Genomic DNA, 57,671 nt, shown 5'->3' with positions numbered 1-57,671 from the left:
TGTTTTTCAGTCCTACAGGATTTACAATCACTCCGTTGATGCCAACCTTTCTTCCATCAACACCAGTAACAATACCAAAGATAAAGTCATTAAATTCACCGTTTTTTTTAACTGAGAAAATATGAGTGCCTTCTTTCAAAGTAGGTTTTCTTCCAAACATGAATAATTTGATTCATGTAGTGTATTTATTCCTGCCCAATCAGACACAATTCTTGCAAAGTATATCCATTGTAACATCCCTAAAACCAAAAGGATGAAAATGTTGGCTCATTTAATTCCAAATTATCTTGAAGATTTGTTATCTGAATAGTACTCATTTTGTGTAATTTTGTTAATTTCACCTGTAGAAATCCAACTGTTTTAAACAAATTTCATGGCAACAGCTAAAAAATCAACAGCCAAAAAATCAACCGCTAAAAAAACAGCAGCAAAAAAGACAACCAAGGCTTCAAAAAAGAAATAATCTCTTGAAGTCTTTATTTTTTATCTTTGATTGAGGTTTCTTTCCGTATATTGTTTCATACAATTTGTTTTCATTTTTTCAATAACATCTTATATTATGAAGAACAGGTGCAAATTGGGTCTATGACAAGATGCACAAGCAAAAAATGGAAAGATTTGACAAACTATGGATTTCTTGTTTTGTTGCAACGCTACTTACAATCATATCACTTTACATAGCAAATTATTTTTCAGCCATAGAATTTTCAATTTTTGATGTAATTGCTCTGTTTCTATACACTGCAATTCCCGGCAGCTTGGTCATCGTAGTGCTCTGGGCTACAATCAAAGCAGAACAGATCAAGGAGATTCCAAAAAAATCCCTCGTTTTTCTAGCACTGTCATTTGTGAGCTGGTTTGCAGCAGAACAGACTTGGAATTTTTATGAGCAAGTTTTAGAGACAGAACCGTTTCCATCCATGGCAGATGTGTTTTACATCATCGCGCCGTTTTTCATGTTCATCTCACTGTTTATTTTTTTGAAACCCCTAAAGAAACAGATACCAAAAAGAAGCATATTTTTTGCCAGTCTAATTTCAGCTGTTTCCCTAATCCCAACTATCATCATCGCATACAATTCAGATAGCAACGAGATTATCGAGACAGTAATCGGACTTGCCTATCCAGCACTGGATGCACTAGTTCTCATACCGGTAATTATTACAATCTTGTTCTTGATTCAAAGAAGGAAAAATCTATTTTGGATAATGATACTGGCAGGAGTTTTGGTATTTGTTATTGCAGATACATTGTTTTTGTTCTTGACACTAACAGAACAATATACCACCCATCATCTGATTGATGTTTTATGGATTACAAGCTATGTAGTATGGTTTTTCTCGTTGCTTCGCAGCATCCACAATTCTAGGCATGTTTCAGACAAAGAAACAAACTATTCTGTACAGTCTGAGACGCAAAATATAACAAAATATGGAATCTCGATATTTTTGGTCATCATCAACATTACAGTTGCAATAGTTTTGTTCAGCATACGGTATTTACAGCCACCACAGACAGATACCAGTTTTTTGGATTATTTTTCCATAGTGTTAGTTATGTTGATGATAATTTTTTCTGTGGGAATTTTCTTGCTAAATAAAATACTGTACAAGAATCTAATACAAAGAACAAAAGAATTAGAACACATATCACAAGAATTCATCAAGGCCGAAAGACTATCTGCAATTGGTGAATTGTCTGCACGTCTTGCACATGATCTGAGAAACCCATTATCGGTGATAAAAATGACAACAGACTTGCTAAAGCAAACAACAACGAAACTAGATCCTGTACTAGATAAAAGAATCAACCTGATGAGCAAAAGCATAGACAGAATGACACACCAGATAGAAAATGTGTTAGATTATGTCAGAAAATCTCCATTGGAGACAACCAACACATCAGTTCGTAAAATTATTCTGGACGCCATAGAGAAGATCAAGATTCCAGATGATGTCAAAATCACAATATTTGAAAAAGACATGCACATACAGTGTGATCCAGTCAAACTTGATGCAGTGTTTGTCAATCTCATCATCAACTCTATTCAGGCAATACCAGACAAAGGAGAAATTGAGATTAGAGGAGACGAAAAAGAAGACAAGATAGTTTTAGAGTTTGTAGATTCCGGAATAGGCATTCCAAAAGATTCTCTGGAACATGTGTTTGAGCCATTATTTACAACCAAACAAAAGGGAACGGGACTTGGTTTGGCAAGTTGTAAAAACATCATAGAACAGCACGGCGGAACTATTTCTGTATCGACTAACCCCACTACATTTACAATTATTTTACCAAAAACCATTCTAGTTAGCAGTTGAGATAATTGATCATTTTTCTCAGCGCTAATTCTTAATATCGGTCTGAAGCAGCCTTGATAGTTGGATAAAAAAGAGATTTTAAAAGAATTTTCAGCAGATCCTGAGAAATACTATAATGTAAAATTATTCCAAGAGCAAGGATTTGTCAGAAAGTCATGTGCAAAATGTGGCAGATTCTTTTGGACTCTAAATGCCGACAGAGACCTGTGTCCTGATGATGGGAAAGATACGTATTCTTTCATTGGCGAGCCTCCAACTAGCAAGAGATTTGATTATACACAATCTTGGAAACAAGTCGAAGAGTTTTTTGTAAAAAACAATCACACTTCAGTTAGTCGCTATCCTGTTGTTTGCAGATGGCGAGATGACTTGTTTTTTACAATCGCATCAGTAGTTGACTTTCAAAGAGTAATGGGTTCCAAAGTAGTGTTTGAGTTTCCTGCAAACCCGCTAGTTGTCCCACAGACTTGTTTGCGTTTTAAGGATTTAGAAAATGTCGGAGTTACAGGAAGACATTTCTCTAGTTTCTGCATGATTGGGCAGCACAGTGTTCCTGATTTGGGAGGATACTGGAAGGATGAATGTGTTGATTTGGATTTTAGATTGCTAACTGATCAGTTTGGAATCAAAAAAGAAGAAGTCGTTTTTGTAGAAGATGTTTGGGCAGGTGGTGGCTCTTTTGGTCCATCACTAGAATACTTTGTTCGAGGATTAGAATTAGGCAATGCAGTGTTTACAGAATTTCAAGGAGAGCTAGGAAAGCACACCACACTTGATCAGAGAGTCATAGACATGGGAGCAGGCCTTGAGAGGTTTGCATGGATTACAATGGGAACTCCAACTGCATATGACTGCTGCTTTGGTCCAATCAATGGCAAACTGTTTGAAAAGGTTGGAATTGATTCAGATTCAGAAATTTTGAGAAAATACTTTACAGAGATTGCAAAAGAGATTGATCATTTCGATGATCTAAACCAGGTAAGACGTCTTGCAGTAAAGAATGCAGGAATTACAGATGATCAGCTAAACAAAATGATTACACCACTTGAAGGAATCTATCTGATTGCAGATCATTTGAGGACATTGATTTTTGCAATAACTGACGGTGCATTGCCAAGCAATGTTGGAGGAGGATACAATCTCAGAATGATGCTAAGGCGAATCAATGCAACAATTAGCAAGCTAAACTTGAAGCTAGACATTGATGATCTAATTGATACTCATATTGACTATCTCAAGGACACGTATCCTGAGCTTGATGAGAAGAGAGAAGATGTCAAGAAGATTCTCAAGCTAGAATCTGCAAGATACGAGGAATCCAAAGTTCACATGAAGAAAAAGGCTGAAAAGATTCGCGAAAGAGGCACCCCAAACGTAGATGAACTCATCACACTGTACGAATCAGACGGGATTACGCCAGAATATCTCAAAGAAGTCGATGCAATAACTGAGATTCCATCGTCATTTTATGCAAAACTATCTGATTTGCACCAGTCTGAGAAGAAAAAGGCAATTGCAGAACTTCCACTAGAGGAACTGCCTGAAACTGAGACTCTGTTTTACAAGGACGACCCAATGGAGTTTGAGGCCAAGGTTCTCAAAGTGTTTGATGATCAAGTTGTATTGGATAGAACTTCATTTTATGCAAGGGGAGGAGGACAAGAACCAGACTATGGAAATATTGCAGGATTCAAAGTTGTAAATGTGGATAAACATGCAGACATTATAGTTCACAAGCTTGAAGGTGGAGTACCAAAAGAAGGAGAGACTGTAAAATGCAAAGTCGATGAGACTCGACGTGCAAACATTACAAAGAACCACACAAGTACTCACATCATCAACGCATCATCAAGAGGAGTTCTTGGTTCTTGGATTTGGCAGCACTCTGCATTCAAAGACGATGATCATGCAAGGTTGGATATCACACATCATTCTTCATTGACTGAAGAGCAAGTAAGACAGATTGAAGATGCTGCAAACTCTATGGTGAAACAAAACCTCCCAGTAAGCATCAATTACTATGATAGAGGAACTGCAGAACAAAAGTACGGATTTAGAATTTATCAGGGAGGAGTTGTTCCAGTAAAGTCTGTAAGAATAGTATCCATTGAGGACAAAGACATTGAAGCATGTGGTGGAACACATGTCAAAAAAACCGGAGATATTGAGTTAATCAAAATTACAAAGACAAAAAGAATCCAAGACGGAGTTGTTCGCATAGAATTTGTCTCAGGACCAACTGCATTCCAGTATGTAAAAGACCAGGAAGAAGAATCAAAAAGACAAGCTCAAGAGCAAGCTGCAAAACAAGAACTAGAAAAACAGCGAGAAGAAAACAAGCAAAAAGCAAGAGAGCAGATTCCAATATTACTAGAAAAGATTCTAGATGGGCAATCAGGGCAACTTGATGGCATTACAGTAAAGGACAAAATTTGCTTTACATCAGATGAGAGTTACGATGAGTATTTCCATCAGAACTTTGGCAAGAAGCTAGTTGCCAAGGATGGCAAAGCAGCATTTTGTGGAATTTTTGAATCAGGGCCAACTGTACGTGTAATGGTGTATGCAGGGGCAGATTCAGGCGTAAATTCAGGCCAAATTGCCAAGGAGATAGCCTCAATTCTAGGAGGTTCTGGAGGTGGAGATGCCAAATTTGCACAAGGCGGAGGAAAAGACACATCTAAAAAAGACGAGGCAATAGCCAAAGCAAAATCAATGATTTTAGGATAATACCATGATAAACTGGAACAAAATAGAAACTAAATGGCGAAACAAGTGGACAGAGTCAAAAGACTTTGAGACAAATCCAAATGAGAAACCAAAAAAATTCATTACAGTTGCATATCCATATCCGAATTCTCCACAACACATCGGACATGGAAGAACATACACACTAGCTGATGTTCATGCAAGATTTTATCGAATGAACGGATACAATGTATTGTTCCCAATGGGATTCCATTATACTGGAACGCCAGTACTTGGAATGGCAAAGAGAATTGAGAAAGGAGAAAAAGAAATTCTTGACGGGTTGCGAAATATCTACCATGTTCCAGAAGAAGCAATCAAAACATTTGTTGAACCAATAAAGATTGCAGACTATTTCCATGAAGAGATCAAAGCTGGAATGATAGAGATGGGTTATTCCATTGACTGGAGACGAGAGTTTACAACCATAGTTCCAGGCTATCAAAAATTTATCGAGTGGCAGATTACCACACTAAAAGAGAACGGCAGAATCATTCAAGGTTCTCATCCAGTTGGATGGTGTCCCAAGGATCAAAATCCCGTATCACAGCATGACACAATGGGAGATGTGGAACCAAAGATAGATGAGAAAAACTTTTTGGTAAAGTTCAAGCTTGGTGAATTTGTTTTTCCAGTTACAACACTACGACCTGAAACAATCTTTGGTGTTACAAATCTGTGGGTCAATCCAAATACAGTTTACAAAAAAGTATCAGTGGATGATGAAAAGTGGATAGTCTCAGAAGAATGTGCACACAAGATAGAATTCTTTGAAAAGCAAGTTACAGTTGATGGAGAGATTGCAGGGAGTGAAATCATAGGACAGTATGCAATCAATCATGACGGACGGGAAATCCCAGTATTGCCTGCAGAGTTTGTGGAACCTGGCATGGGAACAGGTCTTGTAATGTCAGTGCCTGCACATGCACCAAAAGACTATCAGGCATTGATGGATCTCAAGGCCAAAAACCACGAATTAGCCTCAAAAATCGAGCCTATCCCAATCATATCTACTGAAGGATACGGGGAATTTCCTGCAAAAGAGATTTGTGAGAAATTGGGAGTATCAGACCAATCAGATGAAAAGCTAGAAGAGGCAACAAAGGAGTTGTATCTCAAAGAATTCACAGACGGCAAGCTAAACGAAAGATGCGGTCAGTTTGACAACGAAAAGGTTCAGTTTGGACGAGACAAAATCAGAGCATGGCTGCAAGAAAATAATCATCTAGAGAAATTCCCAGTACTAGAGAATGCGCCAGTACGTTGCAGGTGTGGAGCAGAATGTGTAGTCAAAGTATTGAACAATCAGTGGTTTTTGAATTACGGAGATGAGGAATGGAAGGAACTAGCTCGCAATTGCTTTGATGAGATGAACATTCTGCCAAGCAACATCAGAACAGAGTTCAAAGAAGTCATAGAGTGGTTGCATGAGAGAGCATGTGCAAGACAGCAAGGATTGGGAACCAAGCTTCCATGGGACAAAGACTGGATTGTAGAGTCATTGTCTGACAGTGTAATCTACATGGCATACTATACAATCTCACGATTTGTAAATGACGGAACTGTAGCACCTGAGAATTTGACTAGAGAGTTTTTCGATTACATATTACTAGACAAAGGAGATGTAAAACTAGCTGCTAGCACATCAAAGTTATCTGAAGATACAATAGAGACAATGAAAAAAGAATTCCAATATTTCTATCCAGTTGATTCAAGGCATTCTGGAAGAGATTTGGTGCAGAACCACTTGTCGTTTTTTGTGTTAAACCATGTTGCAATCTTTGAGAGAAAACTATGGCCGCAAGAGATTGTAGTTAATGGAAGTGTAATGATGGATGGTGCTAAAATGTCAAAGAGTATGGGAAACATCATTCCATTACGAACTGCAATCAAGGACCATGGTGCTGATCCAATAAGACTGGCAATAATATCATCAGCTGAATTGCTGCAGGATGCTGATTTTAACATGGAATCAGTTTCAGGAATTCAGGGCAAGCTTGCATCACTTCTTGAAGAGTGCTCCAGGCTCAAAAACGAGCCTGTATCAGAATTGCAAGCTGAAGACAGATGGATTTTATCTAAACTACAGAGCATGGTTGGCACAGTTACAGAGTCCCTTGAGAAGATGAGACTAAGGGAAGGACTGCACGAGATTTTGTTTGGGTTTGAGTCTGATTTGAGCTGGTACAACAAGCGAGTGGAAGCCAAAGAAAGAAAAGACGTTTCAGGAATACTGTACAAGATAAACTCTGCGCGAGTTGCAATGCTGTCTCCGTTTGCACCACACATAGCTGAAGAGATGTGGGAGAAGCTTGGGAATACAGAGCTTGTCTCAAAATCCCAGTGGCCAAAATATTCCAAAAGTGATGTTGATGCCACTTCAATTCAATCCGAAGAGTTGCTAAAGGGAACAATAGATGACATTGCAAACATTCTCAAGGTCACAAAGATCACTCCAAAGAAAATTGTAATCTATGTAAATTCAGATGAATTCAAATCCAAAGTTTATCGCAAGATACTAGGAATTATGGTTGGAGGACAAAACAACATGGGAGTCGTAATGAAAGAACTCATTGCAGATCCTGAAACTAGTAATGCTAAAAAAATGCCAGACTATATCCAAAAAGTGATCAAGGATTTGCATTCAGAGTCAGAAGAAATCAAAAACATGAAGCTAGAATCTGATTCGTTTGATGAGAAAGAATTTCTCAAATCAGAATTATCCAGCATTGGAGCAAAAGAGTTTGGTGTAGAGATTTCAGTGTATTCAGAATCAGATAGCGACATTTATGATCCAAAAGGAAAAGCTAGACATGCAAGGCCTTTCAAACCTGCTATTTTGATTGAATGATAATGTAGATTAATGCCAAAAGAAACAAAAATTTTCAATATTTGAACTCATTTGCAGTATCGGACTATTGGTGTGATGATGTACCTCTAAAAACTCTGAGAGTACTGTAGTTCGATACTGTAACTTGCAATTCTCTTAAGGGGAATTGTATGATTGGTTTAACTCTCTAGATCCATCACTATATTGAAATTAAAAAAAGTAATAATTGGAAATTAACTCAAAACGAAATTCGTTAAAATACTAAGAAATCAAACGTTACATTTCAACCGAAATGTAAACTAAAGATACACACTGTGCCTGAACAAGCATATTCTTCAAAATTATTGTATCTTTCATACAATAGATTATCATGCCTATTATTTGAAGAATTTTACAATGACATGATAATTCAAGTATGAAAAATAAACTAGACATTTCAACCGTAAAGTAAAGTTTAACAGAATTTTGTTAGATGTTTAACGATTTTCAATAATATTCAATTCAAAATTAATTCTCTCATAGAGATTTACACCACCAGTTCAACTCTCAGAATTTCACGTCATATTGACGATACTCACTCTTGCCACATTTCTTGCAGTACCAGTTTGTAAAATATGTCAGATTTCCCTTATCTGCAGTATTGATGTGCTCTTTTTCCATGGGAGTGTTGCAGTCAGGACAGTCCATGAATTGCTAAAAGTTTTCCAAACTTTAAATTTTCAAAAACCATGACATTTTGACAAACTTAACCACATCTGCACAAAACAGATTTTGCATCGTTTGCCGCATCATATATCCTCCAAATCTTGGTAGAAATTGCTCCCAAGTCCAAGAACCCGTCAATTGCCACAAATGCCGCAAAGGGTCCAGTCAATGCAGCAGCAGCTGCCTTCTTTTTGCCCAAACTGATCAAGATTGCCTTTATGATTTCAGCCATAACCAATCCGCCTACTGTTTTTATGAAATCAGCTGGAAGTGATACGCCAACATAACTTGCAATATATTGCAACATCATCGAATCGATTCTTTTCTCACAAAGAATCTTTGCATTAGCAGGATCTTGGCATTCTTGCTGTGTTACTGCAGCAGAGTTGTAATCTGCCCAATCAGTTCCTGGCGGTTCTTGGAATGCATGCCCCAAAGTTGAAACAACAGGGATATACTCCCACCATTCTGGCATAATTTTTTCTTTGTTGCAAATTAAATAAAGTTTTCATATGTTCATAACTGATCGTCACATGGAGTGTTGTCTTTAATTCCAAAGACTCTTCTCCAAAACTTTGATTTGATTATCCTAAAGGAATCATCTACTTGTTCACGGGACAGGCCCTTCTTGATGATTGGAATGTTTTGAGTCCATGGGATATACTCCCATTTCCAAAAGTCATGGTTGTTGTCTCCTTGTGCCATTGCGTGGTTTGATGTGTTTACAAAAACAACTGGATGATTCTCTGACTGGAAATAATACTTTATTGGGACATGCGGGACTCCGTCTGGATGATCTTCTGTCTTGTGTCCATGAATGTCATCTTCAAATATTGTCTTTCCATCACTGTAAATTCCAGGAAATTTGAAGTGAGGCTCATCAAAATGCATACAAAATGTCTCCACATCTTGGATTCGCTTGTGAATCAGGACTCGCAGTCCCCTGTAAATTGCATCAAGTGGTCCATGAGCTCTCAGTATCTCGTCATTGAATACCAGTGTTACTTCAAAGTCCTTATCAGACAACGGATGTACATGAACCTCGCGCAAAAAATTCTTCCATGCATCAATTCTTGGCTGATAAATTACTGGCAAGACATCAGAGTTTTTTGGCACATCTGACTCGAAGAACTTTGTTATAGGTCTTGGTTTTTGTATGTCAAGGTACAGCTTGTAAATCTCAGAAGACTTTATGTCTCCGGTACCTTTGCGCATCCAAATCTTGACTCCTGTTATTGGTCGGAGAAACTCAGAGTCCTTGAACTCTACAACATCAAAGTTGATTACCCATGCATCATATGTCTTTTCTTTGACCGTTATCTTTTCTGTTGTTGGCTCATATGTCTTGTCTACTACAAAACCCATCATCAGGTTTACTGTGTATGTGAATTCCATGTATGATGAATACTTGGAGTTTGTTCTTCGCAGTATGACTCGGGTCTTGTTGTCTAAAGTTCTTACAGTCTGGACAGTACAGTGTCTGTAGGAGAACTGCTTTTCCTTGTCTTTGACTTTTAGAATGCGTCTTAGCCACTGGAGCTTTTCAACATACTCTTCCTGAGTATAGGAAAACCAATAGTCAGTCATTTGAATAATTTTTGTATCAAATCAAGTTTGTCTTTGTCTGATATTTTCAGATTGTTAATTGTCTCGATTGCGTCTTTGGAAATTGTTTTAGATAGTGTTGGATGAGAGTCAAGTTTGCCTTTCATTTCAGTAGTCACCTTTTCTTGCTTTTCTAATTTTTTGTTGATGTCTGACAGGTCGTCATTGGAGTGATCTTCTTTTCTTGCCTTGAGCAATGCATTTAGGGTGTTTGAGCCAAAATAGAACCCTACGACTGCAGTTACGACTATGGTAAAATGCTCGATGAGTGTTTTTGGATCTTTTTCCAAAAGTATCTGTTCGGGGGATTTTGTGCCTTCAGAATTCTGTTTTTCTAGTTTAGTTACTGTGCTTTTTTGATGGGTGTCAGAGCTTTCAGACATCTCAATTGTTTCAGATAGTTCTGTGGAGAGGTTTGCTCCAAAGGCCGACTTCAATATCTGACCAGACATGACATAGTACGATGCTGCACCAAGAATGCTTTGTTTGGAGGCTGATGAGTTCTCTGGCTCTTTGATAGAGTCATCCAAAGTCCCTGCGCTAAGAGACAGGCCGATTAATACAATGTATGTTATTACAAGTGAGGCAGCAAGCGACTTTCTCATGATTCCAGTACCGACGATGACGTTTTCAACAAAGTTTCCTGACTCGTCTTTTTTTGGATTTTTCTTGTCTACAAAGACAAAAGGATTTTTTGTCAGAGAAAATTCTTTGAGAATATCTTTTTTTAGTTTATCAGAATCATTTGTTTTTGTAAATGTTGAAAAGTGTGTCCCTATGTTTTTTTCAAAGTCTTGTCTTCCTTCTTGATCTCTGATACTACGTAGTTTTTCTTTGATGCTATCGTCTACATTCTTTCCGACAATTATCTTATCAGGGGCATGTGCAATACCATGGTCATGTCTGTGTTCCTCAAAAACGGATGATGCCACAAGTGTTCCCCAAAAGGTAATGATTCCTATTGCGGCAAGTCCCAATCCCTCGGTTATTCCCTTCTCAAGGGACATGCAGTAAATCACACTAAGATTTGCAATGCCAGTAACAATTGCAATTAAAGAAGTGAAAAACAGGTAATGGTTCTCTACTGTCTGTGGCCATTCCATAATTATGAAGATACTAGGATACTATTATAATTAATGATGCTCCTATCAATTTAATAATTATCAAATACATATCAGTATATGTTCTCTTTTGAAAAGCCAAATCCTCCACACAACTATAACGCAGATTCAGAGATTCAAAACCTAAGGACACACAAAAAGAAAAGAGAGATACCAAACAAATCCAAGGACCACATCATCATTGCAACTTGGAACATTGCAAACTTTGGCCTGCAAAAAAGAAGAGACAGTGAACTTGAACTCATTGCAGAGATGCTTAGTTGGTTTGACATTGTAGGCCTACAGGAGATTCATGACAACCTGCATCATCTAAGGGCAGTACTTGATATGCTGCCAAAGTCATACCGAATAGTTTTCAATGACAGGGCAGGAAACGACGAGCGCTCTGCATTTGTATATGATTCCCGCAAAATATCAGAACTTGAGATGGTAGGAGAAGTTGCAGTGCCGCCATCAGAGAACAGGCACATCAAGCTTCCGGGAATTGACAGGAAATTCAAGGGATTTGACAGGAATCCTTTCTTTGTGTCATTTGTGGCAGGAGACTTTGAGTTTGTAATAGCAAACGTGCATCTGTACTTTGGAGATGACAACAAAAAAGACAGAGAGCGAAGGGCGCTGGAGGCATATGCTGCTGCAAGATGGGCAGACTTGCGACGCGATGACTCTCATAGTTATTCTGAAAACTTTATGGTTCTTGGCGACTTTAACCTGCCAAAGGCAGAGCATTCGGACCCAATATATCGAGCCCTGACAAAAAGGGGAATGCATAGACCTCCTCACTCTACAAGGGTTGCATCAAACATTGTAGATGACAAGGAGTATGACCAGATATTCTTCTTTCCAGGAAACACAAAAAAGAGATACACCGGCGAGTCTGGCGTATTTGATTTTGATGGTGCCGTATATCCTGACTTGTGGGACAAGGTAAAGCCTGACGAAGAGAAGTTTAGAAAATACATCAGGTACTATCTTTCTGATCACAGGCCATTGTGGGCGCAGTTTAAAACTTGAATGCAATTTCAGAAAAACACACAACAATTCCATACTCGTTTGGTACGGTTTGATTTGAAGATAGGATAACGTTTTTTTCACTAGTAAAAATTGGTGCAAAACAGTTTTGGATTGCGAGTAAATGGTTTGAAAATTGCTTTGAGCTGTTTGGCATGAGTGGTAGAACTCTATGCAGTCTTTGAAGGATCTTCAAACTATGGAAGTTCACGTAGTGTTCAGATTGATGTTCGTGTAGAGTAATTCTATTCATCAAACTCAATAAACATCCAAGACAATCCCTGAATATTTTCCCATGATTCATCTGTCATGGCATAATTATAGAAAATAACAATAAAACAAACACTGACAAATTCTACGAAAGATCTTTAAAGAAAAAACCAAAGTTTCAACATGCTTGATTTCAAAAAGTACCTAAACTGTCCTGATTGCAGAGAATCTCCACCATATTGTGCCACACACAGAAAGGAAGTAAATGCAATACTTGCAAAAGAATAATCCTTACAAATAATCAAGATTCCTTGTCTTCAATCTTTTTGATCTCATTTTCTATTTTTGCAATATTCTTTTTCCAAATTCCAATGTATTTTTCTATTTTTTCAATCTCTTTAGAGTCAGTCAGAGACTCTCTTTTTTCCAAATGCTGATTCAGTCTCTTTTTAGAGTCCTCCAGCTTTTTGTATTGGAATTCAAGGACTTTTTTTGTAATAAAATTCATAGATACTTGACCATTAGGTTCAGAATTAACTTAAGCATTTAGAAACATTTGGGATCTTATTCATTATTTTCTAAACCATAATAGTTTCATTTTACCTTAATGTCCTTGATTGTATCATCCAGTCGTTTCTCATGAAGTTTCTTCATAATTTTTTCAATCCTTTTTATTTCTGAATCACTCAAGAATAATCTCACCTTTGCGAATCTGAACATGTCATAATCTAGATCATCTCCGCATCGACCCAGTCCTAGCTTGTGCATTGCAGCATCAAATTCACGGGCAAATTCCACATCACATTTGTGATAGTCCATTATCATTTGAGACATTTCACTAACGTCATACTCTATCTGCGTGTTATTTAGAACAAGGTCTCGTGTAAACTCTTTTACCTGCTCTTCAGAGATTGTAGGAATATCATGAAAATGTTGAAGGCGGGGAACCTTCTCATACAGAACAGACAGCTTGCCATCAATTGCAAAAATTTGTTTTTCAATGGCTAGCTTGTCTTTGGTCTTTTCTTGCTTTTCCAAGTCTTCAATCAACCTGTATCGTGAATCTTCCAGTCGACTTACTTGCTTCATAAAGGATGCAAGGTAATCAACTTCAGAGATTTCCTTTGAGAGTTGTTGATTAAAGTGCTTGATGTCTTCATTTATTGTGTTTCTATTTTTCCCAAGATGTTGTGCAATCTTTCTTGCAGACATGCTCTTCTCAAAATGAAGTTCATACACTTTGGATTGTCTTTTTTCTTTTTCAAAGGAACAATCCGGTCCTCCGAGTTTTATGTTATCGTTCATACAATAACAATGACGAACTAGGAAATAACAGATGCTCGATATTCACCATGGTGTGCTACTCACATCCTTTATATCCACATCAAAAATTTTTTTTAAAGTGGCATAGTTTGGCACAGTTGTAATTAAAAACAGAAATTTCTATTTCTCTTTGTTTAAAATATCTAAGACCTCGGTGTTTGATTTAATCCAGGTCTTCAAGTAAGCATAAAACAGATTCTCCAGGTCATCTACGAGTCCCTCTAGCCTTGGGTCAGAGCGTATGTCTGCTAGCTGCTCATCAAGGTTCTCCAAAATTACCTTCAGTCCCTGGTTTGAGACCTCAAGCTTTTTGATGGCATCATCTACGCCCATGATTAAGATAAGACAACCTAGATAATAAACTCAGATCATAACACAATATTACATATTTTCAAAAGTGGTTCTCAAAGAACACTTCATCGACTGCAAGCTGTCCTCCACGCGGAGCAGCATCTTCAGCCCTTTTGCCAACTACTACCATCATCACAATCATGTGATCGGCAGGCAACTGTATCACCTCTGCAAGCTCGTCATACTCAAATCCAACCATAGGACAAGAGTCAAGGCCCATCTGTCTTGCTGCAAGCATTATTGTCTGAGCTGCAAATCCGCAAGAGCGCATTGCCTCATCGCGGCGGTTCTCAGGACTGTTCTCATATTTTCTAGCTAGGGAATTTTTTACCAGCTCTTGTTTTTCTGGAGTGTTGTTTCTCCAGTAGCGCAGCGGATCTTCTTTCCATGCATTAAGATTTCCACACAAGACAATCACCAACGAGCCGTCTTTGGGTTGCGCTTGATCACGAGCTGCTTTTGATATTTTGTCTTTGACTGTTTGATCAGTAACGTAGACAAACCTCCAGTTCTGTTGGTTGTAGCTTGTAGGGGATAGTATTGTAAGCTCTTGCAATTTTTTGATGTCTTCAGGAGACATTTTGTATGTGCTATCAAACTTTTTGATTGCACGTCGAGTCCTTATTGCCTCAAATGTATCCATAAAAAAACAAAACAAATCCCAAATTTAATTGAATGAAAAGGCGACTGAGCTTAAGATCAGCACCTAAAAGCGCTGATGACAGCTCACCACTTAAGATCAGTAACTTCAAGTTATCTGATGACAGCGATTTGTCTTAAGGCCTGAAACGATTGTACTCAGACGAGAGACTCACCTTTTCTGAATTCTTTATGTGAATTTGATATTTAACCGACACTATCTTTTCCTACTATTGAGAATTTACCTGAACAAATTCAGATAGTCTATTTATTACACCCCAAATTCAATGAAAATATCTTGAAGATTGCAGTAATGGGAATGGGGGTAGCAGGTTCCTATCTCATGGCCAGATTAAAAAATTCTGAACACGACGTTACAGGTTATGAGAGAATGAGAGAGGAAAACCACGATTCGATTTGCGCTTGGGGAACAATCAAGCCAATACTAACTGAATACTGCAAAAAGACAGGTAGAGATTTTAATGATTTTCTGATTCATGACGGAAAAAACATGCATGTCAAAATGAACAACGATGTCAAATTCGACATTGGCCTGAAAGGCTTATGCACATATGACAAGCTAGCACTAATCAAAGATTTCATAAAAGATTCCAAAATTATTTACGGCGAGCCACCAAAGCTCGAAGAGCTAGAAAAAGAGTACGACATGATAGTTGATTGTACTGGATTTCACAGAGTATACCTTCCAAAATTAAAAGAAGATTTCTTTTTGCCAACCTATGAATACAAAGTTGAATACGAGGACAAGGTTCCATATGATGACTTTTACATTGAACCATTTCCCGGAATGTCAGGATACTTTTGGTATTTCCCACTGGGAGAAAAATGGGCACACATTGGAGCAGGAGATTACAACAAGCAGCACATCAAGGCAACAGATGATTTTCTAAAAAAACACGGAGGCAAAGTTCTCAAAACCAAGGGCCGTCCAATCAGATTGGCAACGCCGGACAGATGCAAGCCATACTATTCAGGCAAAGTGGTAGGTGTAGGAGAATCAATTGGTACAGTCTATGCATTGCTAGGAGAAGGAATCATCCCATCAATGCAATGTGTTGAAATTTTCCTAGAGAACATGCATGATTTTAAAGCATATGAAAAAGCAGTTGAGAAACACTACAAAGTGTATGCAAAGGTTTTCAATTTTGTCAGAGCAAAGATTCACAAGGATTTCAGTTTCTTCAAGGCACTGCCAGACTTTATTGCAATATTTCGTTACATGAAAAAGAACGAAGACAGGTTTGGAATGGATATCAAGATTGCAGATTTGCTAAAAGTTGCAAAAGCCTAGCTGAAACTTACAGAACCAAACCCTTCTCTGTTTGTTCTATTTGATGCCATGTTGTAATCATAGATGGTCTTTGAGTAATCTTTGAACTCGTCTTTCATTGGATCAAGAGAGTCAGCCAGATAAAATCCAGGACAGTCACCGGTAAACTGGTATGTGGCATGGACACGGGCCTTGCCCTTTTCATTTTCCAGCCAGCTTGAGAAAGGATAGAGATAGCACACGCCAGGCCTGTCTGGATGCATGCTACAGCCCCCCTTTTCATCTAAGAATCGACATGAGATGTGGGTTCCATCATCAGCTTCAGTTTCGTCAGTTTTTCTTTTAAGATTGATTGTAGTCATTGTAGTCATTTGCCCAGAGGGTCCTGGCTCCTGATACGTGACAGTAAGAGTTTCGTTTTTGATAAATTCTGATGGCTTTTTGTATTTCAAACCTTTTCCAATGGTAATTAGATCATCAGAGGTTAATGGTAGTCTTCCCTGTCTATCACAGCAGTTGTGGCAGTCAGGCCAGTAGCATTTCCATAAAATGTATTTTTTTTCAGAGTTTAGATAAGGAACATGAAACACAACGTCTTTGACTTTGATTGGATAATCAGAAACATCAGTAATTTTTCCCAACATAAATTTTCGAAGGATAGGATCAACATCCCAATCCTTTTCCAACAGATCAAGTGACTCTTCAATCTCTTTTTGGGACAATCAAGTTATAACATCATTTGCAGATGTTATTAATGTTGAGTGAAAAAGGAAAGTATGCCTCTGCAACTCAGAACAGAAGATTTGTTTGGGCAGAAATTGTCTGGCCATTAATTTTAGAAATCAACGATGTTGCTTTTTCACTAAAACAGTTTCAAGACAAACGTGACAAAATATGCAAAGAAAAAAACATTACAATCAATGTTCCATCAAGAGGACTTGCATCATTGTTGCAAAAAGGAATTATCAGAAAAGAAGGAACAATCTATTCCATTCATTTCAGATTAATACCGTACATGAGATTGAGGGCAACATGCGATTATGCAACTGCAATTCGCGAAGTTAGACTAAAGTGATTACAACAAATGAATATATTCTAAAACATCAAAATTTCTTCAAGTAGCCCGATAGTCTAGCGGTCAAGGATTCTGCCCTCTGGATCTCAAGAGTGGATAGGCGGAGACGGCAGTTCGAATCTGCCTCGGGCTACTGATAAAATTTGTAAAATGACTATCTAGATGCTTGTGCTATTCTTTCAAGCTCGTTTTTCTTCTTTACAGAAGGTGCTGCAGGATCATTTGCTGCTGCAAGCATTAGCTGTTCTGCCATATGTTCCTCAATTGGTTTTGGATTTGAGAATGTGGCCTCTTTAATAGCATCTGCAATGAACTTTAGTGCCAAGTCTACTCTTCTGATTGGAGCAACATCTACAGATACATGGTAAACTGTTCCACCATAAACGATTCGAGTTGTGTCCTCGTTTGGTGCAGAAAATTCAATTGCCCTTACCAAAACTTCAACAGGGTTTTGTCCGGTTTTTAGTGAAATAATATCAAAAGCAGTCTTTACGGTATTGAGAAGCTTGGTTTTCTTGCCAGTCATTCGACCAGTGTTCTTTGCATATTTTTTTCCAAAGTGCATTGTTTTGTTGATTAGTCTTTCAACAATGTTAACATCTGCTTTGTTGAATCTCTTTAATGCTGAACGGCCATAAGTGTAAGGCAAGATTTGTTTTCTCAAAGATATGGCAGTCTTTAGGCCAGGATCTTTTACTTCGATATCAGATAAATCCCATTTTCTAAATAATAGTAAATTTTTTGTTTGTGCCATTTTATCTATCTCCTTGGTTTCTCCTTCTTTCCGATTACTAGTTCGTGTAATGCAGTACCGTTAACTTTGAAAACTTTGAATCTAACTCCAGGAATATCTCCCATTGCACCACCTTGAGTAGCACCCATGCCTTGAATGTGCACTTCATCGTGTTCATCAATGAAATTCATTGCACCGTCTCTTGGCAAAAATGCAGTTACAGTTTTTCCGTTTTTAATTAGTTGAACTCTAACACATTTTCTGATAGCAGAGTTTGGCTGTTTTGCTGCAATGCCGACTTTCTCTAACACAATTCCACGTGCTTGCGGAGCTCCACCAAGTGGGTCAGCCTTTTTGTCAATGCCTAATTTTCTTCTCTTGAAAGTAGAGATTGCCCATCTCTGTTTTTTCTTTTTAGTTGTTAAAACTCTGCCAGCAAATAATCCAAGTGGTGATTTTCTCAATTCTTACATCTCCATAGTAGCCCGTTCAGGACTGTTAATCAATACACTGCTAATATCAAAATATCGTTTTGCAAGTAGTCTTGCTTTCTCTGCATTTCTACCTTCTCTTCCAACTACAATTCCTTTCTTTCTTGGGTCTACCATTACTATTGCCTGTTTTGACCCATCATTTCGTTTATTTATTTTTACTTCAGAAATTAGTTTTGAATTTAGTAAATTAGACAAGAATTTTGCAGGATCATCATCAAATTCTACCAACTCTACATTTCGTTTAACAATATTTTGTAATGATTTGATATGAATTCCGCCTTTGCCAATTGCCAGTCCCATTTTACCAGTATTAACTACAAAAATTACTCTGTCTTGTTTTTCATCTTCTACACAATCACGTGCTGTTGCACCTGTTACATTTTGGAAAAGAGACATCATTCGCATTTGATCAGTTGTGAGTTTAATTGATTGTGTCATTAGAATTCCTTTTTATCTCCGAACAAAAAAAGTCTCATTTAAACTTTCATTAAAGCAAGAGCAACTAATCATTTTTTTCCTCAGCTTCTGTATCTTTTAAAATTGATTTGATGCTTGCGTCATCTATTGATGTAAATGAAATTGTTGAAATTCTAAATTGTAAGCCACATAGTCTTCCTAATGCGACTGATGTTCCCTGAAAGTTTACTAAAGGTATTTTTTCTTTTTTTGCATCGGATTCAATTTTCTCAAACATTTCTTTTTTAATTGATTGAGACAATACAATTAGCTTGGAATTTTTTATGGAGTTCAAAACTTGTTTAGTGCCCATTGTTAACTTATCTTCTTTTCGAGCATCACGTAATGATTTTTCAAGTATCTTACTCATGTGTTTTCCTTATGTCGATCGTCTTAACAGGGCTTTATAGGTTTATTGAAAAATCAAGCGTGGAAATTCAAGAAATTAGTTTAGAAAATCAAATAGAGAACCCAAAGTTGAAAACGCAATACCTACTTCATCAAAGAAATTCTGAGATGTTTGTTTTTCTGAATTTATAATTAAGACAGGTTCAGATTGGGGTTTTGGATTAATTGTCTTTTCATCAGATACATCAACTGGAGTTATTTGATTATCATGGTTTGCAGATAAAGCAATTTGAAGATTTTTCTGTGCCGTAAAATAACTTGGATTCTTTTCCAAAATTTCAGTGTACAGCAAAATTGCATCATCTAAATTTCCTAAATTAGCAAGGGCGTTTGCTTTGTTATTTTTTGCAGGAAGAAAATCAGAATCTATTCTAATTGCATGATCATAAAACACTATAGCCTCAGAATAATAGCCTAATTTTCCCAAAGTTGAGCCTTTGTTGACTAGAATTTCAACATCGTTAGGATTGTTCATTAGAGATTCATTGAAAAAATTCAACGAACTGTCAAATTTGCATAAACGATACAGTGCAGGCCCCATTCCATCATAGTAAGAAATTGTATCAGTGTAAGTGCTTGAGTCACATTCTAATTGTATTTGATTAAGTAATTTTCCTAATTCAATATCTTCTACTGTAAGGTTGTTTTCTTTTTTAATTTTAATTTCTTTTTTTGCACCATCATCTGTTTTTTTAATTGGATTATTTTCTAAAACGGTATTTGATATTTCTTTTTTATTTTCGGATTTTTTTGATGGAGTGTCATTGATTACAGATTGAGATGGTGTAGTTGTTGTAGAGGATTCTTGTGATGTGTTAGTTTGTTCTGTTGTAATAGTTTTGTTTGTGGTTTCTGTTGTAGTTTCGTTTGTGGTTTCTGTTGTGGTTTCATTTGTAGTTTCGTTTGTGGTTTCTGTTGTGGTTTCATTTGTAATTTCGTTTGTGGTTTCTGTTGTAGTTTCGTTTGTGGTTTCTGTTGTAGTTTCGTTTGTGGTTTGTTCAGTTTCTGGCAACACACTATAGTAATCAAAAAAAGATGTCACTTCAGATTCTGCATAGTGTGCTTTGATAGAATAAGTTCCATCAACTCTAAAATTTACACCATCCTTTGCAAGAAAGCTTGTAGTAAATTCCATATTCGAATCTATGGCACCAAAATAAAATCCAGCAGGCATTCCAAACGGATCATAAATTCCAATCAAAACAGTTGGAGAATCTACAGATGAAACAAGACCAGTGATTTCAATTACTTCGTTGTCAGTGTATTGCTTTTTCTCAGTGTAAAGCAAAATTACCTCAGGTTCCACATCTTCAATAAAAATTTCAGGAATAGAAAGTTCCCCATCCATCAGAAAATAGTGGTTTTGAGAAATTTGTCCATAGTCAAGTTTTACCAGATATTCACCAGATTTCTCATAGAAAGGGGATTCAAGATTGATGGTTTTGGAAAAAATGTTTTCTGAAGAAATCTCTAGATTGTTTGCAGACAAAACTTTCCCATCAGGATCATAAATGCTCATGGCAATTACAGGCATTCCAACATCTAAAATTTCACCAGTTATTGTCAGAGTGTCACCAAGCTCGTAAAGTTGCTTATCAAAGTTGACAATAATAGAATCAGCAAACACATCTGCCAAAAGAACGGGAGTCAATACGGTTAACACTAAGGCAATTCCTAAAACGTATCCTAACACAAGGCTCAAAACGTAATTTTCTATTTAATAATCACGTAGAAATTATACTTTCATTCCACAGTTATCAAAGTAGACATTTTTGGAGATAGTGCAGTTGGATTATTTATTGAATTCCACACAAAAGTTTCAATTTCATATGTTCCGGATTCATCAGGAATCCAAGATTGTGAAACATCAAGAATTTGTTGCGAGGAAATTTCGCCTTGAATCCAAGAAAGAGACTCTACAAAATTTTTGTCATTTTTTACCTGGAAAAAATAAACAAATTGTTGTTTTAGATCATGATTGTTAGCAACTGTGCCAACTATTTGTATTTGAGAATTTTTTGTATATGATTGAATTGGATTTCCAAAACCATCAGAAAAGGTAATCTCTGAATTTTGTATTCGCTCTATTGAAGGAATTGATGAATCAACTTTGGCAGATGTTTTGATTTCCAAGTTGTCCGTTATGGAGTAGGGTTTTGGCAAGGTGTAATCATCATATTTGGCAAAGATATCATCTCCGGCCATAGCATACAGTCGGTTTCCACTTGAAGGAGAGTTTTGAGATAGGGGAATTGTTGCAACAAACAAGCCAGAACTTTCAGATGTTTCAACTGCATTTACCTCAATGCCTGCAACATCTGAATCAGAGAACACCTGAACGGGCAAGTTATCCAAGGCTTCAGGATTCAGATTCATATCTGCATCAACTACTCTAACTATTACAGCATCTTCCAGAAAAAAAACATCTTTCATGAAATTAATTGTGCCAACATTCCAACTTACAGGAACAGATTCAACTAGTACTACCCCATCTGCAAATTCAAACGAAATAGTAATTGCAGAATCCCTATCAACTTCTAAAAACCCACTGGTTGGCCCATTTCCTATTGTTCGTGGAGACGTATCAAAATTTCCATCACCATCAACATCGTGAGTAAATCCCGTAAGAATTACCTCGGCAGTAAAAATTCCAGAGTTTACATCTGTTTCAGTAAATCGATATGGTTCAAGTGAATTTTCAGATGTAGAAATTTTAATTGGATGATCATTAGTGTCACCAATAGAATCAATCAGATGTCTATCAGAGTTCCAGCTAGGAGAGATAATGGTAATTTTCATTTTGTCAGTCCAAGAGTAAACAGGCTTGTCGGTAAAAATTGGAGAGTATGGATTATCGTAATCAGGTGCAGATTGCCCAAATGCCGGAAACAAAAGCAATGTCAACAAAAGAAACTGCAGCATACTGAAAATTCTTAATTATTGAATTTAATGTTTGATGAACTTTTAAGATTCATCTTCAGGCAAAGAGACTGCAAGGATGTTGTCTCCTCTAAGCAAAATCTTTCCTAGTTTTTCATGTTTTTCTTCAGAAACATCTTCAGCATTATCCAATGTCAAGTTCATATGGATATCAAAGTCTTTGAGTATTCCTTGAACAGTTTTTGTGTTTCTTAATCTCAACAACACAACTTTGTCTTTACTGTTATTCATCAATGTAGAAATTTCATCAGCCATAATTATCACTAAACTCCTCTGTCTCCTATTTCTTTTTACTTACTTGCATGTACAAATCAACAGTACCACTTCCAATTGGAATGTTACTGCCAACAATTACATTTTCAGTAATACCTTTGAGTTGTTCAATTTCACCACCAAGTGCAGCATGTGCAATTGTTGGTACTGTAATCTCAAATGCAGCCCTAGCAAGAACACTGTCCTTAGTACCTGCAATTCCATGTCTACCAATTTGTTGCATGTAACCTCTAGAACACATCAAATCAGATACTAGCATGATGTATCTGTTATCAACTTCTAATCCTTGATCACCCAAAGTATGGTTAAGTTCATCAATTAACGAATTTCTTGCAGCCTCAATTCCCAGAGTTCCTGCAATTTCAAAGACATTGTTTGTTCGAACATTCTTCTTATCAATTCCTTTTACTTCTAGAACTTTGGCAATGTTAGAACCGGTTGTCTGAATAACCCATTCATCATCTTTTTGGACTAATGTTACTCGTTCAATGTCTGGAACTCCCTTAACGGTAGTGTTGAGAACTTTGTTTCTAATTGCAATTGCAGTTGCAGTATCAGCCTCTTCAACTAAATTCAATGTGATTAGTTCGCCTGTAACTTCCATCTTGAATTTTTTATTTGAGGATAAAGCAGCCTCTACTTCAGATACAGAGCAACCTCTCTCTTGCAGTCTGTTTGGACTGAGAATTAATTTGATATTTGTAGAATAATCAGTTTCAGTATCAGCAATTAAGGCACTGACTTTGGTTTGCAACACATTTCTTGCAACTTCAATTGCTTTTTCTCTTGATTTCTTTGATTCTTCATCAAGGTAAATATCCATAGTTGGGGTAACAGGTTTCTTTCTAGCATCAACAAGTTCAATTAATCTTGGAAGACCAAGTGTTACGTTTCTTTCTTTAATTCCTGCAAAGTGGAAAGTTCTCAAAGTCATTTGAGTTCCTGGTTCACCAATTGATTGTGCAGTTACAATTCCTACTGCTTGACCTGGTTCGACTTTGGCTTTATTGTATAATGATAGACCTTTCTTACAAACTGCTTCAATACCATCTTTACTTAGATTGGATTTGTGTAAAGCATCAGTGACAAGTTCAGTCAATCTTGGATTGAATGTCTTGGTATATTTTTTAGCTAGAGTATCAATTTCGTCTTTGGTTGCTTTCTTTCCAGAATCAATGATGGTTTGAGATTCAGCCAATCTGCTTGCATTAAATGCCTCACCATGATCACTTTTCTGCACATCAATTCCATCTTCACCATAAAGGAATTGAACTATGTGTCCATGAGGATCTCTTACTGTTCCGTCATATTCTAATCTAATATGTTCTAAAGCGTTAATCAATCTACGCTGCATGTAACCACTTTGTTGTGTTCTAACTGCAGTATCTACAAGACCTTCACGACCTCCCATTGCGTGGAAGAAGAATTCTAGAGCAGTAAGACCGGTTCTGTAGTTTGATTTTACAAATCCATGAGCATCAGGATTACTGTCATGCTCTTGGTAGTGAGTTAATGCACGATTACTATAACCCTCATTCATTCTGTTACCTCTTCTTGATTGTTGTCCTAAGGCACCTGCCATCTGACCTACGTTAAGTGCTGAACCTCTTGCACCAGTTGTTGCCATAATTTTTCCAGCGTTGTTATCATCTAGAGAATCATTTGCAGTATCTCCTGCTTTGATTCTTGCTTTACCTAATTCATTAACAATGTAAGCCTCCAAAGCTTCTTCTGCCTTCATACCTCTAGTAAGTTTCAAAGTTCCTTTGTTGTATTGATCAGTCAAGTCAGCAACAATGCCATATGTTTCTTCAATATCATCTAGAATCTTTTGTACATTCTTTTCTGGAACTTCAAGGTCACCATAGCCATAACTGAAACCATAGTGAGTGATGAATTGTTTTACCATGATTAAAACAGAATTTAGGAAGTTTTTACCAACACCGTTTCCATAGTCTTTGGTAATTCTGTGTAAGATACTTTCAGGTTCTTCTGCACCAATTGATGTCTTGTCAATTACACCGCTGATGAGTTCACCGTTTTTGATGACAACATCTTTTTCAGGACCTTTTGTTCCCTTTGACCATTTTGATGTAAGGACATAGTTGAAGTCTTTTGGAAGGAACAATGAGAACAATTGTTTTCCAGTGTATGCTGGACCATCTTTTGTTTTTGTTCCAGGTTTTGGAAGTTCGCCAGTGTATCCACCAAGCATAGCATAGTTTGAAAATTCTTGAATAGATAGAACAGTATCATCTTTGGTTAACAGATAAGCGCCAGTAACAAAGTCTCTCAGTGCTCCAATAATTGGACCACCATATCTTGGAGAAATCAATTGATCTTGAACTCTCATCAAAAGAATTGCTTCTGCTCTTGCTTCCTCACTTTGAGGAACGTGAAGGTTCATCTCATCACCATCAAAGTCTGCGTTGTATGGTGGACAAACTGAAGGATGCAATCTGAAGGTTTTGCCTGGCAGTACTCTCACATAGTGAGCCATGATAGACATCTGGTGAAGTGATGGTTGTCTGTTAAACATAACAATATCGCCATCTGCAAGATGTCTTTCAATCAGATAACCAATTTCAAGGGTTTCAGCAATTGTAGAGCGGTCTTCTACGAAATCTAATCTAATTTTGACACCGTCTGGTCTAACAATATAGTTTACACCAGGGAACTTTTCAGGGCCGTTAATTACAAGTTTTCTCATTCTTTCAATATTCCATTCTGTAACAATTTCAGGAATGGTTAGTTTCATAGCAACTTGTTCAGGTACACCAACTTCAGACAAGTCCAAGTTAGGATCTGGAGAAATTACAGTTCTACTTGAAAAGTCAACTCTCTTTCCAGATAATGAACCTCTAAATCTTCCCTCTTTTCCTTTGAGTCTTTGAGTTAATGTCTTGAGTGGACGTCCGGAACGATGATGAGCTTGAGGAATTCCAGACACTTCATTATCAAAATATGTTGTAGAGTGATATTGCAACAAGTCAACCAAGTCTTGTACAATTAATGGCGGAGTTCCTGCTTCCTTACTTTCTTTTAATCTCTGATTAACTCTGATGATGTCAACCATTTTGTGAGTCAGGTCATCTTCAGATCTAATTCCTGTTTCAAGAATAATTGAAGGTCTTACAGTTACTGGTGGAACAGGCAAAGCCTGTAGAATAAACCATTCTGGTCTAGCAGTAATTGGATCATAAGATAGTAATTCTAAATCCTCATCAGCAATTTGTGAAAATCTTTCTCTAATTGTAATTGGCAACAATCTGTGTTCACCAATCTCAGTCTTCTCTACAAAGATTGTTGGTTTTGTAAATACCAATTCATATTGTGTTTTTCCACAGTGAGGGCATTCCTTTGCTTTTTTGGCTTTTTCAATAATTTGTTCTGGAATACGTTTTTGTGAAACAACAGTGTATGCGGCATGTTTATCCTTAATTTTTTTGAATGCATTTAGATCTTCTTGTGGTACTTTGAGTCTGGCACAAGAACGACATGTAGATTGTAGTAATTTGTAGATGTTATCAATAAATGCAATGTGCAAAATTGGTTCAGCTAGTTCAATGTGTCCAAAGTGACCAGGACATCTTGCAGCAGTGTTTCCACATGTAAGACATTTTTGTCCAGGCTCAAGTGTTCCCAATCTTCCATCCATCAAACCTCCTTGGACAGGCATTCCATCTTCATCATATGTTTCAGGAGCAGTAATTTCAGCTACAGAGTATTTTCTAATTTCAGTTGGAGACCAAACTGAGAAACGAATTCCATCAATTGCTTTGATTGCTTGGACAGACATTCTAGATTTTCTCCTTGATCAATAATCGAGGTGCAACATTAAGACTCTGCATCTCTTGTAACAATAACTTGAATGCATATGCTACGGAGACAGAAGACACTTTGGCTTTATCTCCACATACTCTGCAGACATATTTTCTTTGTTTAACATCATGATATGCAACAAGACCACATCTTTCACATACAAAAATATCAGATTTATCAGACTCATCTAACAATCTGTCTTTTAGAATCATAGAAGCACCATATGCAATCAAGCAATCTCTTTCCATTTCACCAAATCTCAATCCACCACCTCTTGCTCTTCCTTCAGTTGGTTGTTTTGTTAACATCTGAACTTGACCACGGGCTCTTGCATGTATTTTGTCTGCAACCATATGGTGTAGTTTTTGATAATATACAACTCCAATGAAAACTTCAACTGGGAATGACTTACCAGTTCTTCCGTCATACATTATTTCTTTACCAGAATATTCAAAACCATGTGCATCCATCACTTCTTTTACTTCAGGCATTTTCTCTCCGACAAATGCAGAACCATCAAATCTTTTTCCGCGCAAAGCAGCTGCTTTACCACAGATTGATTCCATCATCATTCCAACTGTCATTCTTGAAGGGAATGCATGAGGATTAATCAAGACATCAGGAGACATTCCACTTGCAGTGTATGGAAGATCTTCTGCTTTAGCTAAAATTCCCAAGACACCTTTCTGTCCATGTCTTGATGCAAATTTATCACCAATTTCAGGAATTCTCATATCTCTTGCACGGATTTTGTACATTTTTCCACCTTCGTTGGATTGAGTCATAACTACAGTATCAATAACACCGGCTTCAGAAGGTCTAACACCAATTGAAGTATCACGTCTATATGGTCCAGATGATTCAAATTCTCTATATTCTTCCATGAATCTTGGTGGACTAGTTTTTCCAATCAAAATATCCCCACCTTTAACTGTGGCTTCAGATGCTACTACGCCGTCATCTTCAAGTAATCTGTATGCACGTTCACCTTTGTAACCTCTAATGTTATCTTCGGCATTTGGAATCTCAAAAGTATCACGCATTCCACCAGGATATTGTTTTGCTTCAGCATCATAAATTCTAAAGAAGAAAGTTCTACCAAGACCTCTATCAACAGATGCCTTGCTTAGTACAATTGCATCTTCAATATTGTAACCATCAAATGGCAAAACTGCAACAACACAATTTTGTCCTGCAGGTCTGTCTTCTAATCCCAAAAGTTTCATTGCTTTTGTATTGACAATTGGAACTTGAGGATATAGCATAAAGTGTTGTCTAACATATGTACTGGTATTCATCATAGGTGTAGAAAATCCTAAACTCTGTTTTGCCATTGCAGATTCGTATGTATTTCTTGGAGATTGGTTATGTTCTGGATATGGAATGATAGAAGCACCTGCACCAAGAATTGCTGGAGGGAACACTTCCAAGTGGGTATGTTTCTTTGCATCTTTTTCATCCAAAGTAATATAGCAATTTTCTTCTTCATTTGCATCAATCATTTCCAAGACACCCATTCTCAAAAGGTCAGTCCATGAAAGTAATTTCTTTGAAATTTTATCTAGTAATTCTGAAGTTAACAATGGTTTGTTGTCTTTGATAATAATTAATGGACGTAATACTCTACCAGCATTGCAATTTACGTATAGTCTTCTTGTAGAACCTTCAATCTCAGATTTATGGAAAGAGACTCCAACATGTGGATGAATCTTTGAATTTCTTCTTAGTTCTCTGAGGGATTCAGCTAGTTCTCCTCCATCTTTGTAATAACCGATTAAACGACCATCTACAAAAATTCTAGTTCCATCTTTTTTCAAATCCTCTTTTGCATCAAAGAAATGAACAGTTCCAAGATCATAGAGTTTTTCTACTATTTCTTCAGATGGTACATTTACTGAAATAATTCCTGACAAGGCCAAGTTTTTCACCAAACCACAGTTTGAGCCTTCAGGTGTTTCACTCGGACAAATTCTTCCAAAGTGAGTTGCATGCAAATCTCTTGCCTCAAAGTTTGGTTGAGTTCTACTGAGAGGAGACTGAATTCTTCTAAGGTGACTAATGGTTGAAAGATAATTAGTTCTATCAAGTAATTGAGTGACACCAACTCTACCTCTTCCCCAGTTTCCAGTTGCAATAGCATTGTTTAGTTTATCAGTAATAATTCCAGGGCGGATTGCTGCAGCAACTGCATTGATTCCACGTTTCTGGCCAGATCTTTCTAATTGATACTTCATGTCTCTAACCAAATTTCTAAATGCAGTTCTGAAAAGATCTGCCAACATTTGTCCTGCAAATTTGATTACTTTGTTTCCATAATGATCTTTGTCATCAGGAGTAATCCATCCAAGTTTTAATTCTAATAATTTACATGCTGCTTCACCTAAGAATTGGGCCTTCTCTTTTCTATTTTCAGGATGTTTACCCAAGTGAGGTAATAGTCCCCAATCAAGCAAAGTTTCAGCTCGTTTAATCTGGAACTCTTCTAGCATTCCAGGTGCAATTCTTTTACTGATATAGACAATGGCATCTTTTGATGTTGGTACATCACCTGCTTTTTCAAAAGAGCCTTCCAATTCATCTTGTATCTCATCAACTAATGAAACCACAGATGCAATTTCTCTGTCAGATTCTAATCCAAGGGCTCTCATCAAAGTAACAACTGGAATGTCAACTGGAGAACCAGGAATTCGGGCAACAATTAATCCATCATTTTTCATTACTAGTTCTAATTTTGCACGATATCCTACAATTGAAGAATATACTTTAGCTTTGAAAACAATATTTCCACCAACGGTTTCTCTATCTACAATAATTTTGTTGTAAGAAAGATCTTCTAATCCAACAATGACACGCTCTGAACCATTAATTATGAAATAACCGCCAGGATCATTTGGGTCTTCACCATGTTCAATTAATTTTTGAGAAGAGAAATTATGCAATATGCAAGCGTTTGATTTTGCCATTACTGGAACATCTCCAATGTGGACAAATCTTGATTCTAAAATTTTTCCATCTTCAACAACACTTGCCTCCATCATTACTGGAGCAGAGTAAGAAACATTTCTCAATCTTGCTTCAGCTGGAGTGATATGAGTTATGGAACCATCCAGCTCCATCATTCTTGGTTGTTGAAGTTTGACTTTACCTAGTTGAATCTTGTAAGGATATTCTGCATTTTCAATATCAATTTGTCCAACTTCATTAATGATACTTTGTAATCCTCGTTCTAAAAATTCATCAAAAGAGTTTAGATGTTGACGTGCAATACCTTCACGTTTTAGAATGTCTTGAATTACTGGCCAACGTTTTGTTGAAGGATCAGCCATTAGATTTCCACCACATAACGATAATAGAGACTTTCACCAGCAGTTGGACTCTTTCTTGTAATTTTTATCATATCTCCAGGTTTTACACCAAGTCCCAAAATTGCAGGATCGTTTACAAAGATTAATGGTAATTCAGTTGGTTTACAATTGTATTTTTTTAAAACTTCTTCAGCTTCTTGCTTTGGAATAATTTCATGTTTTGGAACGTATACATGATCAGGTACTAAAACTTGATTTTTCTTAGTTGCCATTCAAAATACCCCCATATCGAACATTAAATGTAACACTAATGAAAACACACAAACTGTCAAAAATTCACGCTCGGGTTAATATATATGTAATTTGAAATCCGCAAAAAAAACAGTCTTTTTTCTATTTTGTCAACAAATTTTATCACAACCTTAAATAGTATAAATTTAGGCGTAAAAATGATGAAAGCTCATCTAACGGTGTTTGCCCTATCTGCAATATTATTTGCAAGTATTGGTATGGCACCAGCATTTGGACAAATACAAAGCTCGATTGTTGTTACTACAGATAAGTCATCATATTCAGAAGGTGACACAATTCTAGTAACAGGAGAAGTAAAAGATCTGTATGGTGTTCCAGTAAGTGTCATCGTTACATCTTCTAATGGAAGCATTGTTGCAATTGCACAAGTAGCAGTTGGTGCTGATAAAAAATTCAGTACTGAAATTACTGCAGGTGGAACAATGAGAACAGAGGGAACATACACTGTTACAGTTCAATATGGAAATGAAAATCGAACAGCAGCAACATCATTTGAATTTGGTGGATCTACAACAACACCAACAAATCCTCCTAAAGTTACTGACAAAACAGTATCAATTGAAGGTTCAACTGATTTGATAGGATATGAAATTACAGGTGGAAAACTACTTAGTATTATGCCTGATGTGGATGCAAATTCACTCATAGTTTCTATTTCTGCTACAAGCGATGGTTCATTGACTCTTACAATTCCTAGATCTATCATGGATGCAACAATGAATGGGGAAGATGATGACTTTTTCGTCTTAATTGATGGAGAAGAAGTAGACTTTGATGAAACAACAACATCAACAAACAGAGTTCTTACTATAGCATTCCCAGTTGGAGCAGAAGAGATCGAAATAATCGGTACATTTGTAGTCCCAGAATTTGGTACAATAGCAGCTATGATTCTTGCAGTAGCAATTATCTCAATAATTGCAGTCTCTGCAAAGTCAAGACTTAGTATTATACCAAGATACTAAATCTCATCTTTTTTCTATTTTTAAATACTAAGCTGATCTATACAGATTAGATCGCAAAATTCCATTTTTAAATATACATAAATAGCAATAATGCTGGGTGAAAATAGGATGAATTTTAAACGTTCTACAACATCAATGGCAATTGCCCTCATGGCACTGTCATTAGTTTCAATGACCTCTATTCAGCAAGATGCTTTTGCTCAAAATCTCGGAATGTCCATTACAGCTACAGCCGATAAAGGCTCAGATACAATTACTGTAACAGGTAAAACCGTATCAAAGCTTAATGACGTTACATTTACTGTAACTTCTCCAAGTGGAAGCAATGTTGTTGCAATTGATCAAGTGTCACCAGACGCAGAAGGAATTTTTGCAAAAACATTCAAAGTCGGACCAACATGGACTGAAGATGGATTTTACAAGATCAAAGCAATGCAAGGCACAGGAGCAAATTCATTGTACACTTTGAAGGTATTTGTTGAAATAACAGACGGTATGACTGAAAGAACTTCTGAAACCGAATCTAATTTAGAAACAGGTATTTTCACACCAAATACAACAAATGTTGCAAAAGATGCAGGGATTCTGCTTGATGCAATAATTATTGAAAATGGTTCTACAATGTTTGAGGTTACTGGAAAAACAGACAGAGTTAGTCAAGATATCACAGTGAAAGTGATTGCACCAAATGGAAATGTGGTAAAAGTAGCTCAAATATCACCAATGCTTGATGGCGAATTCGCTACTGAAATTACAGTAGGCGGACCACTATGGAAACAAGATGGATTGTACACTGTAATGGTAAAACAATTCGATGATCCAAAATATTCTGCTTCAACTGAAGTAGATATCAAGGACGGAGTTGTAGTCCCAGAATTTGGCACAATAGCAGCTATGATTCTTGCAGTAGCAATTATCTCAATAATTGCAGTCTCTGCAAAGTCAAGACTTAGCATTGTTCCAAGATACTAAGTTCACAACTTTTTTCTCTTTTTAAATATACATAAATAGAGACGGATGCAAATCGCAACAAGATGAACAACCGAACGTCGTTCGCGCTACTAGCCTTAATGACTGCAGTCGGTACTTTAACCATGTCATCAGCATATGCTGCTTCAGGAGATATTCCAGAAGCATGTGTAGGATGTTCAATGGAAGATGCCAAGGCAACAGCAAACAAAATGTTGAGAGAAGCTCTTCCAGTATCTGTTTGGACAGACAAAACAGGATATGGACATAGTGACATGATTATGGTAACAGGCCAAGTAGCAAACGTAGCCTCTGGATTTCCAGTTACAGTAACTGTTGTTAGTCCCTTAAACTCCATCGTTACAGTTGACCAAGTCAATGTATCACAAGATGGAACTTTTGAGACGACACTAAATACAGCAGGTGCTATGTGGAAATACGATGGTACCTACACCATTAAAGTAAACTATGGTAGTGCTGAAAAAAGCAACAGTGCAAAAGTTGAACTAACTGGTGGAGAAGCATATACACCAAATTACAACACACCAAACAACACAAAACAATGTGGCAGTAATGAAATATCTGCAAATGGTCAATGTGTACCATTTACAATTTCAGGTGGAATGGTAACTGGTGCAAAAATCAATACTGATGACAATTCAATTGTCATTATGATCAACGCAAAAGATGACGGAACACTAACAGTAAGCCCAACAAAAACAACCATTGACGGTATCTTCATGGTACTAGTTGACGGTGAAGAATGGGATGATGTTGAAATTGTTGCAAACAAAGTAACAGTAATGTTCCCAGCTGGCGCTGAGAAAATTGAAATAATTGGTACCCATGTAATTCCAGAATTTGGTACAATAGCAGCTATGATTCTTGCAGTAGCAATTATCTCAATAATTGCAGTCTCTGCAAAGTCAAGACTTAGCATTGTTCCAAGATACTAAAAGTTACACAACTTTTTTCATTTTTTCATTTTTTAATAGTAAAGGAAATATACAAACGAGTATTGAAAAGTTTGTGAGTTTGAAAGTATTTTATGGTTTGATATTATTATTTATGATTTCTACAGGAGTAGTTTTTGCTCAAGAATCAATAATTTCAGTTCAAACAGATGACAGTCATTATGATGAAGGAGATACAATAGTGATTTCAGGTCACATTGCAACAATAGTCGGAAGTACTCCTGTAACATTGCAATTATTTTCAGAAGGAAATCTTGTAGATATTGCACAAATCACAGTTGCTCAAGATGGTAGCTATTCTCATACAGTTAATGCAGAAGGTCCATTATGGCAAAAACAAGGAGAGTATACAGTCAGAGCATCATATGGCGAAGGTAATGTTGCAGAATCAGAATTTAGTTATTCTCCAAAATCAGAAGTATCTTCGACTGCAACAAATTTTGAAGTAGATGCAGGAAGTCATGGTACTTTTGATGTAGAATACACCATCAAAGGAGGAACAGTCAAAGATATGATAGTTGATTCAGAGATTTTTGCATTGATAGTACAAATTGACGCAGTAGATGAAGGAGTAATAACATTAGATTTGCCAAGAGAGTTCATCGGAGCAGAAAAACAAGATGGTAAAGACGATACGTTCATTGTTTTAATTGACGGTATAGAAGTAAGCCCTAAAGAATCATCTACAATAGGTGCAGATTCCAGAGTATTAAGAATAGATTTTGAAAATGGAGATTCAGACATTGAGATCATTGGAACTTATGTTGTTCCAGAATTTGGAAGCATTGTAATGATAATATTAGTAATAGGAATATTTTCAACAGTGGTATTTACAAGAAATAGATTTCTAGTTAGAGATTAATTTTTAGAATTAAAAGAATATTTTTCTTTGAAGGGTGAAAAAGATCTTAATTCTTCAACTATTTTTTTGAGGTGTACAACCGTTTGTTCAATTTCTTCTGCAGTATTGAAAACACCCATTGTCAATCTTAAAGATCCAGTTATTTGTTCATGAGAAAACCCCATTGCCTGTAAAACATGTGAAGCCTTTTGAGTATTAACAGAACATGCAGAACCAGTAGAGGCTGCAATTCCATATTCATCTAGTTTAATGATAAGATCTTCGCCGTTAACACCAAGAAATGTAAAATGAGCATTGTTAGGCAATCTAGATTTTGGATCACCGTTAAGAGTCACTTCAGGAATTTCATGTAAAACTTTGTCAACCAGAAGATCTCGAAGTTTACTAACATAAGCCATATTTTCATCCAAATGATTTTTTGCAATTTCACATGCCTTTCCAAATCCAACAATATTAGCAACATTTTCAGTACCAGAACGCAAACCATTTTCTTGACCACCACCTAAAATTACAGGATCAATTTCAATACCATTTTTGATGTATAACGCACCTATACCTTTTGGTCCATTTAGTTTGTGGGAAGAAATTGACAGTAAATCTATACCTAGTTCTTTGACATCAATTGGAATCTTGCCTACTGCTTGAACCGCATCTGTATGAAATGGAATTTTTCTTTCATTACATATTTTAGCAATTTCAGAAATTTTTTGTATGGCACCTACTTCATTATTTCCAAACATTATTGAAACTAGACAAGTATTATCAGATAAGCGATTTTGTAATTCTTGAGGATCTACCATTCCAAAATTATCTACAGGAAGATAATCAATGATCAGACCAGATTTTGAGAGATTCTTACAAGGTTCTAAAATTGCATCATGTTCAATTAGAGATGTAATGATTTTATCAGATGAACCAGATCTAGAAATTCCTCTCAGAACAGTATTGTTTGATTCTGTACCACCAGAAGTTATCAGAATTTCAGAGGGTTCTGCATTGATTAATTGTGCAATTTGTTTTCTTGCCTTTTCAATTGCCTTATGAGCAAGTCTACCATATCTGTGAATTGATGATGCATTGCCATACTGTTCTTTAAGATATGGCAACATGGATTCTAAAACATCATCATGAATTTGAGTAGATGCTGCATTGTCAAGATAAATCAATCTGCAATCACGTTAATTTTTCCTGGTTTATATCCTTCCTGATCAACTTCAACTGAAATAAATCCAATCAATTTCAATTTCTCATTTAGTTGGTCTAAGATGTTTTTATCAAGTCTTGATATCATCTGTTTTTCAACTTCAATTTTTGCAGAACCATTCATATCACGAACTCGTACTTGCTTTACGTTTGTTAGTTGTTTAACAATTGTTTCACCAAGTTCTATTCGAAGTAATTTTTCTGCAGTTACTCTTTGACCCCAAGGAATTCTTGATGCCAAACAAGAATTTGAGGGTTTGTCATATATAGATAATCCAACAGATTTTGCAATTTCTCTAATGTTTGATTTTGAAAAGTGCGTTTCTACCAAAGGACTTCTAATTCCATTCTGTTTTAATGCTTCAATTCCAGGCCTATAATCACCCAAATCATCAAGATTTGTTCCATCCACAATTACTTCCACGCCATGTTCTTTTGCCAATTTAGTCAAATGTTCTCCTAATTCCATCCTACAATGAAAGCATCGATCTGAATCATTTTTTGTGAAAGATTCGTTTTCAAGCTCACTATAATCTAAAAACAATTGTTTAATACCGATTTCAGAACAAATCTGTTTAGCAGTTGCCAATTCTTCTTTTGATAAAGTTTTGTAATCAGCGGTAACAGCAATTGCAGAGTTTCCGAGTTTTTGGAATGCAGCATATGCAACAAGAGCACTATCTACACCTCCAGAAAGAGCAACCATTACTTTGTTTTTGTCATCAAACCAATTTACAAGATTTTCAAGACTAGGCATTTTTTAACTCCAATTTTTCTATTTCTTTCCTCAACAAAGATTCTGTTGCTTTAATGGATTTATCAAGAATTTTTGAAATTTTTTTCAAATCATCAAATTCTATCTTAAAATCATTTTTTCCCTTAAAGGATGATTTTTTGTAGTTTATTTCAAAAAGATTCCCATTCAAAGATATAGAAGCCGAATGGCTTGATCTAGGAACTATAAATCTATTAGAATCAGAAATTCGGACACCCAAAGTTCCAGTTTCTAATATCAGAGTATCAACTATCTCATCAACAGTTTCATCAGTACAGATAACTGATACAAGATTTGTGGGTCTTCCCTTCTTGGTAATTCCGTGATAAATAGAGACGTCTCGAGCTCCTTTTTCCATAATCTTCTCAATAAGATTTCCTAAAATTTCTCCAGATACATCATCTACATTGGTTTCAAGGATTTTTACTGAATCAACTTCCAATTGGTTTTCTGAGCCTCTGATAATTTTCAGTGTGTTTGAAAAAGATTCAAAATCTTTTTGACCTGCCCCATATCCAATAGCATCTACTTTCATTGGAGGGTAGTATTTTACAGATTCATGAGCAAAATTTACTAAAATGCACGCACCGGTAGGAGTAGTAAGTTCCTCATTTGCATCATTGCCTTGAATGATCAAATTAGAATTCTTAAAAATCTCCAAAATTGCACTTGCAGGATTTGACATTGTGCCATGTGAAAAAGTTACAGAGCCACCTCCAACAGAAATAGGTAAGCATACAATTTTTTCTTCAAATAATTCTAAATCATCTATTGCAATTGTGATTCCAATAATATCTACCAAAGTATCTATACTTGATGCCTCATGAAAATGAACAGAATTTTCAGGAATTCCATGTATTTTAGATTCTGAAGAAATGAGTGTATCTATACAGGATTTTGCAAAAATTTTTGCTTTTTCAGAAAGATTCAGTTCTTTTGTAGAATTGATAATTGCAGTTTTAATCTCATGACCTTTTCTTTCATGAATATCTTCATCAATATCTAAAAGTAACTGTAATGATTCAACTCCATTTTTTTGGATTTTTTCAAATTCAATTTTTTTAATTGTCGAACCTGAAAGAAATTTTTCAGACAATTTGATTCCATCAATTATTTTATTTTTGTCAGCACCCAAATCAACTAAGGAACACAGAAGCATATCACCAGAGATCCCAGCTATTTGAGGATCAATAACAACAACCATGATTAAAAATTATCAAAAATGCTTATAAATTCGACTAATATTTCACGACTTTCACTAGATTTAATTATTGAAAATTAACACCGATTTTCATGATTACTATCATCGGTTCTGGTAAAGTGGGTGGAGACGCTGCATTGTTTTCAGCGTTAAAACGACTAGATGATCAAATATTATTACTCGATGTAGCTGAAGGGCTTCCTCAAGGAGAAGCTATGGATATCAACCATATGTTATCAGAACAAGGAATAGACGTAGAAGTCAAAGGTTCTAATGATTTTGCAGACATGAAGGGTTCAGATGTTGTTGTAGTAGTAGCAGGTTCTGGAAGAAAACCAGGTATGACCAGAATGGATCTTTTGAAAATTAATGCATCAATCGTGAAAAGCGTAGTAGAAAATGTAAAAAAATATGCAGATAATTCAATGATAATTCCTGTAACAAATCCACTTGATCCTATGGCATACATAACATACAAGGTTTCAGGATTTGACAGAAGTCGGGTATTTGGAATGGGTGGAATGTTAGATTTATCAAGATTCAGACAATTTATTCATGAAGCAACAGGTCATTCTCGAGATTCAATCAGAGCACTAGTTATTGGAGAACATGGGGAAAATATGTTACCTCTACCAAGATTTTCATCAGTATCAGGCATTCCATTATCGTCATTTTTGCCAAAAGAAAAACTAGACGAATTGGTCGTTAACACAAAACAAGTAGCAGCAAAAGTTATTGAATTGAAAGGAGCTACAGTACATGCTCCAGGAAATGCAATTTCGGCAATTGTTGAATCAGTGGTAAGAGACAGAAAACAAGTCATTCCAGTTGCAACATATCTTGATGGAGAATATGGTCATTCGGATGTAACTATTGGAGTACCAGCAATAATTGGCAAGAAAGGTGTAGAAAAAATCATCGAATTAAACCTTAATGATGAAGAGAAACAAGTGTTTGATAAGGCAGTTGAAAGTGTAAAAAGTGCCATCTCAGGTATTGAAATCTAAGCCTTTTTTTACACTAACAAAGACTGTCAATTATTGGATATCAATGAAATATTAGAGTCAGTAAAAGAAGGTAAAATTTCAACAAATAATGCAAAAAAACTATTGTCATTATATTCAATTGAAAAAATAGAAGGGTTTGCAAAAATAGATATCAATAGAAAAAACAGAAGGGGAATTCCAGAAGTTATTTTTGCAGAATCAAAAGAATTAGAAGAGATTAAAAAAATAACAAAAAAAACTTTAGAAAAAACAAATTCGGTTATCATATCAAGGATCAAGAAAAAAGATTATCCAAAAATCTTAACATTTGCAAAAAGATTAAAAGTGAAAATCAAAACTGGAAAAAATTCATCGACAATACTATTGTTTAAAAAACCAATCAAATTTCACGGAGGCAAGGTAGGAATAATCACAGCAGGAACTTCAGACATAGGAGTGGCTGAAGAATCCAGATTGATGTGTGAAGCAATGAATTGTAAATGTATAGTTAGTTATGATGTTGGAGTTGCAGGAATACAAAGGATTTTTCCAGTTTTAAAAGAAATCATAGATGAAGAGGTGGAATGCATAATTGTCGCAGCAGGAATGGAGGGGGCTTTAGCTACATTAGTTTCCACATTAGTAGACATTCCAATAATAGGAATTCCAACATCAGTAGGATATGGATATGGAGAAAAAGGAATAGCAGCATTAGCTTCGATGCTTCAAAGTTGTTCATTGGGATTATCAGTGGTAAATATTGACAACGGAATTGCAGCAGGTGGAATAGCAGCAAATATAGCAAATAGAGCAAGCAAAAAATAATAACAAAAATTTAGGCCATGTCTATCTCGTAAATGATATATAACATAGTTAAAAGAAGTTGGATAATTGGCTGGCAAACGTGTTGTACTTACTGCTGATCGTAGCTTAATGACAAATTATCGTGGAAATTTTCTTTATGGATTTATTGCATGTGGGCCCTATGAAGTTTTACCAGAATGGGTTTTTGACAAAGTATTTTGCCCATCTGTAGAAACAGATCCAATTACGGGAGAAGTTAAAGTTGCTCAAGTAGGATTAAGAAGAATTGAAAGTTCATTGATTCAAGGAGGATACAAAAGAGAAGATGTATTCATGGCACATCCTGAAATGCTACACAAATCAATTGGTCCAGATACAAAAGTAGTCGGAATTAACGTAATGGATCCATTGGGTATGGCTCCAGTTACAACAACAATGTCCCCAGAAAAATTATCCTATGTTGCGATGAAATTTAAAAAAATGTGTGCAAGCATAATTCAACTCAAAAAGAAATATGATTTCAAAGTTGTAGTAGGAGGAAATGGAGCATGGGAATTAGCCAAATCAGATAGAATGAAAATACATGGAATTGATACAGTTGTTGTTGGGGAAGCAGATGAGTTAGCTGTAGATTTATTTCAAGATCTAGAAAAAAATGATGCACCAGAATTAATGCATTGTTTTGTACGAAATCTCGAAAATATACCAGTTATTGAAGGACCTACAATCAATTCATTGATTGAAGCAATGAGAGGCTGTGGAAGAGGTTGTGACTTTTGTGATGTGAATAAAAGATCAAAAAAAGATCTACCTCTAGAAAGATTACAGCATGAGGCTAAAACTAACTTAGATTATGGATTTGATTCAGTTTGGTTACATTCTGATGAAATGTTACTTTATGGATGTGATAATAGAGACTTTGTTCCAAACAGAGACGCAATTGTTGATTTGTGGAAAGGACTAAAAGGATTAGGAGCAAATTTTGTAGGAACTACACATATGACATTTTCTGCTGTTGCGGCAGATCCAATTTTGATGCAACAAATTTCTCATGTTAATGAACAAGACAAAACAGGCAGATGGCTTGCAACAAATCTTGGAATTGAAACAGTAGCACCAGATATGGTAAAGAAACACTTGGGTGTAAAAACAAAACCATTTTCTCCAGAAGAATGGGGAAGTGTTGTAAGAGAAGGAGCCAAGATTCTAAATGAAAACCATTGGTTCCCAGCAGCAACCATCATTATTGGTTGGCCAGATGAAACACCAGATGATATTCAATATACAATAGATATGATGAGTGACTTTAGAGAAATGGACTTTAGAGGATTAGTTGCACCACTACTATACCAAGACTTTAGTGAAAAGAATTCAATGCATTTTGGAAATTTGAATGAAGCACAATTTACATTATTTTGGAAATGCTGGGAAAATAATTTACGAGTAATTAATGACATCATTCCAATCATTCTCAGAAACAAAACATATGGTCCACCAATGAAAGTATTCATGTATGGAATTCTAAAAGCTGGTACTTGGGCAATTATGAGATATTTGAGAGGATTATGTAAGGATCTATTCAATGGAAGAACTCCGGATGAAATTATAGGAAAATATGCCAGAAGTAGATCAGTAACTGCACCAAAAATTCAAACAAAGAAACTATAGATTTTCAATAAAATGGGAACGCCCCCTCTTTATAGATTTTCAATAGCAACATCTGCTATTGTGTTTCGTTTCGGGGTCAAAGAAATAAAGTATACTTTGTCTGCTCTTTCTACACCTTCAACTTTTTTGAATGATTTTGATGCGACGTCAAATTCATAAATTCCAGGTTCAAGAGAACCTTTTGCATAAAGCATAAGATATGTTTCTCCAGTTGAAGGACTAAGAGGAATAAAAGATAAAACATATCCCTTATACGAATTGATAGGCATTGTATTTTTCATTGGCGGAGCAGCTGATGCCATATACATTAGAATATCTTCAATTGTTTCAAATTCCTCATATTCAATATGCATGAAAAACTGTAGTGTGTTTCAGTATAATAACCTAGAGAGATGTAAGATTATTTTCTAGATTTGATATGTTGATGAACTTTGAATCCAATTAATGCAGGTGCTGCAATATACATACCCAAGTTAAGAGCAATAACTGAAATTCCTAGACCCAAGACTTCAGCTTCAGAGCCTTCATCAGCTAATGACATGATTGATAGTGTAGAAAGCATTGGAGTGATGAGAGTCTTTACTGTTTCTTTAAACATTGGGCTTTCTCTTTCCCAATCAGCAACAGTTGGTGCAAATGAATAGTATAATGTGTTAAATCCTAACATAAAGGAGGTTCCAGATGTTGTGCTGAATAATGTGTTATCTCGAATTTCTCTAAGTAATTGTACTTGTGGTGCTAATTCAGTGCCATATGCAGCAGTAGCAATTAGACATCCACTGTCTGGTTCTGGCTCAGATTTAATAACTTGACAAATTCCATTTACTAATTCAGTTCCTGCACCACATGTTGGTTCTGGTTCTGGTTCAGGTGTTGGTTCTGGTTCAGGTGTTGGTTCTGGTTCTGGTTCAGGTGTTGGTTCTGGTTCTGGCTTTGGTTCTGGCTTTGGTTCTGGCTCAGGTTGACCAGAAATTACTTGTTCTCCACCAACATAATTTACTGATACTTCAGAGCTATCAGCACCGTAATGAAATTCAACTACATAATCACCATTTAATTTCCACAAAGGACCACCAGCAACAAAACTTTTTGAAAAAGAACCATCAGAACTTGGATTTACTTGTCCAATTCCTACAATATTGTTATCAGGAGATTTAATGATAAATGTAAGTCCCTTTCCATCTGAAGAATTATAATCTTTTATGCTTCCTGAAACTTTTACAGTTGCACCATTAGAAGCAATCTCAAGATCAGTTGAGATAGGCAATGCAGGATTTGGGTCGCTGGTTGCAAAAGCAGTACCACTGATGCCATAAGATATAATTGAAATTGATAATAATGCAAATGCTAAGAATCCAGTTAGCCTCATTTTCATTTTGATTCGTGAGTTGAGGTATTTATGTTTTCAATGAAACAAAAATTGACCAGATTATATTCTTATGATACCTTTATTGACCAAGAATTGAATTGATTTTACAAAGTCTTCATCAGATATTTGATCATCTGCCCACCATTTTGCATTGTTTTTGATCCAATCAGGAATTTTTTGGGAAGCAACAGAAAGTTCAGTGTCAGGTTTAACAATTATGAGACCTTTTTCAATCAAATATTCAAGTCCTCCAATAAAATCTGAATCAGACACAGAATTAGAAGACCACCATTTTGCATTGTTTTTGATCCAATCAGGGATTATTGGATTTACAACTTTAAATGAAATAGTTTTTAAAAATGAGTCATTATGAGATAGTTCAATTTTGTAAATACCTGTCAAGGTATTTTCATTAATTGAAATTGCGGATTTGAAACTGCCGGCACTAGATAAAATTGAAGCAAAATTCTGAATTTTTCCATCAGGAGCTATAATGACAACATCCAAAGGAATTCCTCTTCGAGGATTTTCAACTGTTCCAGATAGTATAATTTCATCAGATTGTCCCGAAACAGGTTTGACTATTTCATATGTACTGAGTTGTGCAGATGTAGGAAAAGAAGATGTTTGTGTTCGCAACAAACTAAAAACATTTGAATTTCCAAAATTGTCTCTAGAATCATAATATTTAGCATCAAGGCTACCACCAGCTGAAGAGATTAGTCCAGTTCCAGATTTATTGCAAATTTTGGATGGCATTTTGAAGGTTCCCTCAAAAATTCCAGTGCTGGGACCAGTTTCTACAAGAGTAAAGCCAGTAGCACCCAATCCACCATATTCGACGCCATCTACAGTGCAACGTTTGTAACGAATATCCTTAATCAAAACTTCAAGCAATTTGATTCCATTTTTACCAACAGTATCAACATTAGAAGAATTAGGATCATTGATTACAAAATAGATATCAACTAAATCATTTTTCAAATTAAGATCAGGATCATTTAATGTCAAAGTTACAGGTTGACCAAATCTATAGGATTTAGAATCTGATGAAATGATTCCAGCACTTGTGTTAATATCAGATTGGAAAGAAGTTGTTGTAAAAACACCAGTTACATCAAGATCCGAATAGGAAATAAAAATTCCTTTATCATCAATTAGTCTATCAGTTACAATGAATTTTATTTGATCATCTATGGTCTGAACAGTTTGAATGAATGATGGATCTAAAATATTTAATTCATTAGCAACAGAATACTCCATCGTTCCATCAAAAGTAGAAGAATTGTCAGATGTTTCTTCTAATTCAAAACGATAAATAGAATTATTCACATCTTTTGAATTTTTTATTCCAAAAGAAAAGAAGTCAACTACAATAGGTTGTTTGTTTACTTCACTAGAAATGTCAAGATTATCACCACTTCCAGTAGAATCAAAATCGATTACAAGAAATACAGTTCCACTTTCGTCTGAGATATCAAGAATATCAGAATCATCAATTTGAATAAATCCATAAGAGGATGAAATATCTCCAGCATCCACAATAGTTATTGGAAATGAACCTAAAATTCCAAAAGATAGTGTAAATGTAGTATCACTGAAATCTGAAATTCCATAATCATTTTCAAATGATCTTAAATCATAATTTAGCCATGTTGTACCATCTGTATTTGATTTTGAGACATCCAGTAAACCAGATGATAAAGTAGATGCAGAAATTCCCAAATTCATTGAAATCATCTCATAAGAACCGTTTGCCACATTCGAGGTATCAATGATGAGCCTATCTGAATTAGTATCAGGCACAGATGAATTAGAAGTATCACCACCTACAAGAATTGGAGAGGCAGAATGGAATTGGACGGCATTTGCCTTCTCAAGAGTGACAGGATTTCCAATAGTCAGAGTAGGGATTATTGCAGTTGCTCTATAGACATCTAGATGATCACGGGAACCAGAATTAATATTTTGATCAGGATCAAACAAGGTTACAGGAAATTTAGTTCCTGGTTTTAATGACTGAAAACCATTTCCAATATTCAAAGTAGGATTTTCTAAGGAAACAGAAGCAGATGAAGATCCGGTAAGAATTGAGATTGAATTTTTATTGTAAGAAACAGAACCGGATTGACCTCTTGGTGCATTACTTAAAATTCCAAGAACAGATTGATCATTGTCATCCCCAGTAGTAAAGATTCCAGTATTTGGACCATCTTCAACTATAGTAACAATTTCAGAAAATGTTGTGGTTCCATCAGAAACACTTGTTGCAGGTTGTCTATCATTGGATTGTAATTCGATAACAGAGTTTTGAGTTACAGAAAGTTTTCCATTATCTTCAAAACCAATTTTAGAAAGGTTTGGAACTAAATCTACTAATCCAACTCCGCCATTTGCAGAGTTTTGTCCGTTTTCATCAAAAGCTTGGTAGAACGTTGATGGAGAAGATCCAACATCAAAAGTCCAAGAATCTTCATCAGTAGGATCTTGATTTAGTTGAAAATCATTAATTGTTAAGAATACTTCAGAATTATTTGGATAAAGAGTTCTATCAACATTCATAGAAATGTTTTGACTCTCATCATATTCTAACGAAACAGTTTGCGGTGAACCTCCTGGATTGTATTGAATTGTTACTTCATTAAATGAATATAATTGAATCAATGGCCAAGCATTTGTGTTTAATCCAATCTGACCTGTTGGGACATTAGAATTAGTATTAATGGATTTTGCATTTCTAACAACATTATTCAATATCGATCCAGTTGGAGATGCAGTACATTCAGATAATGCTGTGTTTCCATTAGTTGAACCGGTTGTTGAACGTGGTACAGCAAATCCATCTGTTTCAGATAAAGAAATTCCAATCACAGAAGACGGAGTATTCCTGCTACAAAATACTCCAAAATCCAATCCCTCCCCAGCAAGGCCAACAGTTGAATCAGCATTTTTCGCTTTGTCTAAATTTGCAAAATATGCATACCAGCTACCATCAGTTGCCTGGGTCATGCGTAATGATTTTCCATTAATTGTTACATCAGGTTCACCTTTGCCTTCATCGGTATCTGATAAATTATGATCAATGACCACTACTTCTACAACCATTGATCCAGAGAAATGGTTGTCAAATTGTGAATTTTCTGCAGAAACAAACAAGTTTGAATTACTTGATGCTTCGGCATCAAGTATAGGAATGCATAATAAAAGCGAAAAAGTTGCCACTAAAGCCAAAAACTTCCTGTCCAACATGGGTTAAGACCCATTTTATCACAAATAACGTTGTCGTATGATTTCTTCTTAGAAAAATGTAATACATGATTCAAATCATCAAAAACGAGGAAAATGTTTGTTCAAAGAACCAGGGTTTTACAGATTTCACTCTTAGCTATATTATCAGCATTTTTAGTGGAATTAATTTTTGGTTTAATATCCAATAGTTTAGCCTTAATCACAGATAGTATTCATGCACTTCTGGACAGTGTTGTAACATTGGTTTTACTTTTGGCAGCAAGATGGGCAATAAAGCCACCAGATGCAGAACATACGTATGGACATGGAAAAATTGAATCATTAGGAGGTTTAATTGGAGGCATAGCAATATTTTTGATTGCTTGTTTTTTCATTTACGAATCAATTAATCGATTGCAAAGTCCTCCTCCCAGTATTTTGCCAGGATTATTTGCACTAATCGGAGGAGCATATACAATTGGAATTGATTTTTTCCGAATCATTTTACTAAGAAGATCCATCAAAAAAATTGGAGGTGCAACATTAAAAGCAGATTTTTATCATGCTTTCATGGATCTTGGTTCCACATTAGTTGCAATTGTAGGAATTCTTTTAGTTTCATATGGATTGTATTTTGGGGATTTTGTTGCTGCATTAATCTTAGGAGGATTATTAGCAGTATTGAGTATCAAACTAATCTACAAAACAGCATTAGATTTGACAGATGTGATATCTCCAGAACTAGTAAAAAATGTAAGAGAAATTTCCACATCTACAGAAGGAGTAATCAATGCAGAGCCAATCTTAATGAGAAAATCGGGCGATACAATTTTTGCAGATGTGACCATTTCACTGAGGGGAGATACTAGTTTTGATAAAGCACATGAAATTAGTGACAGTGTAGAAAAAAATATCAAGAGTCAAATTCCAAATGCATCAACCACAATTCATTTTGAACCAAACTGGGAAGACGTTCCTTTAGATGCAAAAATCTTAGATATTGCAAAAAATGTAGACGGAGTGAAAGGAGTTCATAATGTAAGTACACATAAAACAAAAGGAAAAATCTATTCAAATCTTCATGTTATGGTAGATAGAGAAATTAATTTATCATCAGCACATAAAATTTCTGAAATAATTGAAGACAAGATTAAAGAACAGATTCCAGATATTTCTCATTCTACAATACATTTAGAACCATTTGTTACAGTTCCAAAAAAATTCAATATTGAAGATGTAGAAACTGAGGCAAAAATTAAAGCAATTTTGGATAAATATCCAGATATCAAAAAAATTGGAAGAATTGTATCTCTAAAATTTGAAAATATTTTAAAAATAGATATTGACTGTTCGTTTGATAAAAATCTGTCAATTGAAAAAGTTCACGATTTGACATCCGAGATTGAACAGATAATTAGAACTGAAATTGATAATTCAGTTATCACTATACATCCTGAACCATACTAAACCAAAATACTGGTCAAATACATTACTAGCATTCCAAGAGCAAATCCAGTTACTACGGACAAATTTGAGAGCTTTTGATCATTTTCGTCTCTTATCCATTTCATAATAACAAGAATTACTTGAAAAATAGCACCGGCTCCAATTGCTAGAAAAATTACGGATGTGAATGGAGAATAAACAAATCCACCTATCCATGCACCAAAAATAGCAGGACTGCCAGCGATAATTCCCATGGCTGCGAGTTTCCCCAACATCAACTTGCCCCTAGACATGGGTGCTGCAATAGCCAATCCTTCTGTGGTATTATGCAGAGCAAATCCAACTATCAAAAATGTACTAAATGCAATAGAGCCCATTCCCAAAGCAGCCCCAATTGCTAAACCCTCACCAAAATTATGTAATCCAATGCCAATAGAAATCATTAATGCAATAGCTACAGGTTTGGTAAATCTGGATGAATCTGCTAGTTTAACCAGTTTATTTCCTGAATAATATAATCCAAGAAAAGATAACACAGTAGCTGTTGCCACTAATAATGTCCCGTTAAAACTTGCAGATAAATTTTCATTAGAAACCTCAACTGCTTCTTCAATAGAATCAATTGCTAAGAAAAGCAATAATCCAGCAGTTAGTGCCAAAAAGAAATGATATTTTTGTTTGCTAATTCTCTTTATGAATGGAAGCCACAATAATCCAATCATCACAGGAATTATTCCTACGTATGTTCCAATGATTGCAAAAAAGATTCCGAGTTCAAGTGAAAATTCTAATGCAGGAGCAGCTGCTTTAATCTCCTTTTCAAACCTTGTTCCATCTTCAATTGTTATTCCGACAACATATGGTTCTGCTTCATTCCATTCAAAGGGAATCCTCACCAATGTAGTTTCAAATCTATCTAAAAATCGATCAGGCTCTACTGCAGCTGGTTGAATTCTATCATTTACATCAGCCATTACTACCTCAACTGGAACAGGTCCGGTATTTCGTACAGTTGCCTGAATTTCAGAATCAACAAAATCTACTTTTTCAATGGTAATTTCAGGAAGTGCAACTCCAAAATCTAGCATATCTGCACCTGGTCCAAAAATATACGCAATCATGAAAATTACAAATACAAACGGAATCAATCCACTTGCGATAGATTTTCCTTTTGAAGAATAATTACTATTCATAACTTGATTCCTCAGGAGTTTTTTCAGTTGAATCACTTACAAGAAAAATTCCTATCCAACCTTTTTCTGAGAATTCAACTTTATGAGCATGAAATAGATATTTTCCTGGAAAATCATATTCAAATTCCATGATCCCACGCTCAGTTTGAGACATGGTTACCATATCTGTATAAAACGATGGGACGAGATCAGTTCCTGTAGGATAATACTTGTACAGATTACCATGAAGATGGAAATTATTGATGGGATCAAATTCAACCATATTTACAACATAAACTCGAATTAGTTCATCTGTATGGATTTGAATTGGATGATGTTGATAGTAAAAAGGAATTGTGTTTGCAGCATAAAAATTATTTTCAGTGTCAAAATCAGTGTCTAATCCATTAAGAACCATGACCATTTCATCAGCTTGTGGACGTTCTTCTTTTGGATCAACAATAAAGACACCATAAAGCCCATGAACAATGTGTTCTTCTAAAGGCATAACATGACAATGATATGGATGAACTCCAACTGGTCCAGCTTCAAATTCATATACAAATCTTCCACCATTTCCACCAACCGGTTCAAAGACACCATCCATTCCTGCTGGATGAATTCCATGAAAATGCATGGTATGTTCTTTTGAACCATTGTTGATGAAAGTAATTTTCAGTAAATCTCCTTCTGTTGCTCGAATTGTTGGACCAGGTACAGTTCCATTAAATGTCCAAACATTATAGAATACTCCAGGAGAGACTTCCATAATTTTATCATCTTCAGCAATTATTGTGTATTCTCTTACAGTTGTACCATCAGATAATTGTGAAACTTTGCCATAATTGAATTCTCTAAGATATTCCATTGGATCAAATTCAACTGTAGAAACAGTGTAAAGTGGATCGATAACTTCACCCGTAGTTCGAACTACTGCTCCTGAATGAGTGACAAAAGTCTTTGGTTCAGATTCAGCATCAGAGAATATAGGAAATATTGCAATAGCAGAAAAAACAACTACCAAAGAAAGTAACAAGAACATTATAGTTGAACGACTAAATTTCATAATAAATAAAAGAGCAAAATTCTGTATTTAAATTTACCCTAAGCTAACTTTTTTAGCCTAATCTAACTTTACATAATCATAAATCTGAAAAACTAGATTTAAACGAAAGATAATTAGGCTAAATTTGTGCAAAAATCAGGATTATTACTAGTAATTTTTGGATTGTTGATTGTAGCAGGATTAGCAATATCAGTATTGGAAAATCATATTACATTAGAAGGAATTAGCCAAGGGAATGGAAAAGTAAGTACGAGTGAAACAGTTTCAATTTCAGTTGAATTAGATAAAGAAATTACAAAGGTAGGTATTTTTGCAGTTCAGGTGATGGAATTCAAAGAAAATGCAATCTATGCCAAAATATTAGATCCAACAAACATGGAAATTATTTCTCAAAGTGTAAATGAAGAAAATATTGAGAGAGAATTTGACGTATCAGAAACTGGAATGTATCAATTGATTATACAAAGTCAGGAGGAGGATGAAATTTATGTAGCGGGTGCAATAGGTCCACTTCCAGATACAGATAAAAAATTAATTCTTTCGAGTGTTTCTTTATCAGTATTAATCATTGGAATGATAGGTTTGGCAATTATTGGAATTTTTGAAATTAAGAACAGACAAAGATCAGTTTAGATAGCTATCCATTTTTTCTAATCCATTAATTGTTGCATCAAAGTTTTCACTATTTTCAACAAGGGCGGTAAGTTTTTCAGAATTTGCAGATAAAATACATTTTCCATCATCAGAATTTTTTGAAATAAACTCATGTTCTATCAAATAAGATAATCTTTCAAGAACTTCAGATTCTGAGATAGATACTTGTTCAGCTAAAAATGAACATTCCTTTTCAGAATCCTCTAATTCAGCCAAGATTGAAGCAGTAACGGGATCAAACATGCATTCAACCACTTTTTCTCGATCAAAGTTTTCATCCATAATTAAATTAAAAAATTAGAAAGTTATAACTTTTTGAGAAAATCTTCCAATAAGATAATTAAGAAAAAGATTTACCAAAAATCATGCAAAAGCTCTGTAATAAGGATCCATCAGGAAAAGGAGTACATTGTTTTTGTGTAGATATTGATGCTCAAAGTGGGATCAAAAAATGTTGTAAATGTAATCAGTGGAATGTTCAAGGAAATGACTGGACAAGGGATGAAGACTTTAGATAATTAAGCCCAAAAATAGATCAAAATTAGGCATAATTTCAACATTAGATTTAGTCATATTTCAAAAAAGGAGTAATTTGATGCCTAGCATGGTTTTTATCGGGGATTCTTTGAATTTTTGAATACTTGAGCGCACAAGAATATAGACACATAGTCAGAATTGTAGGAAATGATATTCGTGGAGAAAAGAAGATGATTATTGGATTAACACAGATTAAAGGTCTTGGCTATAATTTTGCAACTGCTATTCTTGATACTCTTAAAATTAATCCAAATTCCAACATAGGCAATCTTACAGAGGAAAATGTTCAAGCTATTGAAAAACTAATTACAGATCCAATTGCCAGTAATTTTCCAACATGGTTCCTTAATAGAAGAAAAGATATTGAAACTGGAAAAGATATGCATTTGTTAACTTCAGACATTCCATTTACATTAAGAAATGATATTGAAAGAGAAAGAATAACTGCAAGTTGGAGAGGATATCGTCATCTTAGTGGTCTTAAAGTCAGAGGACAAAGAACTAGAACTTCTGGCAGAAAAGGTGGTGCAGTGGGTGTAGCTAAAGGTGGAATGGCAGCTCCTGTAAAGAAAGGAGGAGCAGGTGCTCCAGCAGCCGCAGCTCCAGCAGCCGCAGAGGGTGCAGCAGCTCCAGCAGCAGAAACCCCAGCAGCTCCAGCAGAGGAGAAAAAAGAATAGGTGTTTTGAATGGGAGATCCAAAATATTCACGTAAAGTATGGAAGAAACCAAAAAGACCTCTTAACTATGAATTAAAAATGGAAGAGCTAAAAACTCTCGGAACATTCGGATTAAGAACTAAAAGAGAATTGTGGAAAGCACATACAGAATTAGCTCGTGTAAGAAAACAAGCAAGATCATTACTTTCTTTAAGACAAGAAGTTAGAGCAGAAAAAGAACCAATCTTAATGAACTCTCTTGCAAGAATTGGTTTGGTAAGCAGTGATGCTACATTAGACGATGTGTTAAACCTTAATGCAAATGATTTACTTTCAAGAAGATTACAAACTATTGTTACAAAAAAACTAGGATTCAAAACACCATACCAAGCAAGACAAGCAGTAATTCATGGTCATATTATGATTGGAGATAGAAAAGTAGACATCCCATCTTACAATGTCACAGTCGAAGAAGAAGACAGTGTTCATTTTTCACCAGAGTCAAAGATTCCTGCAATGTTAGAGAAAACAAAGAAAGATGAGCCAGTAGCTGTTGAAGAAACAACTGAGGCTACTGCTGAAGAAACAACTGAGGCTACTGCTGAAGAAACAACTGAGGCTACTGCTGAAGAAACTCCGAAAGATAAAACTTCTTCAACAGAATAATCGAAAAAATAGGCTTAGTAGTAAATAACCCCAATTATTAGAGATAATCATTATGTGTTCAATTATAGGCTACTATGGAAATGAGATAGCTGCACCCATTCTTGTTAAAGGATTGAAAAGAATGGAGTATAGAGGATATGACAGTGTAGGAGTCGCTACAGAATCCAACCAAGAGATCCAATTAAAAAAAGGAACTGGAAAAGTAAACGAAGTCAATTCAAAGATTCATCTAGATTCACTTCCTGGAAAAATAGGAATTGGTCATACACGGTGGGCTACTCATGGAAAAGTTACCGATTTTAATGCACATCCACATCCAAGTAATTCAGGAAAAATTGCTATTGTACATAATGGAATTATTGAAAATTTTGAAGAATTAAAAAAACAACTAGAAGCAGAGGGATATGATTTCAAAAGTGAAACTGACAGTGAAATCATTGCAAATCTACTTCAGAAACATTATGAAAAAACAAAAGATGTAAAAGAAACGATTTTGAAAACAGTTTCTGAAATCAAAGGACATTATGCATTTGTTGCTCTTTTTGAGAACGGTCAACTAGCCGCGGCAAGATTTCATGAACCATTGATTATTGGTGTTGGGCAAAATGATTTCTTTTTGTCAAGTGATGTTTTAGGATTTATTGAATTCACGGATAATGCAATCTATTTAGAAAATGGAAATTTTGTAATTTTGGATAAAAATAAATTTCAGATTTTAGATTTTCAAGGAGAACATGCAAAATATGGAATTACCAAAGTTTCAAAAGAGTTTGGAGATGCATACAAAGGAGACTATGCTCATTTTACATTAAAAGAAATTTACGAGCAACCAGAAACAATATTCAAAGCTGGGGAGAAAACTCTAGATGCGATTGAAAAAACAGCTGATTACATTAAACATGCCAAAAATATCTATGTAACAGGCAGTGGAACTAGTTACAATTCAGCATTAATTGCAAAACAAATTCTATCAAAATATGTAAAAATTAAGGCTGAGCCAATTATGTCAAGTGAACTACAATTTTCTCCAGACCACATAGAAGAGAATTCAATAGTAATTGCAATTTCTCAAAGTGGAGAGAGTGCAGACGTCTTAGAGGCAGTAAAAATTGGAAAACATGCAAACTGTAAGATTATTGCAATAGTAAATTTGATGACTTCATCACTTGCACGTGAAGCAGATGTTGTGATTGGAATGAATTGTGGACCTGAAATAGGAGTGGCTGCAACAAAAAGTTTTACATCTCAACTTGTAATTCTATACAAAATTGTTCAGAAATTAAGTAATGATAAAATCACAATTAATTTTGAAAATTTCTCAAAATCAATTTTTGAAATTTTAGAGGATACAACTAAAATTCAAGAGATTGCAAAAGAGTTGAAAGAAATTTCAGACATCTACATTTTAGGCAGGGGAATAAACTATCCAATAGCCATCGAATCGGCACTAAAACTTAAAGAATTGACATACATTCATGCTGAAGGAATTGCAGGAGGAGAACTAAAACATGGCCCTCTTGCATTAATGGATTCTAAAGTATTTGTAATAATAATAAATCCGAATGATTCAACATATTCAGATACTCTGACAAGTGCAAGAGAAATTAAAGCACGTGGAGCAAAAATTATCGGGGTTTCAGATATTGAAAGTGATGTTTATGATTATTGGATCAAAATGCCAAAAATAGATGAGGTATTATACCCAATTTCCGAAATAATTCCAATTCAATTGTTATCGTATTATGCAGCACTTGAAAAAGACGCAGATCCAGATTATCCTAGAAATCTAGCAAAATCAGTTACTGTAAAGTAAATAATCTATCATATTCTTTTTCTGCAATTTCTAAAAATTTTGTTGAATCATTTCCGGTTTTAATCATTGAAGAAATGATACTACCGCCAGCTCCTACTCCTTCCTTTGCAAATCCTTCAGAAAATGCTTTCAGACCAGAAAATTTTGAATTTTGCAAACCAGGATTTACAGAAATAGCAGGAATATCAGCAATTTCTTTGATCAAACTTGTGAAATTTGCTGTCTCATCATTAGTAATGTAAGAAGTAGTTCCAATTGCGGTTTTTTCTTCATTAAATCCTATTTTTGATGCAAATGCCAAAACAGAGGCCATTTGTGTACCACCAGCTAGCATTACATTTGAAATACTAGATGCAGAACTTAACATTCCAGCAACAAAAGGAATCATAGGATCACCAACTTTTGCAACAATACTGTATGGATGTTCAGAATCTATTCTTTCTAAAGCAGATTTAACAATCTGATTTTTTAATTCTACAGGATTGTTTGGGATGCTGGAACTAACTTTGGCATCAAAGCCCAATGCTTTCAATACTGCTAAGGCAGTAGTAGTTCCACCAGGAATACTTTCACCAATCACTAAACAATCAGTTAATGATGCCATACTTCTTCCAACAATTCTTCCAAAATCAACTGCATGAGATACCTGAGAATCAGTCATTGCATCTTGTTCAAAAATATTTTTTCCAAAGGTTATCCCAGTATCAACAAAAGGTAATTGTGGGGAAATTTTACTACCTGCATTTATCGTTAAATGAGGAATACTAGCAGATTCTAACGCAGTTTTTGTTAGTAATCCTGGAGTGGGTTTTCCATCAGGAGTCATAGGGATTTTATCAATAGATTTGCAATATCCATAGTGTAAATATTCGGCATCAGCAGGCGGAGTAAATTGTATTGAGTTTCTATCTGCACCTGCAAAAGTAATTCCAGGAATTTCACAAGTTTCAGTATATGAAATTACAAATGAAAAAAGAAATTTTCCAGGCTTTATTGATTCAAGGAAATTTTTTCCTTGTTCTATATTTCCAAATAATTCAAAGTTGTCCATAGAAATCCCTAACCCATCATGTCAAGGAACTGCCGTTCTGTTCGTTTTTGCATTACATGATTTGTAAGTTTTTCTTGCCCCAAAGTTGAAATTTCAGAAGAGCCATAATTATGACCTGAATACAGGACTAAATTTTCATCTAAATTGTATAAAATATCAAAAAGACTATGATAGAGTTCTTTAGCTGAACCACCAGGCAAATCAATTCTTCCACAATTTCCAACAAATAGTGTATCACCAGAAAAAATTTTTCCGTCACCAACTAAACAAATACTATCTTGAGAATGGCCAGGAGTATGATATACTTTTAATTTTGAATTTCCAAATTCAATGACATCTCCGTCCTTTACTGTAATGTCATGTTTTAATTCAGAATATTCATGTTGAATGATAGGGGCTTGTGTAGATTCAACCATTGCTTCATTTCCCAAAGTATGATCAAAATGATGATGAGTATTTACAATGTATTTTATTTTTAAATTATTTTTTTTAATTATCATTTCTAATTCAATTAAATCCCATGAAGGGTCTATTATTATAGCCTCACTAGTATCTTCATCTTCAACAATGTAAGAAAAATTCTGCATGTTTCCTACTTGAATCTGATGAACTCTCATAAGATACCCTCTTCAGCTTCAGGTGGGATTCCAATCTTTTCTGCAAATAGTTCACCAGTCAAATCTTTTCTTTTTGGAATTCCTTGTTTCATTTTATGAAAGGTCACGGTCATATCACATTTTGTATAAATATTTGCAGTTTCTCCAGTTTGTGGATCTAGTCCAGATGGGACATCTACTGCAAATTTGAAACAATTTGCATTATTAATGTAATTGATTGCAGATGCATAGGGTTCTCTAATTTCTCCAGATATTCCAGTTCCGAGAATTCCATCAATGATAACATCAGGTTTAAAATTAAAATTCATGGAATCTCCTGACATTAATTTTACAGAAGGCATTTTTTGTAGAATGGACCAATTCCAATTACTTTCTTCAGTTTTGATTTTATCAGGACTGCCAAGTAGTATTACTGTTACCTTAGCGCCATATCCTGCCAAGTGTCGTGCCATGACTAGACCATCACCACCATTATTTCCCAATCCTACAAAAATTAGGATATTTTTTGATTCAACATCTGTTATTTTTTCAAGTAATCTTCTAACAGCGGCAGCTCCAGCATTTTCCATCATGAATTTTTTTAAAAATCCCATATCATGACCTTTATTTTCAATATTGTACATTTGATCAACAGTAATTTCCATATCTTTGATGAAATAATATCCAAAATAAGAGCTTTGAATGATAGATTAATGGTCAAAAACATAAATTTCATTTAAATTTCCAGAGATAAAATTTGTAAATATACCTTAAATACAGAATTCAAATTATGTTTAGTGTGAGAAAAGTATCAACACTAGCAGCATTAACAATCACAATTTTCTTTACAATGTCTATTTCAATAATTGATTTCAATCAAACAGCTGATGCAATAAAATCAAAAGGGAATTCTTTGCCTGAAACAGGTTCTAACAAAGTTTGTGGAGACAAGCTTTGTTCTGAAATAAAATCTAAGGAATATGTGAAAGATTATGATAAAACAACACACAAAGATTCAGATAAGAAACACACATCACAAGAACTTGAAACATATCATCTCAAAACATTTGATGAATTAGATTTTGATGTATTTACAAATCAAAAATGGGATAGACTCAATGAAAGTCATTCAAAAGACATCATTGTTCATTGGCCAGACGGTAGGCAAACAGAAGGAATTGAGCCTCACATAGAAGATTTGAAAGCAATGTTTGTTTGGGCTCCAGATACTAGAATTTACGAACATCCTGTCAGAATTGCATCTGGAGAATGGACAAGTGTTATTGGAATTATTGAAGGTACATTTACAGAACCAATGCCATTACCTGATGGTACTGTAATTGAACCAACTGGAAAATCTTTCAAATTACGTATGGTTACAGTTGGACATTGGGAAAACGGTGTAATGGATGAGGAATATTTGTTCTGGGATAATCTAGAATTTATGAAACAGATTGGATTATCTTAACAATTAATAAAAATCATATTTTGTAAATAGGTTTTATGATTCCTAAGAGCTTAGCAAACGACTTTATCCTAGTTTTAAAACAAATAGAACATGACATTAAAAAACGTAAAACCATCATTAAATAAAATTGCAAAAGAGTTAGAAGAAACTCAAGACGCCAGAGAATTTTTATTAAAAAATACAAGAGAGATCGTCATTCTTTGCAGCAAATCAATAATTGCTGTTCATAAAGGAGATTTGATTACTGGTAAAAAGAACCTAAAACAAGCCCAGATATTATTAAAAAAATACAAGAAAAAAGCAACAGGAGGATTAAGTAGATATCTGATCACACCAGAACAAGAATTTGTAGAAGCTGCATGTCTAATTGCTATTGTTGAACAAAAAGAAATCCCATCAGATAAAAAATTATCAGTAATGTCTGAATCATATGTATTAGGATTGCTGGATTGTATTGGAGAATTGAAAAGACAGGTATTTGATAAAATCAGAATGGATAAAATTGATGAGGCAACAAGATTATTTGAAGTAATGGAAAGTTTGTATCTTCAACTTTACACTTTCTCAATGTACGATAAGGTAGTAAAAGAAGCACGAAGAAAAATTGATGTAAACCGAATTCTAGTTGATGATGTCAGATCGGTTATTACTGAAGAAAAAAGACGAACAGAATTAATCAAGATTTTAGAGAAATTAGAGAAATAGGCCTAGTGCGGACGATGGGATTTGAACCCACGAACTCCTGAGAGACTAGCCCCTCAAGCTAGCGCCTTTGGCCAGGCTGGGCGACGTCCGCAAGGAATTTTTCTTGCATGGTTTTTATAATCCTTGGTTACTTTTTCGTTCGTGTTAATTCCTGTTAGATGTTTAACTTGTGGAAAATTAATTGCTGATAAATTTGAAGATTATCAAAATAAAATTAAAGCAGGGGAAGATCCTACAAAAACTCTTGATTCCTTAGGTCTTGAAAGGTATTGTTGTAGAAGAATGCTTTTGACTACCGTAGAAACAATACAACAAGTAATCCCATTCTACGAAGCAATTCAAAGAAGAAAACAAGAAGTTCAATCTGAGCTAGAATAATTTGGCCAAGATTTCTTCAATCGAAGGACGTATTCTATACAATAGTAGAGGAAGTAAAACAGTTGAAATAGATGTTCATTCAGATAATCAATTTTTAGGAAGAGTATGTGCTCCTTCTGGAGCGAGTGTAGGGAAATATGAAGCAGTAAGTTTTCCTAATGGAAAACCAGAAGAAAGTTTAAAGATCTTAAAAGAAAATGCTCAAAAATTTGTTGGATTAGAATCATCTGATCTGAAAGGAATCCACGATATCCTAAAAGAATTAGACGGAACTGAAAATTATTCTGTTATTGGAGGGGCATTAGCATTTGCAGTAACAATTGCATCAATGGAATCAGCTGCGAAAGCATCAGGAGAACCATTGTTTAAAATATTATCATCTGAATCTTCATTCAAATTTCCATTTCCATTAGGAAATATTTTAGGAGGAGGAGCTCATGCAGGTCCTGGAACTCCAGACATACAAGAAATTCTGATTTGTGCTAC

53 protein-coding genes and 2 tRNA genes (2 of these 55 only partly in view) are annotated in these 57,671 nt (G+C 35.4%); 23 read left to right on the top strand and 32 right to left on the bottom strand.

Going from position 1 to position 57,671, the window contains the following annotated elements:
- Window positions 1-160, bottom strand: partial view of a hypothetical protein gene (locus K5781_RS03660; RefSeq protein WP_297440816.1) — the 5' portion only. It extends 350 nt beyond the left edge of the window; only the first 160 of its 510 coding nucleotides appear in the window; the start codon lies at window positions 158-160; its stop codon lies beyond the left edge, outside the window.
- Between the two features lie 433 nt (window positions 161-593).
- Between K5781_RS03660 and K5781_RS03655 the strand changes: the two genes are divergently transcribed.
- Genes K5781_RS03655 through leuS form a run of 3 tightly spaced genes read left to right on the top strand, consistent with a single transcriptional unit; the run spans window position 594 to window position 7,920 of the window.
- Window positions 594-2,321, top strand: coding sequence for an ATP-binding protein (locus tag K5781_RS03655; RefSeq protein ID WP_297440814.1), 1,728 nt, complete (start codon window positions 594-596; stop codon window positions 2,319-2,321).
- 60 nt (window positions 2,322-2,381) lie between these two features.
- Window positions 2,382-5,051 carry an alanine--tRNA ligase gene (gene alaS, locus K5781_RS03650; RefSeq protein ID WP_297440812.1) on the top strand — a complete coding sequence of 890 codons (2,670 nt, stop codon included), beginning with the start codon at window positions 2,382-2,384 and terminating at the stop codon, window positions 5,049-5,051.
- Window positions 5,052-5,055: 4 nt separating this feature from the next.
- Window positions 5,056-7,920 (top strand): leucine--tRNA ligase, encoded by a 2,865-nt coding sequence (gene leuS / locus K5781_RS03645; protein ID WP_297440811.1) that lies wholly within the window; start codon window positions 5,056-5,058, stop codon window positions 7,918-7,920.
- Window positions 7,921-8,644: 724 nt separating this feature from the next.
- Here the strand turns inward: leuS and K5781_RS03640 are convergent.
- The 3 genes from K5781_RS03640 to K5781_RS03630 are packed head-to-tail and all read right to left on the bottom strand — an operon-like array spanning window position 8,645 to window position 11,312.
- Window positions 8,645-9,079: a hypothetical protein gene (locus K5781_RS03640; protein ID WP_297440809.1), complete on the bottom strand. Its 435-nt coding sequence runs from the start codon at window positions 9,077-9,079 to the stop codon at window positions 8,645-8,647.
- A 41-nt stretch (window positions 9,080-9,120) separates the two neighbouring features.
- Window positions 9,121-10,191 carry a hypothetical protein gene (locus K5781_RS03635; protein ID WP_297440806.1) on the bottom strand — a complete coding sequence of 357 codons (1,071 nt, stop codon included), beginning with the start codon at window positions 10,189-10,191 and terminating at the stop codon, window positions 9,121-9,123.
- Window positions 10,188-11,312 (bottom strand): hypothetical protein, encoded by a 1,125-nt coding sequence (locus K5781_RS03630; RefSeq protein WP_297440804.1) that lies wholly within the window; start codon window positions 11,310-11,312, stop codon window positions 10,188-10,190. Before K5781_RS03630 ends, K5781_RS03635 begins: the two co-directional genes overlap by 4 nt.
- 78 nt (window positions 11,313-11,390) lie before the next feature.
- Here K5781_RS03630 and K5781_RS03625 point away from each other — a divergent pair, with 78 nt between their 5' ends.
- Window positions 11,391-12,344 (top strand): endonuclease/exonuclease/phosphatase family protein, encoded by a 954-nt coding sequence (locus K5781_RS03625; protein ID WP_297440802.1) that lies wholly within the window; start codon window positions 11,391-11,393, stop codon window positions 12,342-12,344.
- Between the two features lie 508 nt (window positions 12,345-12,852).
- Here K5781_RS03625 and K5781_RS03620 read toward each other — a convergent pair.
- The 4 genes from K5781_RS03620 to K5781_RS03605 all read right to left on the bottom strand — a co-directional run bounded on the left by K5781_RS03620 (window position 12,853) and on the right by K5781_RS03605 (window position 14,868).
- On the bottom strand, window positions 12,853-13,059 hold the full coding sequence (locus K5781_RS03620) for a hypothetical protein (protein WP_297440800.1): 207 nt from the start codon (window positions 13,057-13,059) through the stop codon (window positions 12,853-12,855).
- Window positions 13,060-13,145: 86 nt separating this feature from the next.
- Window positions 13,146-13,856 (bottom strand): hypothetical protein, encoded by a 711-nt coding sequence (locus tag K5781_RS03615; RefSeq protein WP_297440798.1) that lies wholly within the window; start codon window positions 13,854-13,856, stop codon window positions 13,146-13,148.
- A 138-nt stretch (window positions 13,857-13,994) separates the two neighbouring features.
- Window positions 13,995-14,207 (bottom strand): hypothetical protein, encoded by a 213-nt coding sequence (locus tag K5781_RS03610; protein WP_297440796.1) that lies wholly within the window; start codon window positions 14,205-14,207, stop codon window positions 13,995-13,997.
- 58 nt (window positions 14,208-14,265) lie between these two features.
- A complete protein-coding gene (locus K5781_RS03605; RefSeq protein ID WP_297440794.1) occupies window positions 14,266-14,868 on the bottom strand; it encodes a nitroreductase family protein in 603 nt (200 codons plus the stop codon).
- 294 nt (window positions 14,869-15,162) lie between these two features.
- Here K5781_RS03605 and K5781_RS03600 point away from each other — a divergent pair, with 294 nt between their 5' ends.
- A complete protein-coding gene (locus tag K5781_RS03600) occupies window positions 15,163-16,176 on the top strand; it encodes an NAD(P)/FAD-dependent oxidoreductase (protein WP_297440792.1) in 1,014 nt (337 codons plus the stop codon).
- Here K5781_RS03600 and K5781_RS03595 read toward each other — a convergent pair.
- The gene (locus K5781_RS03595; protein WP_297440790.1) at window positions 16,173-16,877 is read right to left on the bottom strand and encodes a YkgJ family cysteine cluster protein; all 705 of its coding nucleotides are present in this window, start codon (window positions 16,875-16,877) and stop codon (window positions 16,173-16,175) included. The genes K5781_RS03600 and K5781_RS03595 overlap by 4 nt on opposite strands.
- A 32-nt stretch (window positions 16,878-16,909) precedes the next feature.
- On the opposite strand from K5781_RS03595, the gene K5781_RS03590 reads away from it, so the two are divergent.
- Both K5781_RS03590 and K5781_RS03585 read left to right on the top strand, forming a co-directional pair.
- A complete protein-coding gene (locus K5781_RS03590; protein ID WP_297440788.1) occupies window positions 16,910-17,230 on the top strand; it encodes a hypothetical protein in 321 nt (106 codons plus the stop codon).
- Between the two features lie 45 nt (window positions 17,231-17,275).
- A tRNA-Gln gene (locus K5781_RS03585) sits at window positions 17,276-17,363 on the top strand.
- Between the two features lie 21 nt (window positions 17,364-17,384).
- On the opposite strand, the gene K5781_RS03580 is transcribed toward K5781_RS03585, so the two are convergent.
- The 10 genes from K5781_RS03580 to K5781_RS03535 all read right to left on the bottom strand — a co-directional run bounded on the left by K5781_RS03580 (window position 17,385) and on the right by K5781_RS03535 (window position 29,933).
- On the bottom strand, window positions 17,385-17,984 hold the full coding sequence (locus K5781_RS03580; protein WP_297440786.1) for a 30S ribosomal protein S7: 600 nt from the start codon (window positions 17,982-17,984) through the stop codon (window positions 17,385-17,387).
- 5 nt (window positions 17,985-17,989) lie between these two features.
- A complete protein-coding gene (locus tag K5781_RS03575) occupies window positions 17,990-18,427 on the bottom strand; it encodes a 30S ribosomal protein S12 (RefSeq protein WP_297440785.1) in 438 nt (145 codons plus the stop codon).
- 3 nt (window positions 18,428-18,430) lie between these two features.
- Complete coding sequence (locus K5781_RS03570; RefSeq protein ID WP_297440783.1) at window positions 18,431-18,895, bottom strand: NusA-like transcription termination signal-binding factor; 465 nt, start codon at window positions 18,893-18,895, stop codon at window positions 18,431-18,433.
- A gap of 64 nt (window positions 18,896-18,959) precedes the next feature.
- Window positions 18,960-19,283 (bottom strand): ribosomal L7Ae/L30e/S12e/Gadd45 family protein, encoded by a 324-nt coding sequence (locus K5781_RS03565; protein ID WP_297440781.1) that lies wholly within the window; start codon window positions 19,281-19,283, stop codon window positions 18,960-18,962.
- 75 nt (window positions 19,284-19,358) lie between these two features.
- Window positions 19,359-21,014 (bottom strand): tetratricopeptide repeat protein, encoded by a 1,656-nt coding sequence (locus tag K5781_RS03560; protein ID WP_297440879.1) that lies wholly within the window; start codon window positions 21,012-21,014, stop codon window positions 19,359-19,361.
- Between the two features lie 50 nt (window positions 21,015-21,064).
- Window positions 21,065-22,243, bottom strand: coding sequence for a hypothetical protein (locus tag K5781_RS03555; protein ID WP_297440779.1), 1,179 nt, complete (start codon window positions 22,241-22,243; stop codon window positions 21,065-21,067).
- Between the two features lie 42 nt (window positions 22,244-22,285).
- The gene (locus tag K5781_RS03550) at window positions 22,286-22,516 is read right to left on the bottom strand and encodes an LSM domain-containing protein (RefSeq protein WP_297440776.1); all 231 of its coding nucleotides are present in this window, start codon (window positions 22,514-22,516) and stop codon (window positions 22,286-22,288) included.
- 25 nt (window positions 22,517-22,541) lie between these two features.
- Window positions 22,542-26,333, bottom strand: a complete 3,792-nt coding sequence (locus K5781_RS03545) for a DNA-directed RNA polymerase subunit A' (protein WP_297440774.1) — start codon at window positions 26,331-26,333, stop codon at window positions 22,542-22,544.
- A gap of 1 nt (window position 26,334) precedes the next feature.
- The gene (locus K5781_RS03540) at window positions 26,335-29,682 is read right to left on the bottom strand and encodes a DNA-directed RNA polymerase subunit B (protein WP_297440772.1); all 3,348 of its coding nucleotides are present in this window, start codon (window positions 29,680-29,682) and stop codon (window positions 26,335-26,337) included.
- Window positions 29,682-29,933, bottom strand: coding sequence for a DNA-directed RNA polymerase subunit H (locus tag K5781_RS03535; RefSeq protein WP_297440770.1), 252 nt, complete (start codon window positions 29,931-29,933; stop codon window positions 29,682-29,684). The genes K5781_RS03540 and K5781_RS03535 overlap by 1 nt, the downstream gene beginning before the upstream one ends.
- 180 nt (window positions 29,934-30,113) lie before the next feature.
- Between K5781_RS03535 and K5781_RS03530 the strand changes: the two genes are divergently transcribed.
- The 4 genes from K5781_RS03530 to K5781_RS03515 all read left to right on the top strand — a co-directional run bounded on the left by K5781_RS03530 (window position 30,114) and on the right by K5781_RS03515 (window position 33,743).
- On the top strand, window positions 30,114-30,938 hold the full coding sequence (locus tag K5781_RS03530) for a PEFG-CTERM sorting domain-containing protein (protein ID WP_297440877.1): 825 nt from the start codon (window positions 30,114-30,116) through the stop codon (window positions 30,936-30,938).
- 108 nt (window positions 30,939-31,046) lie between these two features.
- On the top strand, window positions 31,047-31,910 hold the full coding sequence (locus K5781_RS03525; protein WP_297440768.1) for a PEFG-CTERM sorting domain-containing protein: 864 nt from the start codon (window positions 31,047-31,049) through the stop codon (window positions 31,908-31,910).
- 122 nt (window positions 31,911-32,032) lie between these two features.
- Complete coding sequence (locus tag K5781_RS03520) at window positions 32,033-32,863, top strand: PEFG-CTERM sorting domain-containing protein (RefSeq protein ID WP_297440875.1); 831 nt, start codon at window positions 32,033-32,035, stop codon at window positions 32,861-32,863.
- 73 nt (window positions 32,864-32,936) lie between these two features.
- Complete coding sequence (locus K5781_RS03515) at window positions 32,937-33,743, top strand: PEFG-CTERM sorting domain-containing protein (protein WP_297440766.1); 807 nt, start codon at window positions 32,937-32,939, stop codon at window positions 33,741-33,743.
- Here the strand turns inward: K5781_RS03515 and K5781_RS03510 are convergent.
- From K5781_RS03510 to larC, 3 genes are read right to left on the bottom strand one after another with little or no spacing between them, the layout of a single operon-like run.
- The gene (locus tag K5781_RS03510) at window positions 33,740-34,909 is read right to left on the bottom strand and encodes a cysteine desulfurase family protein (protein ID WP_297440764.1); all 1,170 of its coding nucleotides are present in this window, start codon (window positions 34,907-34,909) and stop codon (window positions 33,740-33,742) included. The genes K5781_RS03515 and K5781_RS03510 overlap by 4 nt on opposite strands.
- Window positions 34,906-35,703, bottom strand: coding sequence for an ATP-dependent sacrificial sulfur transferase LarE (larE, locus tag K5781_RS03505; RefSeq protein ID WP_297440762.1), 798 nt, complete (start codon window positions 35,701-35,703; stop codon window positions 34,906-34,908). The genes K5781_RS03510 and larE overlap by 4 nt, the downstream gene beginning before the upstream one ends.
- Window positions 35,696-36,925 (bottom strand): nickel pincer cofactor biosynthesis protein LarC, encoded by a 1,230-nt coding sequence (gene larC / locus K5781_RS03500; protein WP_297440760.1) that lies wholly within the window; start codon window positions 36,923-36,925, stop codon window positions 35,696-35,698. The genes larE and larC overlap by 8 nt, the downstream gene beginning before the upstream one ends.
- 89 nt (window positions 36,926-37,014) lie before the next feature.
- Between larC and K5781_RS03495 the strand changes: the two genes are divergently transcribed.
- From K5781_RS03495 to K5781_RS03485, 3 genes are all read left to right on the top strand, one after another.
- The gene (locus K5781_RS03495; RefSeq protein ID WP_297440758.1) at window positions 37,015-37,929 is read left to right on the top strand and encodes a malate dehydrogenase; all 915 of its coding nucleotides are present in this window, start codon (window positions 37,015-37,017) and stop codon (window positions 37,927-37,929) included.
- Between the two features lie 33 nt (window positions 37,930-37,962).
- Window positions 37,963-38,733 carry a nickel pincer cofactor biosynthesis protein LarB gene (gene larB, locus K5781_RS03490; protein ID WP_297440756.1) on the top strand — a complete coding sequence of 257 codons (771 nt, stop codon included), beginning with the start codon at window positions 37,963-37,965 and terminating at the stop codon, window positions 38,731-38,733.
- A gap of 66 nt (window positions 38,734-38,799) precedes the next feature.
- Window positions 38,800-40,380: a radical SAM protein gene (locus K5781_RS03485; protein ID WP_297440754.1), complete on the top strand. Its 1,581-nt coding sequence runs from the start codon at window positions 38,800-38,802 to the stop codon at window positions 40,378-40,380.
- A 29-nt stretch (window positions 40,381-40,409) separates the two neighbouring features.
- Here the strand turns inward: K5781_RS03485 and K5781_RS03480 are convergent, their stop codons facing one another.
- Genes K5781_RS03480 through K5781_RS03470 form a run of 3 tightly spaced genes read right to left on the bottom strand, consistent with a single transcriptional unit; the run spans window position 40,410 to window position 44,998 of the window.
- The gene (locus tag K5781_RS03480) at window positions 40,410-40,733 is read right to left on the bottom strand and encodes a hypothetical protein (protein WP_297440753.1); all 324 of its coding nucleotides are present in this window, start codon (window positions 40,731-40,733) and stop codon (window positions 40,410-40,412) included.
- Window positions 40,734-40,780: 47 nt separating this feature from the next.
- Window positions 40,781-41,755, bottom strand: coding sequence for a CFI-box-CTERM domain-containing protein (locus tag K5781_RS03475; protein WP_297440751.1), 975 nt, complete (start codon window positions 41,753-41,755; stop codon window positions 40,781-40,783).
- Window positions 41,756-41,809: 54 nt separating this feature from the next.
- Window positions 41,810-44,998 (bottom strand): peptidase, encoded by a 3,189-nt coding sequence (locus tag K5781_RS03470; protein ID WP_297440749.1) that lies wholly within the window; start codon window positions 44,996-44,998, stop codon window positions 41,810-41,812.
- Window positions 44,999-45,091: 93 nt separating this feature from the next.
- On the opposite strand from K5781_RS03470, the gene K5781_RS03465 reads away from it, so the two are divergent.
- Entirely contained in the window at window positions 45,092-46,444 is a 1,353-nt protein-coding gene (locus tag K5781_RS03465) for a cation-efflux pump (protein WP_297440747.1), read from the top strand.
- Here the strand turns inward: K5781_RS03465 and K5781_RS03460 are convergent.
- Together K5781_RS03460 and K5781_RS03455 are read right to left on the bottom strand one after the other, a co-directional pair.
- A complete protein-coding gene (locus K5781_RS03460; RefSeq protein WP_297440745.1) occupies window positions 46,441-47,616 on the bottom strand; it encodes a divalent cation transporter in 1,176 nt (391 codons plus the stop codon). The two genes, K5781_RS03465 and K5781_RS03460, sit on opposite strands and share 4 nt — an antisense overlap.
- Window positions 47,609-48,661, bottom strand: a complete 1,053-nt coding sequence (locus K5781_RS03455) for a multicopper oxidase domain-containing protein (protein WP_297440743.1) — start codon at window positions 48,659-48,661, stop codon at window positions 47,609-47,611. The genes K5781_RS03460 and K5781_RS03455 overlap by 8 nt, the downstream gene beginning before the upstream one ends.
- Before the next feature lie 126 nt (window positions 48,662-48,787).
- Here K5781_RS03455 and K5781_RS03450 point away from each other — a divergent pair, with 126 nt between their 5' ends.
- Window positions 48,788-49,294, top strand: coding sequence for a hypothetical protein (locus tag K5781_RS03450; RefSeq protein WP_297440741.1), 507 nt, complete (start codon window positions 48,788-48,790; stop codon window positions 49,292-49,294).
- Here the strand turns inward: K5781_RS03450 and K5781_RS03445 are convergent.
- On the bottom strand, window positions 49,286-49,597 hold the full coding sequence (locus tag K5781_RS03445) for a hypothetical protein (protein ID WP_297440739.1): 312 nt from the start codon (window positions 49,595-49,597) through the stop codon (window positions 49,286-49,288). The genes K5781_RS03450 and K5781_RS03445 overlap by 9 nt on opposite strands.
- 359 nt (window positions 49,598-49,956) lie before the next feature.
- Here K5781_RS03445 and K5781_RS03440 point away from each other — a divergent pair, with 359 nt between their 5' ends.
- Genes K5781_RS03440 through glmS form a run of 3 tightly spaced genes read left to right on the top strand, consistent with a single transcriptional unit; the run spans window position 49,957 to window position 52,987 of the window.
- Entirely contained in the window at window positions 49,957-50,529 is a 573-nt protein-coding gene (locus K5781_RS03440) for a 30S ribosomal protein S13 (RefSeq protein ID WP_297440737.1), read from the top strand.
- Window positions 50,530-50,538: 9 nt separating this feature from the next.
- Window positions 50,539-51,174: a 30S ribosomal protein S4 gene (locus K5781_RS03435; protein ID WP_297440735.1), complete on the top strand. Its 636-nt coding sequence runs from the start codon at window positions 50,539-50,541 to the stop codon at window positions 51,172-51,174.
- Window positions 51,175-51,226: 52 nt separating this feature from the next.
- Window positions 51,227-52,987, top strand: coding sequence for a glutamine--fructose-6-phosphate transaminase (isomerizing) (glmS, locus tag K5781_RS03430; protein WP_297440733.1), 1,761 nt, complete (start codon window positions 51,227-51,229; stop codon window positions 52,985-52,987).
- On the opposite strand, the gene cobT is transcribed toward glmS, so the two are convergent.
- Genes cobT through K5781_RS03415 form a run of 3 tightly spaced genes read right to left on the bottom strand, consistent with a single transcriptional unit; the run spans window position 52,974 to window position 55,299 of the window.
- On the bottom strand, window positions 52,974-54,038 hold the full coding sequence (gene cobT / locus K5781_RS03425; RefSeq protein WP_297440731.1) for a nicotinate mononucleotide-dependent phosphoribosyltransferase CobT: 1,065 nt from the start codon (window positions 54,036-54,038) through the stop codon (window positions 52,974-52,976). The two genes, glmS and cobT, sit on opposite strands and share 14 nt — an antisense overlap.
- Before the next feature lie 8 nt (window positions 54,039-54,046).
- Window positions 54,047-54,655, bottom strand: a complete 609-nt coding sequence (locus K5781_RS03420; RefSeq protein ID WP_297440729.1) for a hydroxyacylglutathione hydrolase family protein — start codon at window positions 54,653-54,655, stop codon at window positions 54,047-54,049.
- Window positions 54,652-55,299, bottom strand: a complete 648-nt coding sequence (locus K5781_RS03415; RefSeq protein ID WP_297440727.1) for an NAD(P)H-hydrate epimerase — start codon at window positions 55,297-55,299, stop codon at window positions 54,652-54,654. Before K5781_RS03415 ends, K5781_RS03420 begins: the two co-directional genes overlap by 4 nt.
- A 134-nt stretch (window positions 55,300-55,433) precedes the next feature.
- Between K5781_RS03415 and K5781_RS03410 the strand changes: the two genes are divergently transcribed.
- Entirely contained in the window at window positions 55,434-56,102 is a 669-nt protein-coding gene (locus K5781_RS03410; protein WP_297440725.1) for an ester cyclase, read from the top strand.
- Between the two features lie 90 nt (window positions 56,103-56,192).
- Window positions 56,193-56,807, top strand: coding sequence for an RNA-binding protein (locus tag K5781_RS03405; RefSeq protein WP_297440723.1), 615 nt, complete (start codon window positions 56,193-56,195; stop codon window positions 56,805-56,807).
- A gap of 6 nt (window positions 56,808-56,813) precedes the next feature.
- On the opposite strand, the gene K5781_RS03400 is transcribed toward K5781_RS03405, so the two are convergent.
- Window positions 56,814-56,898, bottom strand: a tRNA-Leu gene (locus tag K5781_RS03400).
- A gap of 50 nt (window positions 56,899-56,948) precedes the next feature.
- On the opposite strand from K5781_RS03400, the gene K5781_RS03395 reads away from it, so the two are divergent.
- Window positions 56,949-57,185 carry a DNA-directed RNA polymerase subunit N gene (locus K5781_RS03395; RefSeq protein ID WP_297440721.1) on the top strand — a complete coding sequence of 79 codons (237 nt, stop codon included), beginning with the start codon at window positions 56,949-56,951 and terminating at the stop codon, window positions 57,183-57,185.
- Between the two features lies 1 nt (window position 57,186).
- A protein-coding gene (locus K5781_RS03390) for an enolase (protein ID WP_297440719.1) crosses the window boundary here: on the top strand, window positions 57,187-57,671 show its 5' end (the start). Its footprint extends 754 nt past the window's final position; only the first 485 of its 1,239 coding nucleotides appear in the window; the start codon lies at window positions 57,187-57,189; its stop codon lies beyond the right edge, outside the window.

Source organism: Nitrosopumilus sp. (assembly GCF_025699255.1).
Classification (GTDB): Archaea; Thermoproteota; Nitrososphaeria; order Nitrososphaerales; family Nitrosopumilaceae; genus Nitrosopumilus.
This window is presented reverse-complemented; position numbering and strand designations above follow the sequence as displayed.

Coding starts and splice junctions, on each gene's coding strand:
- K5781_RS03455 (WP_297440743.1), bottom strand. CDS start 48,661: ATGAAATTTAGTCGTTCAACTATAATGTTCTTGTTACTTTCTTTGGTA.
- K5781_RS03520 (WP_297440875.1), top strand. CDS start 32,033: ATGTCATCAGCATATGCTGCTTCAGGAGATATTCCAGAAGCATGTGTA.
- K5781_RS03460 (WP_297440745.1), bottom strand. CDS start 47,616: ATGAATAGTAATTATTCTTCAAAAGGAAAATCTATCGCAAGTGGATTG.
- K5781_RS03630 (WP_297440804.1), bottom strand. CDS start 11,312: ATGGAATGGCCACAGACAGTAGAGAACCATTACCTGTTTTTCACTTCT.
- K5781_RS03435 (WP_297440735.1), top strand. CDS start 50,539: ATGGGAGATCCAAAATATTCACGTAAAGTATGGAAGAAACCAAAAAGA.
- K5781_RS03550 (WP_297440776.1), bottom strand. CDS start 22,516: ATGGCTGATGAAATTTCTACATTGATGAATAACAGTAAAGACAAAGTT.
- K5781_RS03620 (WP_297440800.1), bottom strand. CDS start 13,059: ATGAATTTTATTACAAAAAAAGTCCTTGAATTCCAATACAAAAAGCTG.
- K5781_RS03470 (WP_297440749.1), bottom strand. CDS start 44,998: ATGTTGGACAGGAAGTTTTTGGCTTTAGTGGCAACTTTTTCGCTTTTA.
- K5781_RS03415 (WP_297440727.1), bottom strand. CDS start 55,299: ATGGAAATTACTGTTGATCAAATGTACAATATTGAAAATAAAGGTCAT.
- K5781_RS03475 (WP_297440751.1), bottom strand. CDS start 41,755: ATGAAAATGAGGCTAACTGGATTCTTAGCATTTGCATTATTATCAATT.
- K5781_RS03565 (WP_297440781.1), bottom strand. CDS start 19,283: ATGAGTAAGATACTTGAAAAATCATTACGTGATGCTCGAAAAGAAGAT.
- K5781_RS03625 (WP_297440802.1), top strand. CDS start 11,391: ATGTTCTCTTTTGAAAAGCCAAATCCTCCACACAACTATAACGCAGAT.
- K5781_RS03535 (WP_297440770.1), bottom strand. CDS start 29,933: ATGGCAACTAAGAAAAATCAAGTTTTAGTACCTGATCATGTATACGTT.
- glmS (WP_297440733.1), top strand. CDS start 51,227: ATGTGTTCAATTATAGGCTACTATGGAAATGAGATAGCTGCACCCATT.
- K5781_RS03580 (WP_297440786.1), bottom strand. CDS start 17,984: ATGGCACAAACAAAAAATTTACTATTATTTAGAAAATGGGATTTATCT.
- larC (WP_297440760.1), bottom strand. CDS start 36,925: ATGGTTGTTGTTATTGATCCTCAAATAGCTGGGATCTCTGGTGATATG.
- K5781_RS03555 (WP_297440779.1), bottom strand. CDS start 22,243: ATGCTGCAGTTTCTTTTGTTGACATTGCTTTTGTTTCCGGCATTTGGG.
- K5781_RS03540 (WP_297440772.1), bottom strand. CDS start 29,682: ATGGCTGATCCTTCAACAAAACGTTGGCCAGTAATTCAAGACATTCTA.
- K5781_RS03530 (WP_297440877.1), top strand. CDS start 30,114: ATGAAAGCTCATCTAACGGTGTTTGCCCTATCTGCAATATTATTTGCA.
- leuS (WP_297440811.1), top strand. CDS start 5,056: ATGATAAACTGGAACAAAATAGAAACTAAATGGCGAAACAAGTGGACA.
- K5781_RS03640 (WP_297440809.1), bottom strand. CDS start 9,079: ATGCCAGAATGGTGGGAGTATATCCCTGTTGTTTCAACTTTGGGGCAT.
- K5781_RS03465 (WP_297440747.1), top strand. CDS start 45,092: ATGTTTGTTCAAAGAACCAGGGTTTTACAGATTTCACTCTTAGCTATA.
- K5781_RS03545 (WP_297440774.1), bottom strand. CDS start 26,333: ATGTCTGTCCAAGCAATCAAAGCAATTGATGGAATTCGTTTCTCAGTT.
- larE (WP_297440762.1), bottom strand. CDS start 35,703: ATGCCTAGTCTTGAAAATCTTGTAAATTGGTTTGATGACAAAAACAAA.
- K5781_RS03525 (WP_297440768.1), top strand. CDS start 31,047: ATGAATTTTAAACGTTCTACAACATCAATGGCAATTGCCCTCATGGCA.
- K5781_RS03495 (WP_297440758.1), top strand. CDS start 37,015: ATGATTACTATCATCGGTTCTGGTAAAGTGGGTGGAGACGCTGCATTG.
- cobT (WP_297440731.1), bottom strand. CDS start 54,038: ATGGACAACTTTGAATTATTTGGAAATATAGAACAAGGAAAAAATTTC.
- K5781_RS03605 (WP_297440794.1), bottom strand. CDS start 14,868: ATGGATACATTTGAGGCAATAAGGACTCGACGTGCAATCAAAAAGTTT.
- K5781_RS03570 (WP_297440783.1), bottom strand. CDS start 18,895: ATGACACAATCAATTAAACTCACAACTGATCAAATGCGAATGATGTCT.
- K5781_RS03610 (WP_297440796.1), bottom strand. CDS start 14,207: ATGGGCGTAGATGATGCCATCAAAAAGCTTGAGGTCTCAAACCAGGGA.
- K5781_RS03420 (WP_297440729.1), bottom strand. CDS start 54,655: ATGAGAGTTCATCAGATTCAAGTAGGAAACATGCAGAATTTTTCTTAC.
- K5781_RS03635 (WP_297440806.1), bottom strand. CDS start 10,191: ATGACTGACTATTGGTTTTCCTATACTCAGGAAGAGTATGTTGAAAAG.
- K5781_RS03615 (WP_297440798.1), bottom strand. CDS start 13,856: ATGAACGATAACATAAAACTCGGAGGACCGGATTGTTCCTTTGAAAAA.
- K5781_RS03590 (WP_297440788.1), top strand. CDS start 16,910: ATGTTGAGTGAAAAAGGAAAGTATGCCTCTGCAACTCAGAACAGAAGA.
- K5781_RS03655 (WP_297440814.1), top strand. CDS start 594: ATGCACAAGCAAAAAATGGAAAGATTTGACAAACTATGGATTTCTTGT.
- K5781_RS03445 (WP_297440739.1), bottom strand. CDS start 49,597: ATGGATGAAAACTTTGATCGAGAAAAAGTGGTTGAATGCATGTTTGAT.
- K5781_RS03480 (WP_297440753.1), bottom strand. CDS start 40,733: ATGCATATTGAATATGAGGAATTTGAAACAATTGAAGATATTCTAATG.
- K5781_RS03405 (WP_297440723.1), top strand. CDS start 56,193: ATGACATTAAAAAACGTAAAACCATCATTAAATAAAATTGCAAAAGAG.